The 57,124-nt window shown below is 72.7% G+C and carries 54 protein-coding genes and 3 tRNA genes (1 of these 57 cut by a window edge); 47 read left to right on the forward strand and 10 right to left on the reverse strand.

The genetic code is table 11. From position 1 onward, the window contains the following. Positions 1 to 604 (reverse strand): hypothetical protein (locus LPA27_RS09760; RefSeq protein WP_416383237.1); only part of this gene is annotated, 604 nt, incomplete at its 3' end. Between the two features lie 79 nt (positions 605 to 683). Between LPA27_RS09760 and LPA27_RS09765 the strand changes: the two genes are divergently transcribed. Continuing rightward, positions 684 to 1,811 (forward strand): glycosyltransferase, encoded by a 1,128-nt coding sequence (locus LPA27_RS09765; protein ID WP_228942301.1) that lies wholly within the window; start codon positions 684 to 686, stop codon positions 1,809 to 1,811. A gap of 55 nt (positions 1,812 to 1,866) precedes the next feature. Here the strand turns inward: LPA27_RS09765 and LPA27_RS09770 are convergent, their stop codons facing one another. After that, on the reverse strand, positions 1,867 to 2,484 hold the full coding sequence (locus LPA27_RS09770; RefSeq protein WP_228942302.1) for an RDD family protein: 618 nt from the start codon (positions 2,482 to 2,484) through the stop codon (positions 1,867 to 1,869). A gap of 136 nt (positions 2,485 to 2,620) precedes the next feature. Between LPA27_RS09770 and LPA27_RS09775 the strand changes: the two genes are divergently transcribed. From LPA27_RS09775 to LPA27_RS09820, 10 genes are all read left to right on the forward strand, one after another. Then, complete coding sequence (locus LPA27_RS09775) at positions 2,621 to 5,005, forward strand: FdhF/YdeP family oxidoreductase (RefSeq protein WP_082500468.1); 2,385 nt, start codon at positions 2,621 to 2,623, stop codon at positions 5,003 to 5,005. 27 nt (positions 5,006 to 5,032) lie between these two features. Beyond that, entirely contained in the window at positions 5,033 to 6,025 is a 993-nt protein-coding gene (locus LPA27_RS09780; protein ID WP_228942303.1) for a pirin family protein, read from the forward strand. Continuing rightward, positions 6,022 to 6,618, forward strand: coding sequence for a DNA-3-methyladenine glycosylase I (locus LPA27_RS09785; protein WP_056864796.1), 597 nt, complete (start codon positions 6,022 to 6,024; stop codon positions 6,616 to 6,618). The genes LPA27_RS09780 and LPA27_RS09785 overlap by 4 nt, the downstream gene beginning before the upstream one ends. A 9-nt stretch (positions 6,619 to 6,627) precedes the next feature. After that, positions 6,628 to 8,055, forward strand: coding sequence for an amidase (locus LPA27_RS09790; protein WP_056905344.1), 1,428 nt, complete (start codon positions 6,628 to 6,630; stop codon positions 8,053 to 8,055). 58 nt (positions 8,056 to 8,113) lie between these two features. Then, positions 8,114 to 8,186: transfer RNA gene (locus LPA27_RS09795), tRNA-Thr, on the forward strand. Positions 8,187 to 8,242: 56 nt separating this feature from the next. After that, a tRNA-Met gene (locus LPA27_RS09800) sits at positions 8,243 to 8,319 on the forward strand. A 36-nt stretch (positions 8,320 to 8,355) separates the two neighbouring features. Beyond that, positions 8,356 to 8,526, forward strand: coding sequence for a 50S ribosomal protein L33 (gene rpmG / locus LPA27_RS09805; RefSeq protein WP_056864794.1), 171 nt, complete (start codon positions 8,356 to 8,358; stop codon positions 8,524 to 8,526). Between the two features lie 124 nt (positions 8,527 to 8,650). After that, on the forward strand, positions 8,651 to 9,049 hold the full coding sequence (locus LPA27_RS09810) for an FAS1-like dehydratase domain-containing protein (protein WP_056905345.1): 399 nt from the start codon (positions 8,651 to 8,653) through the stop codon (positions 9,047 to 9,049). Next, positions 9,046 to 9,465 (forward strand): MaoC/PaaZ C-terminal domain-containing protein, encoded by a 420-nt coding sequence (locus LPA27_RS09815; protein ID WP_416383238.1) that lies wholly within the window; start codon positions 9,046 to 9,048, stop codon positions 9,463 to 9,465. Before LPA27_RS09810 ends, LPA27_RS09815 begins: the two co-directional genes overlap by 4 nt. Beyond that, positions 9,462 to 10,493, forward strand: a complete 1,032-nt coding sequence (locus tag LPA27_RS09820; RefSeq protein WP_228942304.1) for a UDP-N-acetylmuramate dehydrogenase — start codon at positions 9,462 to 9,464, stop codon at positions 10,491 to 10,493. The genes LPA27_RS09815 and LPA27_RS09820 overlap by 4 nt, the downstream gene beginning before the upstream one ends. A gap of 15 nt (positions 10,494 to 10,508) precedes the next feature. Here LPA27_RS09820 and LPA27_RS09825 read toward each other — a convergent pair whose 3' ends face one another. Next, positions 10,509 to 11,042 carry a DUF4190 domain-containing protein gene (locus LPA27_RS09825; RefSeq protein ID WP_228942305.1) on the reverse strand — a complete coding sequence of 178 codons (534 nt, stop codon included), beginning with the start codon at positions 11,040 to 11,042 and terminating at the stop codon, positions 10,509 to 10,511. 97 nt (positions 11,043 to 11,139) lie between these two features. Then, the gene (locus LPA27_RS09830; protein ID WP_228942306.1) at positions 11,140 to 12,168 is read right to left on the reverse strand and encodes an adenosine deaminase; all 1,029 of its coding nucleotides are present in this window, start codon (positions 12,166 to 12,168) and stop codon (positions 11,140 to 11,142) included. A gap of 116 nt (positions 12,169 to 12,284) precedes the next feature. Between LPA27_RS09830 and LPA27_RS09835 the strand changes: the two genes are divergently transcribed. The 5 genes from LPA27_RS09835 to rplA all read left to right on the forward strand — a co-directional run bounded on the left by LPA27_RS09835 (position 12,285) and on the right by rplA (position 14,932). Further along, positions 12,285 to 12,357 (forward strand) — tRNA-Trp (locus LPA27_RS09835). Between the two features lie 54 nt (positions 12,358 to 12,411). Beyond that, positions 12,412 to 12,660, forward strand: a complete 249-nt coding sequence (gene secE / locus LPA27_RS09840; protein WP_056865227.1) for a preprotein translocase subunit SecE — start codon at positions 12,412 to 12,414, stop codon at positions 12,658 to 12,660. Positions 12,661 to 12,751: 91 nt separating this feature from the next. Continuing rightward, entirely contained in the window at positions 12,752 to 13,615 is an 864-nt protein-coding gene (nusG, locus tag LPA27_RS09845; protein WP_162242282.1) for a transcription termination/antitermination protein NusG, read from the forward strand. Between the two features lie 86 nt (positions 13,616 to 13,701). Next, on the forward strand, positions 13,702 to 14,130 hold the full coding sequence (rplK, locus tag LPA27_RS09850; protein WP_056864789.1) for a 50S ribosomal protein L11: 429 nt from the start codon (positions 13,702 to 13,704) through the stop codon (positions 14,128 to 14,130). Between the two features lie 82 nt (positions 14,131 to 14,212). Continuing rightward, the gene (gene rplA, locus LPA27_RS09855) at positions 14,213 to 14,932 is read left to right on the forward strand and encodes a 50S ribosomal protein L1 (RefSeq protein ID WP_056864788.1); all 720 of its coding nucleotides are present in this window, start codon (positions 14,213 to 14,215) and stop codon (positions 14,930 to 14,932) included. 105 nt (positions 14,933 to 15,037) lie between these two features. On the opposite strand, the gene LPA27_RS09860 is transcribed toward rplA, so the two are convergent. Then, positions 15,038 to 16,318 (reverse strand): aminotransferase class I/II-fold pyridoxal phosphate-dependent enzyme, encoded by a 1,281-nt coding sequence (locus tag LPA27_RS09860; protein ID WP_228942307.1) that lies wholly within the window; start codon positions 16,316 to 16,318, stop codon positions 15,038 to 15,040. Between the two features lie 334 nt (positions 16,319 to 16,652). Here LPA27_RS09860 and rplJ point away from each other — a divergent pair, with 334 nt between their 5' ends. The 26 genes from rplJ to LPA27_RS09995 all read left to right on the forward strand — a co-directional run bounded on the left by rplJ (position 16,653) and on the right by LPA27_RS09995 (position 49,413). Then, positions 16,653 to 17,312, forward strand: coding sequence for a 50S ribosomal protein L10 (gene rplJ, locus LPA27_RS09865; protein WP_056864786.1), 660 nt, complete (start codon positions 16,653 to 16,655; stop codon positions 17,310 to 17,312). Positions 17,313 to 17,401: 89 nt separating this feature from the next. After that, on the forward strand, positions 17,402 to 17,791 hold the full coding sequence (rplL, locus tag LPA27_RS09870) for a 50S ribosomal protein L7/L12 (RefSeq protein WP_056864785.1): 390 nt from the start codon (positions 17,402 to 17,404) through the stop codon (positions 17,789 to 17,791). Between the two features lie 360 nt (positions 17,792 to 18,151). Continuing rightward, a complete protein-coding gene (locus tag LPA27_RS09875; RefSeq protein ID WP_056865225.1) occupies positions 18,152 to 19,105 on the forward strand; it encodes an ABC transporter ATP-binding protein in 954 nt (317 codons plus the stop codon). A 1-nt stretch (position 19,106) separates the two neighbouring features. Further along, entirely contained in the window at positions 19,107 to 19,892 is a 786-nt protein-coding gene (locus LPA27_RS09880) for an MlaE family ABC transporter permease (RefSeq protein ID WP_056864784.1), read from the forward strand. 3 nt (positions 19,893 to 19,895) lie between these two features. Next, positions 19,896 to 20,723, forward strand: coding sequence for an MlaE family ABC transporter permease (locus tag LPA27_RS09885; RefSeq protein ID WP_056864783.1), 828 nt, complete (start codon positions 19,896 to 19,898; stop codon positions 20,721 to 20,723). Beyond that, a complete protein-coding gene (locus LPA27_RS09890) occupies positions 20,723 to 22,009 on the forward strand; it encodes an MCE family protein (protein ID WP_193662011.1) in 1,287 nt (428 codons plus the stop codon). Before LPA27_RS09885 ends, LPA27_RS09890 begins: the two co-directional genes overlap by 1 nt. Beyond that, a complete protein-coding gene (locus LPA27_RS09895) occupies positions 22,006 to 23,040 on the forward strand; it encodes an MCE family protein (protein WP_228942308.1) in 1,035 nt (344 codons plus the stop codon). The genes LPA27_RS09890 and LPA27_RS09895 overlap by 4 nt, the downstream gene beginning before the upstream one ends. Positions 23,041 to 23,110: 70 nt before the next feature. Next, positions 23,111 to 24,094 carry an MCE family protein gene (locus LPA27_RS09900; RefSeq protein ID WP_056905349.1) on the forward strand — a complete coding sequence of 328 codons (984 nt, stop codon included), beginning with the start codon at positions 23,111 to 23,113 and terminating at the stop codon, positions 24,092 to 24,094. Then, the gene (locus LPA27_RS09905; protein ID WP_228942309.1) at positions 24,091 to 25,242 is read left to right on the forward strand and encodes an MCE family protein; all 1,152 of its coding nucleotides are present in this window, start codon (positions 24,091 to 24,093) and stop codon (positions 25,240 to 25,242) included. The genes LPA27_RS09900 and LPA27_RS09905 overlap by 4 nt, the downstream gene beginning before the upstream one ends. Beyond that, complete coding sequence (locus tag LPA27_RS09910) at positions 25,242 to 26,720, forward strand: MCE family protein (protein WP_193662014.1); 1,479 nt, start codon at positions 25,242 to 25,244, stop codon at positions 26,718 to 26,720. The genes LPA27_RS09905 and LPA27_RS09910 overlap by 1 nt, the downstream gene beginning before the upstream one ends. Then, positions 26,717 to 27,997, forward strand: coding sequence for an MCE family protein (locus tag LPA27_RS09915; protein ID WP_228942310.1), 1,281 nt, complete (start codon positions 26,717 to 26,719; stop codon positions 27,995 to 27,997). The genes LPA27_RS09910 and LPA27_RS09915 overlap by 4 nt, the downstream gene beginning before the upstream one ends. Continuing rightward, positions 27,961 to 28,725: a hypothetical protein gene (locus tag LPA27_RS09920; protein ID WP_228942311.1), complete on the forward strand. Its 765-nt coding sequence runs from the start codon at positions 27,961 to 27,963 to the stop codon at positions 28,723 to 28,725. The genes LPA27_RS09915 and LPA27_RS09920 overlap by 37 nt, the downstream gene beginning before the upstream one ends. Next, positions 28,722 to 29,558 carry a J domain-containing protein gene (locus tag LPA27_RS19260; protein WP_267477201.1) on the forward strand — a complete coding sequence of 279 codons (837 nt, stop codon included), beginning with the start codon at positions 28,722 to 28,724 and terminating at the stop codon, positions 29,556 to 29,558. Before LPA27_RS09920 ends, LPA27_RS19260 begins: the two co-directional genes overlap by 4 nt. Positions 29,559 to 29,800: 242 nt before the next feature. Next, the gene (gene rpoB / locus LPA27_RS09930) at positions 29,801 to 33,277 is read left to right on the forward strand and encodes a DNA-directed RNA polymerase subunit beta (RefSeq protein WP_228942312.1); all 3,477 of its coding nucleotides are present in this window, start codon (positions 29,801 to 29,803) and stop codon (positions 33,275 to 33,277) included. Positions 33,278 to 33,365: 88 nt separating this feature from the next. Further along, positions 33,366 to 37,247 (forward strand): DNA-directed RNA polymerase subunit beta', encoded by a 3,882-nt coding sequence (locus LPA27_RS09935; protein ID WP_228942313.1) that lies wholly within the window; start codon positions 33,366 to 33,368, stop codon positions 37,245 to 37,247. A 153-nt stretch (positions 37,248 to 37,400) separates the two neighbouring features. Continuing rightward, positions 37,401 to 37,922 (forward strand): DUF4232 domain-containing protein, encoded by a 522-nt coding sequence (locus tag LPA27_RS09940; protein ID WP_228942314.1) that lies wholly within the window; start codon positions 37,401 to 37,403, stop codon positions 37,920 to 37,922. 38 nt (positions 37,923 to 37,960) lie between these two features. Next, positions 37,961 to 38,176: a hypothetical protein gene (locus LPA27_RS09945; RefSeq protein ID WP_228942315.1), complete on the forward strand. Its 216-nt coding sequence runs from the start codon at positions 37,961 to 37,963 to the stop codon at positions 38,174 to 38,176. A gap of 78 nt (positions 38,177 to 38,254) precedes the next feature. Next, on the forward strand, positions 38,255 to 39,505 hold the full coding sequence (locus LPA27_RS09950) for a geranylgeranyl reductase family protein (RefSeq protein ID WP_228942316.1): 1,251 nt from the start codon (positions 38,255 to 38,257) through the stop codon (positions 39,503 to 39,505). A gap of 17 nt (positions 39,506 to 39,522) precedes the next feature. After that, positions 39,523 to 40,332 carry a lysophospholipid acyltransferase family protein gene (locus LPA27_RS09955; RefSeq protein WP_228942317.1) on the forward strand — a complete coding sequence of 270 codons (810 nt, stop codon included), beginning with the start codon at positions 39,523 to 39,525 and terminating at the stop codon, positions 40,330 to 40,332. A 4-nt stretch (positions 40,333 to 40,336) separates the two neighbouring features. Further along, complete coding sequence (locus LPA27_RS19350) at positions 40,337 to 41,218, forward strand: NUDIX hydrolase (RefSeq protein WP_324251252.1); 882 nt, start codon at positions 40,337 to 40,339, stop codon at positions 41,216 to 41,218. Between the two features lie 106 nt (positions 41,219 to 41,324). Then, positions 41,325 to 42,587 carry a hydroxyacid-oxoacid transhydrogenase gene (locus LPA27_RS09970; protein WP_056864767.1) on the forward strand — a complete coding sequence of 421 codons (1,263 nt, stop codon included), beginning with the start codon at positions 41,325 to 41,327 and terminating at the stop codon, positions 42,585 to 42,587. Positions 42,588 to 42,589: 2 nt separating this feature from the next. Further along, entirely contained in the window at positions 42,590 to 45,475 is a 2,886-nt protein-coding gene (locus tag LPA27_RS09975) for an FAD-binding and (Fe-S)-binding domain-containing protein (RefSeq protein ID WP_228942335.1), read from the forward strand. 82 nt (positions 45,476 to 45,557) lie between these two features. After that, positions 45,558 to 46,784 (forward strand): class I SAM-dependent methyltransferase, encoded by a 1,227-nt coding sequence (locus LPA27_RS09980; protein ID WP_228942318.1) that lies wholly within the window; start codon positions 45,558 to 45,560, stop codon positions 46,782 to 46,784. Beyond that, on the forward strand, positions 46,777 to 47,805 hold the full coding sequence (locus LPA27_RS09985) for a hypothetical protein (RefSeq protein ID WP_228942319.1): 1,029 nt from the start codon (positions 46,777 to 46,779) through the stop codon (positions 47,803 to 47,805). The genes LPA27_RS09980 and LPA27_RS09985 overlap by 8 nt, the downstream gene beginning before the upstream one ends. 40 nt (positions 47,806 to 47,845) lie before the next feature. Next, on the forward strand, positions 47,846 to 48,850 hold the full coding sequence (locus LPA27_RS09990) for a DNA topoisomerase IB (protein WP_056864764.1): 1,005 nt from the start codon (positions 47,846 to 47,848) through the stop codon (positions 48,848 to 48,850). 65 nt (positions 48,851 to 48,915) lie between these two features. Continuing rightward, positions 48,916 to 49,413, forward strand: a complete 498-nt coding sequence (locus tag LPA27_RS09995; RefSeq protein WP_056864763.1) for a macro domain-containing protein — start codon at positions 48,916 to 48,918, stop codon at positions 49,411 to 49,413. 10 nt (positions 49,414 to 49,423) lie between these two features. Here the strand turns inward: LPA27_RS09995 and serC are convergent, their stop codons facing one another. After that, on the reverse strand, positions 49,424 to 50,545 hold the full coding sequence (gene serC, locus LPA27_RS10000; RefSeq protein ID WP_228942320.1) for a phosphoserine transaminase: 1,122 nt from the start codon (positions 50,543 to 50,545) through the stop codon (positions 49,424 to 49,426). Positions 50,546 to 50,657: 112 nt separating this feature from the next. On the opposite strand from serC, the gene LPA27_RS10005 reads away from it, so the two are divergent. Continuing rightward, entirely contained in the window at positions 50,658 to 51,101 is a 444-nt protein-coding gene (locus LPA27_RS10005) for a zinc ribbon domain-containing protein (RefSeq protein ID WP_056864761.1), read from the forward strand. Then, positions 51,076 to 51,636 (forward strand): GNAT family N-acetyltransferase, encoded by a 561-nt coding sequence (locus tag LPA27_RS10010; RefSeq protein ID WP_228942321.1) that lies wholly within the window; start codon positions 51,076 to 51,078, stop codon positions 51,634 to 51,636. The genes LPA27_RS10005 and LPA27_RS10010 overlap by 26 nt, the downstream gene beginning before the upstream one ends. Here the strand turns inward: LPA27_RS10010 and LPA27_RS10015 are convergent. After that, on the reverse strand, positions 51,570 to 52,256 hold the full coding sequence (locus tag LPA27_RS10015; RefSeq protein WP_200920228.1) for a class I SAM-dependent methyltransferase: 687 nt from the start codon (positions 52,254 to 52,256) through the stop codon (positions 51,570 to 51,572). The genes LPA27_RS10010 and LPA27_RS10015 overlap by 67 nt on opposite strands. Positions 52,257 to 52,328: 72 nt before the next feature. On the opposite strand from LPA27_RS10015, the gene LPA27_RS10020 reads away from it, so the two are divergent. Next, positions 52,329 to 52,946, forward strand: coding sequence for a hypothetical protein (locus tag LPA27_RS10020; RefSeq protein WP_228942322.1), 618 nt, complete (start codon positions 52,329 to 52,331; stop codon positions 52,944 to 52,946). A gap of 84 nt (positions 52,947 to 53,030) precedes the next feature. Here the strand turns inward: LPA27_RS10020 and LPA27_RS10025 are convergent, their stop codons facing one another. Beyond that, positions 53,031 to 54,134, reverse strand: a complete 1,104-nt coding sequence (locus tag LPA27_RS10025) for a citrate synthase 2 (RefSeq protein ID WP_056905361.1) — start codon at positions 54,132 to 54,134, stop codon at positions 53,031 to 53,033. 86 nt (positions 54,135 to 54,220) lie between these two features. Between LPA27_RS10025 and pdxH the strand changes: the two genes are divergently transcribed. Next, the gene (pdxH, locus tag LPA27_RS10030; RefSeq protein ID WP_228942323.1) at positions 54,221 to 54,883 is read left to right on the forward strand and encodes a pyridoxamine 5'-phosphate oxidase; all 663 of its coding nucleotides are present in this window, start codon (positions 54,221 to 54,223) and stop codon (positions 54,881 to 54,883) included. A 47-nt stretch (positions 54,884 to 54,930) separates the two neighbouring features. On the opposite strand, the gene LPA27_RS10035 is transcribed toward pdxH, so the two are convergent. Beyond that, positions 54,931 to 55,764: an SDR family NAD(P)-dependent oxidoreductase gene (locus tag LPA27_RS10035; protein ID WP_267477202.1), complete on the reverse strand. Its 834-nt coding sequence runs from the start codon at positions 55,762 to 55,764 to the stop codon at positions 54,931 to 54,933. Between the two features lie 100 nt (positions 55,765 to 55,864). On the opposite strand from LPA27_RS10035, the gene LPA27_RS10040 reads away from it, so the two are divergent. Next, a complete protein-coding gene (locus LPA27_RS10040) occupies positions 55,865 to 56,701 on the forward strand; it encodes a helix-turn-helix transcriptional regulator (RefSeq protein ID WP_228942324.1) in 837 nt (278 codons plus the stop codon). A 28-nt stretch (positions 56,702 to 56,729) separates the two neighbouring features. Here the strand turns inward: LPA27_RS10040 and LPA27_RS10045 are convergent, their stop codons facing one another. Then, positions 56,730 to 57,124: the 3' portion of an NUDIX domain-containing protein gene (locus tag LPA27_RS10045; protein WP_228942325.1), read on the reverse strand. Its footprint extends 58 nt past the window's final position; the window shows 395 of its 453 coding nt (coding positions 59-453); the start codon falls outside the window, past its right edge; it ends in the stop codon at positions 56,730 to 56,732.

Below are 57,124 nucleotides of genomic sequence, written 5' to 3' on the forward strand. Positions count from 1 at the left end.
AGGCCAGCCGGGTGGCCCCGAGCAGCGCCAGCGGGCCGGGGGCGGGCACCGGTGCGGCGCCGGCGCCGGTGGCGTGCCACGGGGTCTCGCGGTCGAGGGCGGCGTCGACCAGCGCCGCGAGCAGCCCGGGCTCGGTGGCGGCGGGCAGCAGCAAGCCGAGCTCGGCGGCGGCCAGCTCGTCGAGCGCCGCCAGCCAGGCGGTCGTGGGGCCGGTGGGGCCGAGGTGGCCCGCCGGCACGCCCACCTGCACGACGACGTCGTCGGCGAGGGCGCCCTCTCCGCGCGCCGCGTCGACCGCGGCGACGACCCGGCGGGCGTTGCCGGCCAGGTCGTCGAGGTCGCGCAGCGTCACCGCCAGCCTCGTCAGGCACACCTGCGGCCGGCGTGCGCACCACCCGGCCGGACCGGCCAGCTGGCCGGCCCCGCCGGTGACCGCGACGGCCACGGCGAGCCGGCCCTCCTGCGGCAGCGCCAGCCGCGGCAGGTCGGTGTCGGCGACGAGCGCCGCGCCCGGCAGGGAGCCGAGGCGCTCGTCGTACGACGGGGGGAGGGCGGGGTCGCTCACGACCGCGTCGGCGAGGGCGTGGGTCCACGGTGCGGGCACGACCGGCAGCCTAGAGGGCCGGAGCCGGCCACACCGGGGCCACGGCGACGTCGCCGTCCGTTCACCGCGTGCCGCCACGGTGACCCGCGTGCGCATCGCCCAGCTGGCCAACTTCATCGGCCCCTCCTCCGGCGGCATGCGGACCGCCGTCGCCGCGCTCGGGCAGGGGTACGCCGCGGCCGGCGCGCGACGGCTGCTCGTCGTGCCGGGCCCGGTCGACGCCCGCACCGAGACCCCGGAGGGCGACGTCGTGCAGCTGCGCGCGCCGCGTGTCGGTGGCGGCTACCGCCTGATCGTCGAGCCCTGGCGCGTCACCGACGTGCTGGAGGACTTCGCGCCCACCTCGGTGGAGCTCAGCGACAAGACGACGCTGCTGCCCGTGGCGCGCTGGGCCCGTCGCCGTGGGGTCGGCAGCGTGCTCTTCTCCCACGAGCGCCTCGACGACATGCTCGCCCTGCGCACGGGCCTCGACCTCGGGGCCAAGGCCTCGGTGCGCGTGCTCAACCGGTTGCTCGTGCGCAGTGTCGACACCCTCGTGGTGACCTCCGACTACGCGCGCCGCGAGTTCGCGCAGGTCGCCGCGGCCGCCGGCTGCCCTGTCGCGCAGGTGCCGCTCGGGGTCGACCTCGCGACCTTCCGCCCCGACCCGTCGCGCCCGACGGCGGGGCCGGAGCTGCGCCTGGTGCACGTCGGCCGGCTCTCGCGGGAGAAGTCGCCGCACCTGGCCGTCGCCACCGCCGTGGAGCTCCACCGTCGCGGGGTGCCCGTGCGTCTCGACGTCTACGGCGAGGGCCCGCACCGCGACGAGCTGGAGGCGCTGGCGGGCGCCGCGCCGGTGCGCCTGCACGGCTACGTCGCCGGTCGCGCCGAGGTCGCCGGTCGGCTGGCCGCGGCCGACGTCGCCCTGTCGGTGTGCCCGGGGGAGACCTTCGGGCTGGCCGTGCTCGAGGCCCTGGCCTGCGGCACCCCGGTCGTCACCGCCGACCGCGGTGGCGCCCGCGAGCTGGTCGACGCCGCCTCGGGCGCCTGGGGTGCGCCCGACGCCGCCTCCCTGGCCGACGCGGTGCTGGAGCTCGCGGCCCGGCCGGAGGGTGCGCGCCGGGCGGGCGCCCGGGCCCGCGCCGAGCTCTTCACCTGGCCGCAGGCGGTCGACGCGATGCTCACCGTGCACGCACGCGTGTCGGGGCGGGCCAGGCTGTCGGCCTGACCCGCCCCGAGGCGGTGCTGCTGGGTGCTGCTGGGTGCTGCCGGGTGCTGTCGGGTCAGCCGACCTTGACCACGTGGGTGCCGCCGGCGAACTTGTCGTGCCAGCCCTGGCGCTGGGCCTTGTCGCCGTTGATCTGCACGGCGATGACGATGACGGCCACGAGGGATGCGAGGTTGCCGATGATCCCGAGGAACGGGACCAGCGCGGCCAGGCCGAAGGCGAGGAAGATGTTGCGCTTCACCGCGGTGGCGAGGGTCGGGTTGCCGCCCTCGGGGGCGACCACGCGCAGCTTGAGCAGCTGCTTGCCCAGCGTGGCGCCGCGGGAGGACTCCAGGAAGCCGTAGTAGGCGAGGTTGATCACGACACCCAGCAGGATCGCAGCCGCGGCGGCGGCGTAGCTCTGCTCGTCGGTGCCGTCGGTGGCGACCACGTTGCCGCCGAAGACCAGGCCGATGATGAAGCTGACGACGAGCAGCAGCACGCCGTCGATGAGCCGGGCCAGGAAGCGCTCGAGCAGACCCGCGGGCACCGCGCCGCCCGGCTGGCCGCCGTACTGCGGAGCGCCGTACTGGGGAGCCCCGTACTGCGGTGCGCCGTAGCCGGGCTGGCCGGCGCCCTGCTGGCCGTAGGGGTCCTGCGGGTTCGGGGGGTTCGGCGGGTCGTAGGACGACATGGTCTCTCCTGGGTGGGGCTCGGTGGGTGCTCGCACACCTCGGGGCCCGCAATCTAGCGGCGCGGTGCGGGCGCGAGCCAGGTCTGCCACCCGGGCAGGTGTGGTGGCGCTGGTGCGCCGGAGCATGATGGTGCCCATGAGCCGCACCGCCCCCCGCCACGACATCGACGAATCCGACCTCGAGGTCGGCGGCACCGCCCACGCCGCTGCCGGGAAGACCGCGGTCGCGGTCTCCATGAAGCGCTCCATCGAGCAGATGGGTGTCGTGCGCACCGCGCAGACGCTCCTCAAGCTCAACCAGGCCGACGGCTTCGACTGCCAGGGCTGCGCGTGGCCCGACCCCGACCCGTCGCACCGCCACACCGCCGAGTTCTGCGAGAACGGCGCCAAGGCGGTCACCGAGGAGGCCACCAAGCGCACCATCGGCCGGGAGTTCTTCGCCGCCCACCCCCTGGCCGAGCTGCGCGAGCGCACCGACTACTGGCTGGGCCAGCAGGGTCGCCTCACCGAGCCGATGGTCGTGCGGGCCGGCGGCACCCACTACGAGCCGATCAGCTGGGACGACGCCTTCGCCCTCATCGGCGGCCACCTCAAGGGCCTCGACAGCCCCGACGAGGCGGTGTTCTACACCTCGGGCAAGACCTCCAACGAGGCGGCGTTCGCCTACCAGCTCTTCGTGCGCGCCTTCGGCACCAACAACCTCCCCGACTGCTCCAACATGTGCCACGAGTCGACCTCGGTCGGCCTGGCCGAGGTGATCGGCATCGGCAAGGGCTCGGTCAGCCTGGAGGACATCCACGTCGCGAAGCTCATCGTGATCGCCGGCCAGAACCCCGGCACGAACCACCCGCGCATGCTCAGCGCGCTGGAGATCGCCAAGAAGAACGGCGCGAAGATCCTCGCGATCAACCCGCTGCGCGAGGCCGGCCTGGTGCGGTTCAAGAACCCCCAGACGCCCAAGGGCATGGCGCTCAACGGCACCGAGATCGCCGACATGCACCTGCCGGTCAAGATCAACGGCGACCAGGCGCTCTTCCAGGCCATCGGCTCGCTGCTCCTGGAGTGGGACGCCCTCGACCACGACTTCATCGAGCGCCACACCACCGGCTTCGAGGCCTGGGCCGAGACCGCCCGCGCGCTCGACTGGGACCTCGTCCTGCGCGCCACCGGCCTGAGCCGTGAGCAGATCGAGGCGGCCGCGCGGATGTTCGCCGAGTCCGACGCCACCACGATCTGCTGGGCCATGGGCATCACCCAGCACCGCAACGGCGTGGCCACGGTCAAGGAGATCTCCAACCTCGCCTTCCTGCAGGGCAACATCGGCAAGCCCGGTGCGGGTCTGTGCCCGGTGCGCGGGCACTCCAACGTGCAGGGCGACCGCACGATGGGCATCTGGGAGCGCCCGCCGGCGCACTTCCTCGACGCCCTCCAGGCGGAGTTCGGCTTCGACCCGCCGCGCGAGCACGGCGTCGACGCGGTGGCCGCCGTGTGCGAGCTGCGCGACCGCAAGATCAAGGTCTTCTTCGGCATGGGCGGCAACTTCGTCTCGGCGATGTCGGACACCACGGTCACGGAGGCGGCCATGCGCAACGCCGACCTGACCGTGCACGTCTCGACCAAGCTCAACCGCTCGCACGTCGTGCACGGCACCGAGGCCCTCATCCTCCCCGTGCTGGGCCGCAGCGAGAAGGACCACACCGGCGGCCGCGAGCAGCGCATCACCGTCGAGGACTCGATGTCGGCCGTGCACGCCTCCAAGGGCCCGCTCAAGCCGGCCTCGGAGCACCTGCGCAGCGAGGTCGACATCATCTGCTCGATGGCCCAGGCCACCATCGGCGAGCGCCACGACCTCCCCTGGGACGCGTTCCGCTCCGACTACAGCGAGATCCGCCACCGCATCGCGCGCGTCGTGCCCGGGTGCGAGTCCTACGACGAGAAGGTCGCCCAGCCCGGCGGGTTCGTCCTGCCGCACCCGCCGCGCGACTCCCGCACCTTCCCCACGAAGGTCGACAAGGCCGTCTTCACCGCGATCCCCACCGAGATCCTCGAGGTGCCGCAGGGCCGGCTGGTCCTGCAGACCATGCGCTCGCACGACCAGTTCAACACCACGATCTACGGTCTCGACGACCGCTACCGCGGGGTGAAGAACGGTCGCCGCGTGGTGTTCGTCAACCCCGAGGACATCACCGAGCTGGGCCTGGTCGACGGCCAGATGGTCGACCTGTGCAGCGAGTGGGAGGACGGCTCGCGGCGCGAGGCCCCGGCCTTCCGGGTCGTCTCCTACGAGCAGCCCCGCGGCTGCGCGGCGGCCTACTATCCCGAGACCAACCCCCTGGTCCCGCTGGAGTCCAAGGCGCTCGGCAGCAACCAGCCGGCCTTCAAGTCCGTGATCGTCACGCTGCGGCCCACCGACGCGGTCGCCGGCGACGAGATCAACAGCAACGCCGGGGTGCTCTTCGACCCCAGCGTTGACGCCGACGACGAGGGCAAGCACTGGGTCGAGCCCGACCAGCTCTCCTGACCGGCCCCGGCCCAGGACGGAGCAGCGGTGAGCAACCTCGAGGAGCGCCCCGACGAGGTCACCTGCGCCGCGGGGTCGACGACCGTGGAGGTCGTCGCCCCGCGGCTGGTGCCGTTCGGTGGCCCGCGCGGCATGACGGTGCGACGCACGCTGCCCCAGCGAGGGCGCTCCCTCATCGGCGCGTGGTGCTTCCTCGACCACTACGGGCCCGACGACGTCGCCTCCACCGGCGGCATGGTCGTCGCACCCCACCCCCACACCGGCCTGCAGACCGTGAGCTGGCTGTTCACCGGCGAGGTGCAGCACCGCGACAGCCTCGGCACGGCCGCGATGGTGCGCCCCGGGGAGCTCAACCTCATGACCGCCGGCCGGGGCATCAGCCACTCCGAGGTGTCGCCCCCCGGCACGACCACCCTCCACGGCGCGCAGCTGTGGGTGGCCCTGCCCGACGGCGCCCGCTTCGTCGACCCCGCCTTCGACCACCACGCACCCGCACCGCGCACCGGGGACGGCTGGGTGGCCCGGGTGTTCCTCGGGTCGCTGCTGGGGGAGACCTCCCCGGTGTCCACCCACACCCCGTTGCTGGGCGCCGAGCTGCTGCTGGAGCCCGGGGCCCGGCTCGACCTCGACGTCGACCCCTCCTTCGAGCACGGGGTGCTCGTCGACACCGGCTCGGTCCACGCGGCGGGGGAGGCGGTCGAGGCCCACGAGCTCGCCTACGTGCCACCGGGAGCGGGCGTCCTGGCCCTGCACGCCGGCGCCGAGGGGGCGCGCCTGCTGGTGCTCGGCGGCCCGCCCTTCGGGGAGGCCATCGTGATGTGGTGGAACTTCGTGGGCCGCGACCACGACGAGGTCGTCGCCCACCGCGCGGCCTGGCAGGCCCAGGTCGAGGCCGGCGCGGGCGCCGACGGCTCCCCCGACCACGCCGTCGACGGTCCCTTCGGCGTCGTGCCCGGTGAGTCGCTGGCGCCGATCCCGGCCCCCGACCTGCCGCGGGTGCGGCTGCGCGAGCGCCGATGAGCGGCACCGGGGTGGGGCCCGTCGTGGGGGAGGACGGCGTGGCACGGTGCCCGTGGGCGGGTGCGCCCGGCACGATGCGCGACTACCACGACCAGGAGTGGGGTCGGCCGGTGTCCGGGGAGTCGGCGTACTTCGAGCGGCTCACGCTGGAGGCCTTCCAGTCGGGTCTGTCGTGGTCGACGATCCTGGCCAAGCGCCCGGCCTTCCGCGAGGCGTTCCTCGGCTTCGACGCCGAGCGGGTGGCCGCCCTCGACGCCGCCGACACCGAGCGGCTGATGGCCGACGCCCGCATCGTGCGCAACCGCCGCAAGATCGAGGCCGCGCTCACCAACGCCGCGGCGACGGTCGCGCTGCGCTCCTCCGGTGGCCTGGAGGCGCTGGTGCTCGAGCACGCTCCGCAGGCTCCTCCGGCCCCGCACCACACCGGGGAGCAGCAGACCACCTCGCCGGAGTCCACGGCGCTGTCGAAGGCCCTGAAGCGGCACGGCTACGCCTTCGTCGGGCCGACCACGATGTTCGCCCTCATGGAGGCCGTCGGCGTCTTCGACCCCCACCTGCTCGGTTGCCACCGCAGGGGCGAGGTCACGCAGTAGCGTCCCGGCATGCGCGTGCACGCCTTCACCGACGACGCCCTGGCCGACCACGACGCCGTCGGCCTGGTCGCCGCGCTGCACAGCGGCGAGGTCTCGGTGCGCGAGGTCGTCGATGCGGCCATCGCCCGGGTGGAGCGGGTCGACCCGGTCCTCGGCGCGGTCGCCCACGCCGCCCACGACCGGGCCCGCACCGAGGCGCTCGACCCCCGGCCGGGCTTCTTCGCCGGGGTGCCGACGTACCTCAAGGACAACGTCGCGGCGGCGGGGATGCCCACGGGCGACGGCACCGACGCCTACACCGCGCCGGTGGCGAGGCGCGACGGCGACGTGGCCCGGATGGTCCGTGCGACGGGGCTCGTCGTGCTGGGCAAGACCCGGCTCTCGGAGTTCGGCTTCAACGCGGTCGCCGAGCACCCCCGCCTGGGGCCCGTGCGCAGCCCCTGGTCCACCGACCACCCGGCCGGGGCCTCGTCGGCCGGCGCCGCCGCGCTCGTGGCCGCAGGGGCGGTGCCGCTGGCCCACGCCAACGACGGAGGCGGCTCCATCCGCATCCCCGCCTCGGTCAACGGCCTGGTCGGCCTCAAGCCCACGCGCGACCGGCTGGCCCAGGACCGCGTGCACCGCGACATGCCCGTGCGCATCGTCAGCGACGGGGTGCTGACGCGCTCGGTGCGCGACACCGCCGCCTTCCTCCGCGAGGCCGAGCGGGTCTACCGCGCGCTCCACCTCCCGCCCGTGGGCGACATCACCCGCCCCGGTCGTGCCCGGCTGCGCGTGGCGTTGAACACCACCGGCCTGCGCCACGGCGCCAGCCCCGAGGTCGCGGCGCTGACCCGGGGCGTGGGCGCGCTCCTCGAGGACCTCGGCCACCACGTCGAGGAGGTCGCCGAGGTGCCCGCTGACGCGTCCCTCCCCGACGACTTCCTGCTCTACTGGGCCTTCCTCGCCTCCGCCGTGGTCCGCACCGGCCGCCTGGTCCACCGCCGCGACTGGCACCCCGAGCGGCTCGACCACCTCACCCGCGGGCTCGACCGACACCTGCGGCGCCACGTGCACCACCTGCCCGCGGCACTGCTGCGGATGCGCCGGGCCCCCGACCGCTCCGCGGCCTTCTTCGCCCGTCACGACGTCCTGCTGACCCCCACCGTGGCCCACGAGACGCCGCTCCTGGGCCACCTGTCACCGACCCTCGACCACGCCACGATCGTGGAGCGGCTGCTGGCCTGGGTGGCCTTCACCCCGGTGCAGAACGTCACCGGCGACCCGTCGGTGTCGCTGCCCCTGGCGACCACCTCCTCGGGGCTCCCGCAGGGGGTCGTGCTGTCCGCCGGCGCGGGGCGCGAGGCCCTGCTGCTCGAGCTGTCGCTGGAGCTCGAGCAGGCCCGCCCGTTCGCCTCCGTGAGGGGGCCCGGAGCGGCTCCCGGGGCCGTGTCCTGAGCGTCGCTGCGGGCCGATTTTTCGATCCCGCCCGGCGTGTGTATGGTTCTCGGTCGTTGCCCCTTTAGCTCAGTCGGCAGAGCGTCTCCATGGTAAGGAGAAGGTCTACGGTTCGATTCCGTAAAGGGGCTCTGGCACAGGCGTGACGCCCCCCGGGCTACTCTGGGGGGCGCACTCCTGCCCGTGTGGCGGGGTAGCTCAGGTGGTTAGAGCACACGACTCATAATCGTGGTGTCGCGGGTTCGAGTCCCGCTCCCGCTACCAATCTCCGCACCCATCGACGACCCGCAAGGACTTCCCGTGGCCAGCAAGAGCTCCGACGTTCGCCCCAAGATCACGCTCGCCTGCGTCGAGTGCAAGGAGCGCAACTACATCACCAAGAAGAACCGCCGCAACGACCCCGACCGGCTCGAGCTGGCGAAGTTCTGCCCCCGCTGCCGTCAGCACCAGGCTCACCGCGAGACCCGCTGACGCCGCGTCCCCGACGCTCCACGACCCGCCCGGTCCCACCGGGCGGGTCGTCTGCTTTCCACGGGCCGTCCTCCAGGGCCACGCCGCGTCGTCCCGGCCGTCGGCTGCGACTAGGTTGGGGAGCATGCCAGTCGACTCCTCGCTCGTCGGTCGTGCCTACCCGCCCACACGGCCCTACCCGGTCTCGGAGGAGCGCCTCCGGGCGTTCGCGGAGGCCTCGGGCGGCTCCTGGGAGGGTGGCCCGGCCCCCGCGACGTTCCCGATCGTGCTCGCCTTCGACGCCATGAACGACTTCCTCGAGGCCGAGCAGGTCGAGCTGCGCCGCATCGTCCACGGCGAGCAGCGCTTCACCTACGCCCGCCCGGTGGTCGCCGGCGACGTGCTCACCGCGAAGCTGACCGTGGCGACGCTGCGCCAGATCGGCGGCAACGACATCATCGGCACCAGCAGCGACATCTCCGACGCCGACGGTGCGCTCGTCTGCACCGCCACCGCCACCCTCGTCCACCGGGGCGAGGCGTGAGCGCGGTGCCGGGGGCGGGTGCCCTGGTGAAGGGCGCCGTGCTGGAGCCGCGCACCTTCTCCGTGACCCGTGCCGACCTGGTCCGCTACGCCGGCGCCAGCGGCGACTTCAACCCGATCCACTGGTCCGAGCGCGTCGCGACGTCGGTGGGTCTGCCGGGGGTCATCGCGCACGGCATGTTCACGATGGCCCTCGCCGCGCGGGCGGTGGCCGACTGGACCGACGGCGCCGAGGTGGTCGAGCTGGGCTGCAAGTTCACCCAGCCGGTCGTCGTGCCCGACGACGAGGACGGGGTCGAGGTCGTGGTGGGCGCGAGCGTCAAGGAGGTCGCCGACGGTCTGGCCACCCTCGCCCTCGAGGTCACCTGCGGGGGCACGAAGGTGCTCGGCATGCCCCGTGCCGTCGTGCGCGCATGAGCGAGCGGCTGGCCGACCACACCACCCTGCGCGTCGGGGGTCCGGCGCAGCGCTTCGTCACCGCGACCACCGAGGAGGAGCTCCTCGCCGCCGTGCGCGAGGCCGACGCGGAGGGGACCCCCGTGCTGGTGCTCGGCGGCGGGAGCAACCTGGTCGTCGCCGACGAGGGCTTCGCGGGCACGGTCGTCGCCGTCGCCACCCGTGGGGTGCGGCCCGACGTCGACCCCGAGGAGGCCGCCGCCTGCGGCGGGGTCATGGTCGAGGTCGCCGCGGGGGAGGGCTGGGACGCCCTCGTCGCCCGTGCCGTCGAGGCCGGGTGGGCGGGCATCGAGGCCCTCGCCGGCATCCCCGGCGCGGTCGGCGCCACCCCGATCCAGAACGTCGGAGCCTACGGCCAGGAGGTCGCCTCCACCATCGCCTCGGTGCGCGTCTGGGACCGGGTGGGCGCCCGGTTCCTCACGCTGGCCAACGCCGAGTGCGGCTTCGGCTACCGCCACTCCCGCTTCAAGGCCGAGCCCGCGCGCTTCGTCGTGCTCAGCGTGACCTTCCAGCTGCGCGTCGGCACCCTCGGCGAGCCGGTCCGGTACGCCGAGCTGGCGCGCGCCCTCGGCGTGGAGGTCGGCCAGCGCGCCCCGCTCGCCGACGTGCGCGCGGCCGTGCTCGGACTGCGCCGCGGCAAGGCCATGGTGCTCGACGCCGCCGACCACGACACGTGGAGCGCGGGCTCGTTCTTCACCAACCCCGTCGTGGCCCCCGGCGACCTCCCCGAGGGCGCCCCGGCCTGGCCGCAGCCCGACGGCCGCGTCAAGACGTCGGCGGCCTGGCTGATCGAGCACGCCGGCTTCGGCAAGGGCCACGGCTCGGGCCCCGCGACGCTGTCGACGCGTCACACGCTCGCCGTCACCAACCGCGGTGCGGCGCGGGCGGCCGACGTCCTGGCGCTGGCCCGCGAGGTCCGCGACGGCGTCGAGGCGCGCTTCGGCGTACGCCTGGTCAACGAGCCGGTGCTGGTGGGCTGCTCGCTGTGACCCCGGACCGGGTCCTCAGACCGAGGAGCCGGCGACCGCGAGCGTGACCAGCAGCACCGCCGCGAGCACGCCCAGCGCGAGCAGCGCGGTGCCGACGATGCCCAGGACCATGCCGGTGTTGGCCTCGCTGCGCCCGCTCCAGCGGCCCGGCTCGGCCTCGATCTCCCGCTTGGCCCTCGCCCCGACGTACCACGCGAAGGGCGACACCAGCACGGGCAGGCCGCACACGAACATGCCGCCGATCGCCACGATGCCGAGCACGAGGGCGGTGTTGGCCTGCGGGTGGGTGGTCGTCGGGGCCGCGTACCCGTAGGGCTGGCCGGCCCAGGGCTGCTGTCCGTAGGGCTGGGCGTACGGCTGGCCGTAGGGCTGCTGTCCGTAGGGCTGGGTCGCGGGCGGCTGTCCGTAGGGACCCTGCTGGGAGGAGGACCCGTAGGGGGCCTGCGGCTCGGGCGGCTGGCCCTGCCCGGACGCCGGAGCGTCGCCTGACCGTCCGGCGCCGCCGTAGGGCTGGTGCGTGGGGGGCATCGTCTCGTCGGGGTCGCTCACGGGGCGATCCTCCCACCCGGGGCGCGTTCGCGGGGGCCGCCGCGGCGATCGGGACCGGGTGGCCGGGAGCAGCCGACCGGGTGCCGGGCGCGGGAGCCTAGGGCGCAGGGGCCCGCAGCCAGTCGTCGACCTCGGCGAGCGCGCGCTCGCGCAGGTCGTCGGGAGCCCGGGAGGCCCGCAGCGACATCCGGGCCAGGTCGGCCAGCTGCGCGTCGTCGAGGTCGTGGGCGGCGCGCATCGTGGCGTACTGCCCGGCCAGGCGCGAGCCGAAGAGGAGCGGGTCGTCGGCGCCGAGGGCGACCTGGGCACCGGCGGCCAGCAGGGTGGGCAGCGGCACCGAGGTGAGGTCGCTGTAGACGCCCAGGGCGACGTTGGAGACCGGGCAGACCTCCAGCGCCACACCGGCCGCGACCAGCTCGTCGAGCAGGCGCGGGTCCTCGGCCGAGCGCACGCCGTGGCCCAGGCGGTCGGCCCCCAGGGCGTCGAGGCAGCGGCGCACCGAGGCCGGCCCCAGCAGCTCCCCACCGTGGGGGGCGAGCAGGAGGCCGGCGCGGCGGGCGATGGCGAAGGCCGGGCCGAAGTCCTCGGTCACCCCGCGGCGCTCGTCGTTGGAGAGCCCGAAGCCGACCACGCCCCGCCCGGCGTACTGCGCGGCGAGCCGGGCCAGGGTGCGGGCGTCGAGCGGGTGGCGGGTGCGGTTGGCGGCGACGACCACGCCGATGCCCAGGCCCGTGGCGCGCGAGGCCTCCGCCACGGCGTCGAGCACCAGGTCGGTGAAGGCGGTGATGCCGCCGAAGCGGGCGCCGTAGCCGCTCGGGTCGACCTGGATCTCCAGCCACCGGCCGCCGTCGCGCACGTCGTCCTCCGCGGCCTCGCGCACGAGCCGGCGCACGTCGGCCTCGGTGCGCAGCACCGAGCGCGCGACGTCGTAGAGCCGCTGGAAGCGGAACCACCCCTTCTCGTCGGCGGCGCTCAGCCGGGGCGGCCAGTCCTCCACCAGGGAGTCGGGCAGTGCGATGCCGTCGCGCTCGGCCAGCTCCAGGAGCGTGGCGTGGCGCATCGACCCCGTGAAGTGCAGGTGGAGGTGGGCCTTGGGCAGGGCCTGGAGGTCGCGCACGCCGGCCATCGTAGGGCTGGTCGCCCAGGGCGCCCGGACCGGTTTTTGGCGCCTGCCGGGTGCAGTGCGTAGAGTTCTCGACTGGCGGTCTGTCCACATGCTTCGGCATGCCCGCGGTCCGCCGGAGGGCACTAGCTCAACTGGCAGAGCATCGGTCTCCAAAACCGAAGGTTGGGGGTTCAAGTCCCTCGTGCCCTGCAGGACAACCGGTCGGACCCGACCGGTCGGACTCAACGAGGAGAGGTGACGGTCGTGTCGGACAGCAAGGCGGTCCGCGACCCGGGCGACAGCAGCACCGCGAAGCGCACGAGCCTGCCGACGTTCTACCGCCAGGTCGTCGCCGAGCTCCGCAAGGTCGTCTACCCGACCCAGGAGCAGCTGGTCACCTACTTCTTCGTGGTGATGGTGTTCGTCCTCGTGATGATGGCGCTCGTGTCGGCCCTCGACCTCGGCCTGGGCCGCCTGGCGTTCGCCGTCTTCACCGGCAACGCCGCGCAGTAGCGACGCGCACCCACCGCCGGCCCCCCGGGGCGGGCACCCGGCACCGGCCGACGCCGTGCCGACGACGAGACACAGACCTGATGGAGCACTTGTGACGGAGCAGCACGACTCGATCGAGACCGAGGAGACCGACGCGGCCCTCGAGACGTCGGGCAACCCCGACGAGGCGCCCGGCGCCGTCGACGAGCTGGGTCTGCCCCTCCAGGCGACCGAGCCCGTGGACGTGGTCGAGGACACCAGCGACTCCGAGGGCCTCCCCGGTGACGACGCCGAGGCCGACGCAGCCGATGAGGCCGACGGCGGGTCCGACGGTGACGAGCCCGACGAGGACGACCCGCTCGAGCGCTTCCGCCGCGAGCTGTGGGCCAAGCCCGGCGACTGGTTCGTCGTGCACACCTACTCCGGCATGGAGAACCGGGTGAAGTCCAACCTCGAGAACCGCATCATCTCCCTCAACATGGAGGACTACATCCACGAGATCGTGGTCCCCACCGAGGAGGTCGCGGAGATCAAGAACGGCCAGCGCAAGATGGTGCGACGCACCGTCCTGCCGGGCTACGTCCTCGTGCGCATGGACCTCACCGACGAGTCGTGGTCGGCCGTGCGCCACACGCCGTCGGTCACCGGCTTCGTCGGCAACAGCCACCAGCCCGTGCCGCTGACCATGAGCGAGGTCGAGGACATGCTCGCCCCCGCCGTCGTGGCCCGCGCCGAGGCCGAGGCCGTCGCGACCGGCACCTCGACCCCCGGCAGCGCCACCACCGCGAAGAAGCCCGTCGAGGTCGCCGACTTCGACGTGTCCGACTCCGTCATGGTGGTCGACGGTCCGTTCGCCACGCTCCACGCCACGATCACCGAGATCAACGGTGAGTCGCAGAGGGTCAAGGCCCTCGTCGAGATCTTCGGCCGGGAGACCCCGGTCGAGCTGAGCTTCAGCCAGATCCAGAAGGTCTGAGGCCCGGCCGCCCCCGAGGCGGCCAGCACCACGCACATGTGGCAGGGGGACCGCCCCCGTCATGACCACGGAAGAGAGAAGTAGAGATGCCTCCGAAGAAGAAGATCGCCGCACTGGTCAAGGTGCAGCTCCAGGCCGGCGCCGCGACGCCGGCCCCGCCGGTCGGTACCGCCCTCGGTCCGCACGGTGTCAACATCATGGACTTCTGCAAGGCCTACAACGCCCAGACCGAAGCCATGCGCGGCAACGTGATCCCGGTCGAGATCACCATCTACGAGGACCGGTCCTTCACCTTCATCACGAAGACCCCTCCGGCCGCCGAGCTGATCAAGAAGGCCGCCGGCCTCAAGAAGGGCTCGGGCGTCCCGCACAAGGAGAAGGTCGGCAAGCTGACCAAGGACCAGGTGCGCGAGATCGCCACGACCAAGCTCCCCGACCTGAACGCGAACGACATCGACGCCGCGATCAAGATCGTCGAGGGCACCGCCCGCTCCATGGGCATCACCACCGACTGACGCACCACCTCCACGCACCACGTGGCAGGGCCGCGCTGGCCCACCTGACCACACCTGGCATTCGACGAAAAGAGACCCAGACATGCAGCGCAGCAAGACCTACCGCGCGGCGGCCGAGTCGTTCGACAAGGACGAGATCCACGCCCCGCTGGCCGCGATCAAGATCGCCAAGACCACCAGCAAGAAGAAGTTCGACGAGACCGTCGACGTCGTGATGCGCCTCGGCGTCGACCCCCGCAAGGCCGACCAGATGGTCCGCGGCACGGTCAACCTGCCCCACGGCACCGGCAAGACCGCCCGCGTCCTCGTCTTCGCGAACGGCGACAAGGCCGAGGCCGCCCGTGAGGCCGGCGCCGACGTCGTCGGCGGCGACGACCTCATCGAGAAGGTCTCCGGCGGTTGGCTCGACTTCGACGCCGTCGTGGCGACCCCCGACATGATGGGCAAGGTCGGCCGTCTCGGCCGCGTGCTCGGCCCCCGCGGCCTCATGCCGAACCCGAAGACCGGCACCGTCACCCCCGACGTGGCCAAGGCCGTCACCGACATCAAGGGCGGCAAGATCGAGTTCCGCGTGGACCGTCACGCCAACCTGCACTTCATCATCGGCAAGGCCTCGTTCTCCGAGACCCAGCTGGCCGAGAACTACGCCTCGGCGCTCGAGGAGGTGCTGCGGCTCAAGCCCGCCAGCTCCAAGGGCCGCTACATCAAGAAGGTCACCGTCTCGACGACCATGGGCCCCGGTGTCCAGGTCGACCCGAACCGCGTGAAGAACGTCGCCTCCGACGACGAGGCCACGGCCTGAGCGCTGCGGTCCCGCGCGCCGCTGGCGCGTGACCGGCCTGACGACGAAGGCCCGGCGCCCCCGCGAGGGGGCACCGGGCCTTCGTCGTACGCCGGGGGCGCCGGCTCAGCCGCTGAGCGACTCGGCGGCCGCGAGCGCCACGCAGGTGGCGACGCCGGCCATCGCGGTCCCGACCTCGCCCAGCGAGGGGAAGGTGGGGGCCAGGCGGATGTTGCGGTCGCGGGGGTCCCGGCCGTGGGGGAAGGACGCCCCTGCCGGGGTCAGGGCGATGCCGGCCGCCTTCGCCAGCTCCACCACCCGCGACGCGGTGCCGTCGAGCACGTCGAGGTTGACGAAGTAGCCGCCGGTGGGACGGGTCCACTCCGCGACGTCGAGGCCCTCGAGCTCGGCGGTGAGGGCCGCGTCGACGGCGGCGAACTTCGGCGCGATGATCTCGCGGTGCTTGCGCATGTGCGCGCGCACCCCGTCGGCGTCGCCGAAGAACTCGGCGTGGCGCAGCTGGTTGACCTTGTCGGGGCCGATGGAGGCCATGCCGAGGTGGCGCAGGAACCACGCCTTGTTGGCCTCCGAGAGCGCCACGACGGCGACACCGGCGCCGGCGTAGGTGATCTTGGAGGTCGAGGCGAACATGATCGGGCGGTCGGGGTGGCCGGAGGCGGCGGCGAGGCTGAAGGCGTCGGCGCTCTTGACCTCGGCGTCGGTGAGGTGGTGCACCGCGTAGGCGTTGTCCCAGAAGACGCGGAAGTCGGGCGCGGCGGTCGGCATCGCCATGAGTCGCGCCGCGACCTCCTGGGAGCACACCGAGCCCGAGGGGTTGGCGTAGGTGGGCACGATCCACAGCCCCTTGACGCTCGGGTCGTCGGCGACCAGGGCGGCGACGGCGTCGACGTCGGGGCCGTCCTCGTGCATCGGCACCGTCACCATCTCGATGCCGAAGTCGGCCAGCATGGAGAAGTGGCGGTCGTAGCCGGGCACCGGGCAGACGAACTTCACGACCTCCTCGTCCTTCCAGGGGCGGTCGACGCCCGGCGCCCCCCACAGCAGGAGGTCGGTGACGACCTGGTGCATCAGGGTCAGGCTGGAGTTGCCCTGGCACAGCACCTGGGCGGTCTCGACGCCGAGGAGGTCGGCGAAGATCTCACGCAGCTCCAGGAGGCCCTCGAGACCGCCGTAGTTGCGCACGTCGGTGCCGGCCCGGTCCGTGGTGGTCGTCGGCAGCGAGAGCAGCCGGTCGGAGAGGTCGAGCTGCTCGCTCGACGGCTTGCCGCGGGTCAGGTCCAGCTTCAGGCCGCGGGCCTGGAGGGCGGCGTAGTCGTCGGCGCGTGCCGAGCGGTAGGCCGCGAGGTCGTCGGCGGACAGGGTGCTGAGCGGGGCTCGCTGGGTCATGCCCCGATCCTGCCAGCGTCGCGGGCCGCGGGCACGCGCGGTCCGTGGCGGGAGGGGGGCCGGTGCCGGCGTCGGGAGGGGTGCGGTGCCGGCGCAGCAGCGGGCCGCCCGCGATTTGGGTGCGCCCCGCCGCGCGGCGTAGTGTTCTGCCTTGTAACCAGAGACCGCCGGTTGTCGTGTCGCACCAGCAGCACGATCGAAGGCTCCGCGAGAGCGGACGACCCGCGCAGGATGCAGAGCAGCTGATCGCAACGATCCCCGCCCTGAGCCTGCGCTCGGGGCGTTCGTCTTTTCCGGGGATCGGGCGGTGGTCTCCCAGATCGGAAGGAGACCCATGTCGCGAGCTGACAGGCAGGCGGCTGTCGCGGAGATCGTGGAGTCGTTCAACGACGCCGCGGGCGCCGTGCTGACCGACTACCGCGGTCTCACCGTGAAGCAGCTGCAGGAACTGCGGCGCTCCCTCGGCGAGAACGCCAACTACGCCGTGGTCAAGAACACGCTGGCCAAGATCGCCGCCAACGAGGTGGGCATCTCCGGCTTCGACGACCTGCTCGCCGGCCCGACCGCGATCGCCTTCATCCAGGGCGACGTCGTCGAGGCGGCCAAGGGTCTGCGTGACTTCGCCAAGGCCAACCCCGCCCTGATCATCAAGGGCGGTGTCCTCGACGGACAGCCCCTCGACGCCGCCGAGATCGCCAAGCTGGCCGATCTCGAGTCGCGCGAGGTGCTCCTGGGCAAGATGGCCGGCGCCATGCTGGCCAGCCTCAGCCAGGCCGTCTACCTGCTCAACGCCCCCCTCGCCCAGGCCGCCCGCGTCGCGGGTGCGCTCCAGGCGAAGGCCGAGCAGGACCCCTCGATCCTCGCAGGTGGTGCCGGCACGCCGGCCGCCGCCGAGGAGGCCCCGGCCGAGGCTCCGGCCGACGCCGATGCCCCCGCCGACGAGGCGCCCGCTGCCGCGGACGCCTCTGACGAGGGCGACGCCACCGAGGCCTGATCCGTCCAGGATCCGGCTCCGGCTACCCACCACCTGAAACCCGGCCCGGCGCGCGAGCGTCGAGCCACCGAATGGAAGGAACCGCCACCATGGCGAAGCTCACCACCGACGAGCTCCTCGACGCGTTCAAGGAGATGACCCTCATCGAGCTCTCCGAGTTCGTGAAGCAGTTCGAGGACACCTTCGGCGTCACCGCTGCGGCCCCGGTCGCCGTGGCCGCCGCCCCCGCTGCCGGCGGCGCCGCCGGCGGTGCGGCCGAGGAGGCCCAGGACGAGTTCGACGTCATCCTCGAGGCTGCCGGCGACAAGAAGATCAACGTCATCAAGGAGGTGCGCGCCCTCACCTCGCTCGGCCTGAAGGAGGCCAAGGAGCTGGTCGAGGCCGCGCCGAAGGCCGTCGTCGAGAAGGTCGACAAGGCCACCGCCGACAAGGCCAAGGAGGCCCTCGAGGGCGCCGGGGCCACCGTCTCCCTGAAGTGACCTCGGCGTGACCCCTGCGGTCACGCCACCGCCGGCCCCGGCCGGCACCGCTGCACCCGCTGGGGGCGGCTCCGCGCACGACGTGCGCGGGGTCGCCCCCAGCGTCGTTCCGCGACGTCTCCGCCGTCGCGCCCGGCGCCCTCGCGCGAGGCGGGCCCGGTCCGGTGTGCCGACCGGTCGGGTGCACGGTCGTGCACCGGGTCTCGGGTCGGTCTCGGTTCCTGGGTTCGCCGTGACGGAGGTGACAATATTGCGTAACCTCACCGCGGTAACCCCGTTGTTACTCATCAGTGTGCTGCGCGGATTGGGACGCGCGTCACGCGGAGGCAGCGGTCGGACGGTCGAGGGGAGATGCACGTCATGGGCGTGGAGATCAAGGTCAACGAGCTCACGAAGTCGTTCGGCAAGCAGCTCATCTGGGGCGACGTCACGCTCACCATCCCGGCCGGGGAGATCTGCGTCATGCTGGGCCCCTCCGGCACCGGCAAGTCGGTCTTCCTCAAGACCCTGATCGGGCTGCTCAAGCCCGACCGGGGCTCGATCATCATCGAGGGCACCGACATCGCCTCGTGCTCTGAGCGCGAGCTCTACGAGATCCGCAAGCTCTTCGGCGTGCTGTTCCAGGACGGCGCGATGTTCGGCTCGATGAACCTTTACGACAACATCGCCTTCCCGCTGCGCGAGCACACCAAGAAGTCGGAGTCGGAGATCCGCGCGATCGTCATGGAGAAGATGGACCTCGTCGGCCTCATCGGCACCGAGGACAAGCTGCCCGGTGAGATCTCCGGCGGCATGCGCAAGCGCGCGGGCATCGCGCGCGGCCTGGTCCTCGACCCCGAGATCGTGCTCTTCGACGAGCCCGACTCCGGCCTCGACCCCGTGCGCACCGCGTTCCTCAACCAGCTCATCGTCGACCTCAACGCCCAGATCGACGCGACCTTCCTCATCGTCACCCACGACATCAACACCGCCCGCACGGTGCCCGACAACATCGGCCTGCTCTACCACAAGCACCTGGCGATGTTCGGGCCCCGCGAGATGCTGCTGAGCTCCGACGAGCCGGTCGTGCGCCAGTTCCTCAACGCCCAGCGGGTCGGCCCGATCGGCATGTCGGAAGAGAAGGACGCCGACGAGCTCGCCGCCGAGGCCGACCAGGAGCTCCCGCCGATCCCGCCGATCCCCATGCAGCTCGAGCCCTCCAACGGCATCGCCCGGCGCTCCCAGCGCGAGCCGGGCGCCTGGTGCCGGGAGAACGGCATCACCCCGCCCCCCGGCTCCTTCGAGGACAACATGTCCATGGTCACCGGGGTCTGAGGTGGCATCTGGCACCGCCACCCGGGTCCTCGCCCCGATCGGCACCGCGGGCAAGCTCTTCGCCTTCGGTCTCGACGTCGGGCGCGGGCTCTTCCGACGTCCCTTCCAGCTGCGCGAGTTCCTGCAGCAGGCGTGGTTCATCGCCTCGGTCACCATCATCCCGACGGCGCTCGTGGCCATCCCCTTCGGCGCGGTCATCGCGCTGCAGGTGGGCGGCCTGATCAAGCAGTTCGGTGCGCAGTCGTTCACCGGCTCCGCGGCCGTCCTGGCGGTGGTGCGGGAGGCCGGGCCCATCGCCACCTCGCTGCTCATCGCCGGGGCCGGCGGGTCGGCCATCGCGGCCGACCTGGGCGCCCGCAAGATTCGCGAGGAGCTCGACGCGATGATGGTGCTGGGCATCGACCCCATCCAGCGCCTGGTCGTCCCCCGGGTGCTGGCGTGCATGCTCGTCGCGGTCTTCCTCAACGGCCTGGTCAGCGTGGTCGGGGTGGCCGGCGGCTACGTCTTCAACGTCGTCCTCCAAGACGGCACACCAGGGGCCTACCTAGCGAGCTTCACCGCGCTCGCCCAGCTGCCCGACCTGTGGCAGGGCATGATCAAGGCGCTGGTCTTCGGGCTGATCGCCGCCATCGTGGCCTGCTACAAGGGCATGAACGCCGGTGGCGGCCCCAAGGGCGTCGGCGACGCCGTCAACGAGTCGGTCGTCATCACCTTCATGCTCCTGTTCCTCGTCAACTTCGTGATGAGCGCGATCTACCTCCAGCTCGTCCCCCCGAAGACGGGATAGCCCATGGCCTCCGTGAAATCGGTCTACGAGCGCCCGCTCAAGACCCTCGACAACCTCGGCTCCGAGCTCGCCTTCTTCATCAAGGCACTGGCCTGGACCCCGCGCACGATCCGGCGCTACAAGAAGGAGATCCTCCGCATCCTCGCGGAGGTGACCCTCGGCTCCGGATCGCTGGCCGTCATCGGCGGCACCGTCGGCGTCATCACCGCCATGTGCTTCTTCACCGGCACCGAGGTCGGCCTCCAGGGCTACGCCGCGCTCAACCAGATCGGCACCGCCGCGCTGTCGGGCTTCGTCTCGGCCTACTTCAACACCCGCGAGATCGCGCCCGTGGTGGCGGCGATCGCGCTGGCGGCCACCGTCGGCTGCGGCTTCACCGCGCAGCTGGGAGCCATGCGGATCTCCGAGGAGGTCGACGCGCTCGAGGTCATGGCGATCCCGTCGCTGCCGTTCCTGGTGACCACCCGCATCGTCGCCGGGCTCATCGCCATCGTGCCGCTCTACGTCGTGGGCCTGTTCATGTCGTACTTCGCGACGCGGCTGACGATCACGCAGTTCTTCGACCAGAGCACCGGCACCTACGACCACTACTTCTTCCTCTTCCTGCCACCCGGCGACGTGCTGTGGTCCTTCGGCAAGGTGCTGATCTTCGCCGTCGTGGTGATCCTGGTGCACTGCTACCACGGCTACAACGCCTCCGGCGGACCCGCCGGCGTGGGCGTGGCCGTGGGCCGCGCGGTGCGCACGAGCATCGTGGCCATCAACGTCATCGACCTCTTCCTGTCCATGGCGATCTGGGGCACGACCACGACGGTGAGGTTGGCGGGCTGATGGCGATCCTCAAGTACGTCAAGATCCTCGGCGTGGTCTTCCTGGCCCTCGCCGTGGGGGCGGTGTGGCTGACCTACGCCGTCTTCACCAAGAAGTTCACCGACTACCAGGAGGTCTCGCTGGAGACCTCCAGCATCGGCCTGCAGCTGCCCAACCGCGCAGACGTGAAGATCCGTGGCGTCATCGTGGGCGAGGTGCTCGACGCCGAGACCACCGCCTCAGGAGCCACGCTCACGCTGGGGATCTTCCCCGACGAGATCGACACCATCCCCGCCGACGTGACCGGCTCGATCGTGCCCAAGACCCTCTTCGGCGAGAAGTACGTCTCCCTGGTGGTGCCCCAGGACCCCGCCCGCGACCACATCGAGGCCGGCGCGACCATCGACCGCACCGTGGTTTCCACCGAGGTCGAGCAGGTGCTCTCCGACCTCTACCCGCTGCTGCGCACCGTGCAGCCGGCCGAGCTCAACATGACGCTCAACGCGCTTGCCACCGCGCTCGAGGGTCGCGGCGAGGACCTCGGCGAGACGATCGAGACCCTCGACGCCTACCTCAAGCGCTTCAACCCCCAGGTCCCGGCCCTCGTCGAGGACCTGCGCCTGACGGCCGAGGTCTCCGACATCTACGCCGACGTGCTCCCGGAGGTCGGTCAGATCCTGCGCAACACGATCACGACCACCTCGACCCTGGAGGACCGCGAGGAGCGGTTGCAGGCGGTCTTCACCGACGTCACCGCCTTCTCCGACACCACCCGCGGCTTCCTGGAGACCAACGGCGACAATCTCATCCGTCTCGCCGACCTCTCCGTGCCCCAGGTCGGGCTGCTGGCGAAGTACGCCCCGGAGTTCCCCTGCCTGCTGGGCGGGGTCGTCAACGCCGGCTCGCGGCAGGCCGAGGCCTTCCGCGACTACACCCTCCACATCGTGCTCGAGACGATCCCCAACCAGCCCCGCAAGTACACCGCCGCCGACGCGCCCCGCTTCGGCGAGTCGCGGGGTCCGAGCTGCCTCAACCTGCCGAACCCGCCCTGGGACCAGGACAACCCGCTGCGCTCGGTGCCGAACTTCGACGACGGTGTCGACGAGCCGACCGGCAAGGGCACCTCGCGCGTCGCGCCGAGCTACTGGCTGCGCTCCGGCGACGGCTACGCCGGCAGCGCGGCCGAGACCGACCTGATCAACTCGCTGCTGGCGCCCGGCATGGGCGTGGCGGCCGACGACGTGCCCGACCTCGGCGGCCTGCTCGTCGGTCCGCTGGCGCGCGGCGCGGAGGTGGAGCTGCGATGAAGCTGCTGGACAAGAAGACCACGGGCGACCTCGTCCGACTGCTGATCTTCATCGTGGTGACGACCCTGGCCACGGGACTGCTGGTCATCACGATCGGCAACATCTCCTTCAAGCCCAGCACCGACTACCGCGCGGTCTTCGTCGACGCCACCGGCGTGGTCAAGGGCGACGACATCCGCGTCGCCGGCGTCAAGGTCGGCTCGGTCAAGGACGTGCAGATCGTCGACCGCACCCGCGCGGTCGTCAGCTTCTCGGTCGAGGAGGACGTGCGCCTGACCGGGGCCACCCAGGCCAGCATCCGCTACCGCAACCTCGTCGGGCAGCGCTACATCTCGCTGACCGAGGGCGTCGGCGACACCCAGCCGCTCAAGGACGGCGACACCATCGAGGTCGCCAACACCTCGCCCGCCCTCGACCTGACCGTGCTCTTCAACGGCTTCAAGCCGCTCTTCCAGGCGCTGTCGCCCTCCGACATCAACAAGCTCTCCTACGAGGTCGTGCAGGTCTTCCAGGGCGAGGGCGGCACGCTCGAGAGCCTGCTGGCCTCGACCGCCTCGGTGACCAAGACACTGGCAGCGCGCGACGACGTCATCAGCGCCCTCATCGAGAACCTCGACGGCGTGCTCGACAACCTCGGAGACCGCGACCAGCAGCTGAGCCAGCTCATCATCAACTTCCGCCAGCTCGTCGGCGGGCTCAAGGACGACCGCGTGGCCATCCTCGACTCCCTCGACCAGATCTCCGAGCTGTCGGTGCAGACCGCGGGCCTGGTCTCGGGCATCCGCGAGCCGCTGACCGAGGACGTGAAGCAGCTGCGGCGCTTCGCCGGCAACATCAACGCCAACCGCGGCGAGCTCGACCGGGCGCTCCAGGTGCTGCCGATCAAGCTCAACAAGGTCGGCCGCACGGCGACCTACGGCTCGTACTTCAACTTCTACCTGTGCCAGTTCCAGGGCCGGGTGCGACTGCCGGGCGGCTCGAGCGTGCCGCTCACCTACAACACCGGGGGAGCGAGGTGCGACCTCGGATGAGTCCCGCCGCCCACGCACCGACACCGACACCGACACCGACCAGCGACACGACCACGAGGGGAGCCCGGCGATGAGCAAGCCCTTCCGGGAGCGCAACCCCGTGATGATCGGCGCGATCAGCATGGCCGTGATCGTGCTGATGGTCCTCGCCGCCTTCCGTGCGCAGGACCTGCCGCTCATCGGCGGGGGAGACACCTACTACGCCGCCTTCTCCGAGTCCGGCGGCCTCAAGGTCAACGACGAGGTGCGGATCGCCGGTGTCCGCGTGGGCAAGGTCGAGAGCATCGAGCTCGACGGCGACCAGGTGATGGTCGGGATGCGGGTCGACACCCCCTCGGAGTTCGGCCCCGACACCCGGGCCGCGATCAAGGTCAAGACCCTGCTTGGGGCGATGTTCGTGTCGCTGGAGCCGGCCGGCTCCGGCCAGCTCGAGGAGGGCTCGACCATCCCGGTCGCGCGCACCAGCTCGCCCTTCAACGTGGTCGACGCCTTCGAGGGCCTGGCCGAGACCTCCGAGGGCATCGACACCGACCAGCTCGCCCAGTCGCTCACCACCTTGGCCGACCTGACCCGCAACACCCCCGAGGAGTTCAAGGGGGCTCTCGACGGCGTCTCGGCGCTCTCGACCAACATCGCCGCCAAGAACGACCAGATCAACAGCCTGCTCAAGAACCTCCAGCGGGTCTCGTCGGTGCTCGACGACCGCGACGAGGACATCGTGGCGCTCATGCAGGACGGCGACGTCCTCTTCCGGGCCCTCATCGCCCGCCGTGACGCCGTCCACCGGTTGCTGGTCTCGACCTCGACGCTCTCGCGCGAGCTGACCACGCTCGTGCGCGACACCCGCAGCGACCTCAAGCCGGCCCTCGACCAGGTCGAGGACGTGCTGGCCGTGCTGAACAAGAACGAGGACAACATCGACAACGCGATCCGCCTGGCGGCGCCGTTCTACCGGGTCTTCGCCAACACCCTCGGCAACGGCCCCTGGTTCGACACCTACATCCAGAACTTCCCGCCCGTGCCCGACCTCGCCAACGGAGGTGGTCTGGGATGAACGTCCTCCAGCGGCTCATCGCCCCGGTGATCCTGCTGCTCGTCGTCGTCACCGCCGTGGTGTTCCTGACCGGTCGCGAGGAGCTCAAGACCCTCACCGCCCACTTCCCGCGCACCGTGTCGATCTACGAGGGCAGCGACGTGCGCGTGCTCGGGGTGCCGGTCGGCACGGTCGACACCGTGACCCCGTCGGGCACCGACGTGGTCGTCACGATGTCCTACGACGCGGAGGTGAAGATCCCGGCCGACGCGAAGGCCCTCATCGTCGCCCCGGCGGTCGTGGGTGACCGCTACATCCAGCTGACCCCGACCTTCGCCGAGGGCGACAAGGAGATCGGCGACGAGGAGATCCTGGGCGAGGACCGCACCGGCGTGCCGCTCGAGCTCGACCAGATCTACTCCAGCATCGACGAGCTCACCGTGGCCCTGGGCCCCAACGGCGCCAACGCCGAGGGCGCCCTCACCGACCTGCTCCAGGTCACCGCCCGCAACTTCGGCGGCGAGGGCGAGCAGCTCAACCAGACCATCTCCGACTTCGGCAAGCTGTCGACGACCCTCGACGACAACAAGGAGGAGCTCTTCGCCTCGGTCAACGAGCTCGAGAGCTTCATCGGCACGCTGGCCCGCAACGACCAGACGGTGCGCGACTTCAACCAGTCCCTCGCGGGCGTCTCCGAGGTCCTCGCCGGCGAGCGCCAGGAGCTGGCCTCGTCGCTGGCCAACCTGTCGACCGCTCTCGGCGAGGTGTCGACCTTCGTCGAGACCAACCGCGAGGTGCTCGGTCGCGACATCGAGGGCCTCAACCGCGTGGCCAAGGTCCTGGTGCGCCAGCGGGCCGCGCTGGAGGAGACCCTCGAGGTGGCGCCCCTGGCGCTGAACAACCTCGCCCTCACCTACAACCCGCAGGCCGGCACCCTCGACGTCAGCGCCAACATCCAGAACGCCCTGGGTCAGATCCAGAACGATCCCGCGTTGCTGCTGTGCACGATCGTCGACCAGGCCGACTCGACGGGCAACCTGTGCGACCTCCTCGACGGCGTGCTCCCGCGCCCGGGGGCGCTCAAGGCCCTGCGCGGCGGTGGAGACGGGGCCGCCCGCAGCGGTCCGCTGTTCGACTCCTCGCTCGGTGGACTGGTGGAGGTGCCCTGATGAGGCGACACGCGACACGACCCGCCGAGCGCCGCCGCCCGGTGCGCCGCGGCGCCCGGGCCCTGGTGGGCCTGGCGCTCGGCTCGATGCTGCTGAGCGGCTGCGACTTCGACGTCTACCAGATCCCGCTGCCCGGCGGCCCCGACGTGGGCGACAACCCGATGGAGATCGAGGTCGTCTTCTCCGACGTGCTCGACCTCGTCCCCCAGTCGACGGTCAAGGTCAACGACGTCACGGTGGGCCAGGTCAAGGACATCGAGCTGGAGGACTACGCCGCCACGGTGACGCTGGAGATCCAGGACGGCACCGAGCTGCCCGCCGACGCCGTGGCCACCATCCGCCAGACCAGCCTGCTCGGCGAGAAGTTCGTCTCCCTGGCCGCGCCCACCGACGGCGGCAGCGGCCGGCTGGAGGACGGCGACGAGATCCCGATCGAGCGGACCGGGCAGAACCCCGAGGTCGAGGAGGTGCTGGGTGCGCTGAGCCTGGTGCTCAACGGCGGCGGCGTCGCCCAGCTCAAGACCATCGCGGGAGAGCTCAACAACGCCCTGGAGGGCCGCGAGGACTCCGCCCGCTCCGTGCTGACCCAGGTCGACACGCTGGTGAGCAACCTCGACGACAACAAGGCCGACATCGTCGACGCGATCGAGTCCCTCAACCGGCTCGCGCTCGCGGTGAAGAAGGAGCAGCCGACGATCAACGCCGCGCTCGAGGAGCTGCCGAGCGCGATCACCTCGCTCGACCGCCAGCGCGACGACCTCGTGCGCATGCTCCAGTCGCTGAACCGGCTGGGCGACGTGGGCGTGCGGGTCATCCGCGCCTCCAAGGCCGACACCATCGAGGTGGTGCGCCAGCTCCAGCCCGTGCTGGGGCAGCTGGCCGCCTCGGGCGACAACTTCGTCAAGGCCTTCAACGTCTTCCTCACCTACCCCTTCGTCGACGAGGTCGTCGGCCGCGACCCGCAGGTCGCGCGCAACCTGCAGGTCGGCGACTACACCAACCTGTCGGTGCAGCTCGACCTCGACCTCTCCCTCGGCATCACCGGCATCCCCACCGAGCTGCCGACGCTGCTGCCCACCGAGCTCGACCCGACCGCGATCGTCGACAACGTGCTCAAGTGCCTCCAGAGCGGCGACCTCACGAGCAAGGCCTGTCGCGACGTGCTCAACACCCCGGCCGCGCTGCTGGAGCTGCGCGAGCTGTGCCGCAAGCCGAAGAACAAGGACAAGGCCGTGTGCACGCTGCTCAACCAGGTGCCCGGGCTGCCCGAGCTCCCCGGGCTGCCCGACCTCCCCGGCCTCGGCGGCAGCACCGGCGGCGGCGGCCTGCTCGACGGCCTGCTGCGCCCGGGCGCGCTGCCCGGCGACGGCACCGCCTCGCAGGCCTTCGGCGAGCGCGGCCCGACCATGCAGGAGATGACCCAGATGTTCGATCCCGGCCTGGTCCAGCTGCTCGTGCCCGCGGCGGTGGTCCGGTGATCACCCGTCGCACGAAGATCCAGCTGCTGGTCTTCGTCATCATCACCATCGTCGGCGTGAGCTACGTCGGGGCCCGCTACGCGCGCCTCGACCGGCTGTTCTACGACAGCTCCTACACCGTCGTGGCGCACTTCCCGGAGTCCGGCGGCATCTTCGCCGGCGGCGAGGTGACCTACCGCGGCGTCGGCATCGGCAAGGTCGAGAAGCTCGAGCTCACCGACAGCGGCGTCGACGTCTACCTCGACATCGAGAACCGCTACGACTCGATCCCGGCCGACACCCTCGCCCTGGTCGGCAACCGCTCCGCCGTGGGCGAGCAGTACGTCGAGCTCCAGCCGCGGACCGACTCCAAGCCCTACCTCTCCGACGACTCCCAGATCGACGTCGCCGACACCGAGACGCCCATCCGCACCGAGAAGCTGCTGGAGGACCTCTCCGACACCGTCTCCTCCGTCGACCGGCCGGCCCTCAAGACGACGATCACCGAGCTGGGTGCGGCGTTCTCCGGGACCGGCGAGGACCTCCAGCGGATCCTCGACACCGGCAACTCCTTCATCCAGGCCGCCGACGACAACTTCGAGGTCACCACCGACCTCATCCGCGACGCCAACACGGTGCTCGGCACCCAGATCGACTCCGAGAGCTCGATCCGCACCTTCGCCGACCAGCTCGGCCTCTTCAGCGACACCCTCGCCGACGCCGACCCCGACCTGCGCCGCCTCATCGACAATGCCAGCCCCGCGGCCACCCAGCTGCGGCGCCTGATCGAGGACAACCAGGTCGAGCTCGGCGACCTCATCAACAACCTCATCACCACCGGCGAGGTGGTCACGCGACACCTCGACGGCATCGAGCAGCTCCTCGTGATCTACCCCTACGTCGTCGAGGGCGGCGTCACGGTGGTCTCCAAGTCGCCTGACACGGGTCTCTACGACGCCCACTTCGGCCTGGTGCTGACCCCGGCGCAGCTCTGCGAGCGCGGCTACCAGGGCACCGACACCCGCCCGCCCGACGACCGGGGCAACCGTCCGCTCAACGTCGACGCGCGCTGCGACGAGCCCCCGACGGTCACCAACCCCCGCGGCGCGCAGAACGCGCCCCGTCCGGCCGCCGACTACTCGGCTCCTGCCGCGACCTACGACCCCGGGACCGGCGAGCTGGTCTGGGGCGCCGAGCGTGCGCAGCGTCTGGAGAGCCGGGGTACGGTGGCGCCTCCGACCTTGGGAGAGGAGTCGTGGAAGTGGCTGTTCCTCCAGCCCCTGATGTCTCAGGACTGACGGACGACAGCCGCACCGACGACCCCGCACGCACCGAGCCGGCACCAGCGCCCTCCCGCGCGTCGGCGCGGTTCCGGTTCGCCCTGCTGGTGGTCCTCGTCGCGGTCGCGCTGGCCTCGGTCGCCTCGCTGGTGACGCTGGCCGCGACCCGCGCCGACGGTGGCCTGGGCGAGCGCCTGGGCAGCCTCGTCGGGTCCTCCGACGACGGCGAGCAGGCCCAGCGCGAGGAGGTCATGGACGCCGCGACCCAGTTCGTGCTCCGCCTCAACAGCTACGGCCCCGACGACCTCGACGACTCCGGTCAGATGCCGGGCTACCGCGCCTCGGTGTCGGAGGTCATCACGCCGAAGTTCCGCACGGAGTTCGAGCAGAGCGTCAACCTCGCCGAGCAGACCGTGGCCCAGGCCGACCTCGAGCGCACGTGCGACGTCTTCGCCTCGGGGGTCTCCTCGATGGACGAGGACTCCGCCGAGGTGCTCGTCGCCGGGGAGTTCACCAACACCTACACCCAGGCCGACGACGGCGAGCCCTTCCAGGACCGGCCGGCGCAGTTCCGCCTCGTCGTCACCGTGCTCCTGGTCGACGGCGAGTGGCTGGTCGACGACTTCGTCCCCGCGACCGGCGACGGCGTCGAGCTGCCCTCGGGCGCTGCTCCCGGCGCCTCCACCGCGCCGTCGCCGGGCCAGGGCGGCGGCAGCGGACGACCGAGCGGAGGAGCCACCCCGTGACCCCGAGCTGGTACGACGTCCTGGGCGTCGACCCCGACGCGAGCACCGACGAGGTGCGCGCCGCCTGGCGCGCCGCCATCGCCGACCTCGACCCCGCCGACCGGCGCTTCCGCTCGCTCAACCAGGCCGCGGAGGTGCTGCTCGACCCCGAGCGCCGCGCCGCCTACGACGCCACGCTCGAGCCCGACGCCGACGCCGACGCCGACGCTCACACCGACGCCCACACCCACACCGGCACCGACACCGACACCGACACCGACGCAGCGGACGGCGGCACCGCTGCGCCGGTCACCACCCGTGTGCCCTCGGGGCCGCGCCCGCCGCGCAGCCCCCGGGTCGTCCCGGGCTGGTCGCTGGTGGTGGCGGGGGTGCTCGCGGTGGCGCTGGCGGCGCTGACCGTCCTGGCCCTCGTCAGCCCGGCCGCCTCCGGCGAGGCCGACGCGGAGGAGGCCCGCGAGGTGGCGGTCCGCGCGATCGTGCCGGTGCTGTCCTACGACTACCGCTCGATGGACGAGAGCGCGGCGGCGGCGAGCACCTACATGACCTCGGCGTTCAAGACGCGCGACTACGACCCGCTCTTCGCGGTGCTCCAGGAGAACGTCGCCGAGACCGAGACCGTGGTCGAGGCCGAGGTCGTCGACTCCGGCGTCGTGCGCACCGGCGAGGACCGCGTCGAGGTGCTGCTCTTCGTCGACCAGCCCACCACCAACGTGCGCTTCACCGAGCCGCAGACCTACCAGAACCGGGTGGTAGTCACCATGGTCAAGGACGGCGAGGACTGGCTCATCGACAAGCTCGTCACCACCGGCGCCGGCCCGGCCGCGGGGGAGTAGCGCGCAGCCGTCGGCGACCGGACCGTCCACAGCCTCGCCGCGGCGGTGCTTGACCTCGCCGGTGCCGGCAGTCATCATCGTCGCGAACGCTCACCTGCGAGGTGCCTGCCGCAGTTGTCGCGCGCCCTCTGTTCGGGTACTGTTGCGCTTTGCGCCTGCCCTCAGATGCCCTCAGCCTTCCCGGTGGCTGACGTGTGGTCGGTCGGCGCCTCTCGCCCAGCGTTCTCTCGAAGGACTCCCTCTTGGCCGCGCGCAGCACCACTGCCTCCTCCGTCGCAAGCAAGTCCCGCATCTCGTTCGCGAAGATCACCGAACCGCTCGAGGTGCCGCAGCTCCTCTCCCTCCAGACCGACAGCTTCGACTGGCTCGTCGGCAACGAGAAGTGGGACGCCGTCGTCGAGCGTCGCCGCTCCGAGGGCGAGGACGTCTCCAGCAAGTCCGGTCTGCAGGAGATCTTCGAGGAGATCTCGCCGATCGAGGACTTCTCCGAGACCATGTCGCTCTCGTTCGAGAACCCGGTCTTCTACGACCCCAAGTACACCGTCGACGAGTGCAAGGAGAAGGACTTCACCTACTCCGCACCGCTCTACGTCTCCGCCGAGTTCACCAACAACGACACCGGTGAGATCAAGGGCCAGACGGTCTTCATGGGTGACTTCCCCCTGATGACCGACAAGGGCACGTTCATCATCAACGGCACCGAGCGTGTCGTCGTCAGCCAGCTCGTCCGCTCGCCGGGCGTGTACTTCGAGCGCTCGGCCGACAAGACGTCCGACAAGGACATCTACACCTCCAAGATGATCCCGAGCCGCGGCGCGTGGCTGGAGTTCGAGATCGACAAGCGCGACATGGTCGGCGTGCGCCTCGACCGCAAGCGCAAGCAGAACGTCACGGTGCTCCTCAAGGCGCTCGGCTACACCAACGAGCAGATCCGCGAGGAGTTCGGGCAGTACGAGTCGATGATGCTGACCCTGGAGAAGGACAACACCCAGGGCCAGGACGACGCGCTGCTCGACATCTACCGCAAGCTGCGCCCGGGCGAGCCGCCGACGCGCGAGGCCGCCCAGACGCTGCTGAACAACTACTACTTCAACCCCAAGCGCTACGACCTGGCCAAGGTCGGTCGCTACAAGATCAACAAGAAGCTGGGGCTGACGCAGGCGTTCGACCAGCAGACGCTGACCGTCGAGGACATCGTCGCCGCGATCAAGTACATCGTCGCGCTGCACGACGGCCAGGAGCAGCTGGAGACGCCCCAGGGCGAGCTCCCGATCTCCCCCGACGACATCGACCACTTCGGCAACCGCCGCATGCGCACCGTGGGCGAGCTGATCCAGAACCAGCTCCGCACCGGCCTGGCGCGCATGGAGCGGGTCGTGCGCGAGCGGATGACGACCCAGGACGTCGAGGCCATCACCCCGCAGTCGCTGATCAACATCCGCCCCGTCGTCGCGGCGCTGAAGGAGTTCTTCGGCACCTCGCAGCTGAGCCAGTTCATGGACCAGACCAACCCGATCGCGGGCCTGACGCACAAGCGTCGCCTCTCCGCGCTGGGTCCCGGTGGTCTGTCCCGTGACCGCGCCGGCATGGAGGTCCGCGACGTCCACCCGTCGCACTACGGCCGCATGTGCCCGATCGAGACCCCTGAGGGTCCCAACATCGGTCTGATCGGCTCGCTGGCCTCCTACGGCCGGATCAACCCGTTCGGCTTCGTGGAGACGCCCTACCGCAAGGTCGTCGACGGCACCGTCACCGACCAGATCGACTACCTCACCGCCGACGACGAGGACCGCTTCGTCATCGCCCAGGCCAACGCGGCCATGGACGACGCCGGGAAGTTCGTCGAGGAGCGCGTGCTGGTGCGCCAGCGCGACGGCGAGGTCTCGGAGATCCTGGCCGACGAGGTCGACTACATGGACGTCTCGCCGCGCCAGATGGTGTCGGTCGCGACCGCGCTGATCCCGTTCCTCGAGCACGACGACGCCAACCGCGCGCTCATGGGCGCCAACATGCAGCGCCAGGCCGTGCCGCTCATCAAGAGCGACTCGCCCTTCGTCGGCACGGGCATCGAGTTCCGCGCCGCCGTCGACGCCGGTGACGTCGTCACCGCGACCGCCGCCGGTGTCGTCTCGTCGGTCTCGGCCGACCTGATCGAGACCATGAACGACGACGGCACCTACTCCAGCTACAAGCTGGCGAAGTTCCGCCGCTCCAACCAGGGCACCTGCATCAACCAGCGCCCGCTGGTCGCCGAGGGCGACCGCCTCGAGGTCGGCAGCCCCATCGCCGACGGCCCCTGCACCGACGACGCGGAGATGGCGCTGGGCACCAACCTGCTCGTCGCCTTCATGCCGTGGCAGGGCCACAACTACGAGGACGCGATCATCCTCAGCCAGCGCCTGGTGCAGGAGGACGTCCTCACCTCGATCCACATCGAGGAGCACGAGGTCGACGCCCGCGACACCAAGCTGGGCCCCGAGGAGATCACCCGCGACATCCCCAACGTCTCCGAGGAGATGCTGGCCGACCTCGACGAGCGCGGGATCATCCGCATCGGCGCCGAGGTGCAGACCGGCGACATCCTCGTCGGCAAGGTGACCCCGAAGGGCGAGACCGAGCTGACCCCCGAGGAGCGCCTGCTGCGCGCGATCTTCGGCGAGAAGGCGCGCGAGGTGCGCGACACCTCGATGAAGGTGCCCCACGGTGAGTCCGGCACGGTCATCGGCGTCCGGGTCTTCGACCGCGAGGACGGCGACGAGCTGCCCCCGGGCGTCAACCAGCTGGTCCGCGTCTACGTCGCCCAGAAGCGCAAGATCTCGGTCGGCGACAAGCTGGCCGGTCGTCACGGCAACAAGGGCGTCATCGCCAAGATCCTGCCGATCGAGGACATGCCGTTCATGGAGGACGGCACCCCCGTCGACGTCGTGCTCAACCCGCTGGGTGTGCCGCGACGCATGAACATCGGCCAGATCCTCGAGCTCCACCTCGGCTGGCTCGCCAAGCAGGGCTGGGACCTCGACCTGTCGGACGACAAGAACGACGCCGACTGGAAGCAGCGCCTGATCAAGATCCACGCCGACAAGGCCGCCGCGAACTCCAAGGTCGCGACCCCGGTCTTCGACGGTGCGCGCGAGGACGAGATCACCGGCCTGCTCGGTGCGACCATCCCCAACCGCGACGGCGTGCGGATGATCGACGAGACCGGCAAGGCCGACCTGTTCGACGGCCGCTCCGGCGAGCCGTTCCCCGACCCGGTCTCGGTCGGCTACATGTACATCCTCAAGCTGCACCACCTCGTGGACGACAAGATCCACGCGCGCAGCACCGGCCCCTACTCGATGATCACGCAGCAGCCCCTGGGCGGTAAGGCCCAGTTCGGCGGCCAGCGGTTCGGCGAGATGGAGGTCTGGGCGATGGAGGCCTACGGCGCCGCCTACGCCCTGCAGGAGCTGCTCACGATCAAGTCCGACGACGTCCCCGGACGCGTCAAGGTCTACGAGGCGATCGTCAAGGGCGAGAACATCCCCGACTCGGGCATCCCCGAGTCGTTCAAGGTGCTCGTCAAGGAGATGCAGTCGCTCTGCCTGAACGTCGAGGTCCTGAGCCAGGACGGCTCGTCGATCGAGCTGCGCGACGCGGAGGAGGACGTCTTCCGCGCCGCCGAGGAGCTGGGCATCGACCTGTCGCGTCGCGAGCCCAGCAGCGTCGAAGAAGTCTGAGCGTGACGGCGGGGCGCCCCCAGCGGCGCCCCGCCCCCGCCAGTCCACGACTCGTTTCACACAGATCTAACGAAGGACAACAGCCACCGTGCTCGATGTGAACTTCTTCGACCAGCTTCAGATCGGCCTGGCCACCGCGGACGACATCCGCACCTGGAGCCACGGCGAGGTCAAGAAGCCGGAGACCATCAACTACCGCACGCTCAAGCCCGAGCGTGACGGCCTCTTCTGCGAGAAGATCTTCGGTCCCACCCGGGACTGGGAGTGCTACTGCGGCAAGTACAAGCGCGTGCGCTTCAAGGGCATCATCTGCGAGCGCTGCGGCGTCGAGGTGACCCGCTCCAAGGTGCGTCGCGAGCGCATGGGCCACATCGAGCTGGCCGCTCCCGTGACGCACATCTGGTACTTCAAGGGCGTGCCCAGCCGGCTGGGCTACCTGCTCGACCTGGCCCCGAAGGACCTCGAGAAGGTCATCTACTTCGCGGCCTACATGATCACCTCCGTCGACGAGGAGGCCCGCCACAGCGACCTCTCCTCGCTGGAGAACAAGGTCGGCCTGGAGCGCGAGCGCCTCGAGAAGCGTCGCGACCAGTCGCTGGAGGACCGCAGCAAGAAGCTCGAGGAGGACCTCGCCGCGCTCGAGGCCGAGGGCGCCAAGGCCGACGCCCGCCGCAAGGTGCGCGACGGCGCCGAGCGCGAGATGAAGCAGCTGCGCGACCGTGCGCAGCGCGAGATCGACCGCCTCGACGAGGTGTGGAACACCTTCAAGTCCCTCAAGGTCCAGGACCTGATGGGCGACGAGATGCTCTACCGCGAGATGAAGAACTGGTTCGGCAAGTACTTCGAGGGCCACATGGGCGCCACGGCGATCCAGAAGCGCCTCCAGGACTTCGACATCCCCGCCGAGGTGGAGTCGCTGCGCGACACCATCGCCAACGGCAAGGGCCAGAAGAAGGTCCGCGCGCTCAAGCGCCTCAAGGTCGTCGACGCCTTCCGCAAGACCGGCAACAAGCCCCAGGGCATGGTCCTCGACGCCGTCCCGGTGATCCCGCCGGACCTGCGCCCGATGGTGCAGCTCGACGGTGGCCGCTTCGCGACCTCCGACCTCAACGACCTGTACCGCCGCGTCATCAACCGCAACAACCGCCTCAAGCGGCTGCTCGACCTCGGCGCGCCCGAGATCATCGTCAACAACGAGAAGCGGATGCTCCAGGAGGCCGTCGACTCGCTGTTCGACAACGGCCGCCGCGGTCGTCCCGTCACCGGCCCGGGCAACCGGCCGTTGAAGTCGCTGTCCGACATGCTCAAGGGCAAGCAGGGCCGCTTCCGTCAGAACCTGCTCGGCAAGCGCGTCGACTACTCGGGCCGCTCGGTCATCGTCTCGGGCCCGCAGCTCAAGCTGCACCAGTGCGGTCTGCCCAAGCAGATGGCGCTCGAGCTGTTCAAGCCCTTCGTGATGAAGCGCCTGGTCGACCTGTCGCACGCGCAGAACATCAAGTCGGCCAAGCGCATGGTCGAGCGCGCCCGTCCGGTCGTGTGGGACGTGCTCGAGGAGGTCATCACCGAGCACCCGGTGCTGCTGAACCGTGCGCCCACGCTGCACCGCCTCGGCATCCAGGCCTTCGAGCCCCAGCTGATCGAGGGCAAGGCCATCCAGATCCACCCGCTCGTCTGCTCGGCCTTCAACGCCGACTTCGACGGCGACCAGATGGCGGTGCACCTGCCGCTGTCGGCCGAGGCCCAGGCCGAGGCCCGGATCCTGATGCTGTCGACCAACAACATCCTCAAGCCGTCGGACGGCCGTCCGGTGACCATGCCCACCCAGGACATGATCATCGGCCTGTTCTTCCTGACGACCGACCGTGAGGACCAGGTCGGCGACGGCCGGGTCTTCTCCTCCCCGGCCGAGGCGATCATGGCCTTCGACCGCGGCGAGATCTCGATCCAGAGCAAGGTCCGCATCCGCCTCGACGACATCGTCCCGGCCGCCGACCAGGCCCTGCCCGAGGACTGGGAGCAGGGTCAGCCGCTCATCGTCGAGACGACGCTGGGTCGCGCCCTCTTCAACGACACGCTGCCCGCCGACTACCCCTTCGTGAACTACGAGGTGGGCAAGAAGCAGCTCGGCGCGATCGTCAACGACCTTGCCGAGCGCTACACCAAGGTCGAGGTGGCCGCCTCGCTCGACGCGCTGAAGGACGCCGGCTTCCGCTGGGCGACCTTCTCGGGTGTCACCGTCTCGATCGACGACGTCACCACCCCCGCCGACAAGCTCCAGATCCTCGAGAGCTACGAGGCGCAGGCCGCCAAGGTGCAGAAGCAGTTCGAGCGCGGTCTGGTCACCGACGACGAGCGTCGTCAGGAGCTCGTCGAGATCTGGACCGAGGCCTCGAAGAAGGTCGGAGACGCCATGGAGAAGGCGTTCTCGAAGTCGAACCCCATCTACATGATGGTCGACTCGGGTGCGTCCGGAAACATGAACCAGATCCGTCAGGTCGGCGCCATGCGTGGTCTGGTGGCCAACCCGAAGGGCGAGATCATCCCGCGCCCGATCAAGGCCAACTTCCGCGAGGGCCTGACCGTGCTGGAGTACTTCATCTCCACCCACGGTGCCCGCAAGGGTCTGGCCGACACCGCCCTGCGCACCGCCGACTCGGGCTACCTCACCCGTCGTCTGGTCGACGTCTCGCAGGACGTCATCATCCGTGAGGACGACTGCGGCACCGAGCGCGGTCTGCCCAAGGTCATCGGCGAGCGCCGTCCCGACGGCACCGTGGTCAAGCACGAGAACGCCGAGACCGCGGCCTACGCCCGCTCGGCGGCCACCGAGGTCACCCACCCGGAGACCGGCGAGGTGCTGGCCACCGCGGGCGAGGACCTGGGCGACGTCAAGATCGGCGAGCTGGTCGAGGCCGGCATCGAGTCGGTCAAGGTCCGCTCCGTGCTGACCTGCGACGCCCGCACCGGCACCTGTGCCAAGTGCTACGGCCGCTCGCTGGCGACCGGCAAGCTCGTCGACATCGGCGAGGCCGTCGGCATCATCGCGGCCCAGTCGATCGGTGAGCCCGGCACGCAGCTGACCATGCGCACCTTCCACACCGGTGGTGTGGCCTCGGCCGACGACATCACGCAGGGTCTGCCCCGCGTGGTCGAGCTCTTCGAGGCCCGCTCGCCCAAGGGTCTGTCCCCGATCTCGGAGGCCGCCGGCCGCGTCGAGATCGAGGAGACCGACAAGGCGCGCAAGGTGCTGGTGACCCCCGACGACGGCTCCGACGTCATCGAGTACGTCGTCAGCCGCCGCTCGCGCCTGCTCGTCGGCGACGGCGACCACATCGAGGTCGGCCAGATGCTGACGCTCGGCACGCCCGACCCGAAGGAGGTGCTGCGCATCCTCGGCGTGCGTCGCACCCAGCAGCACCTCGTCGACGAGGTCCAGCAGGTCTACCGCAGCCAGGGCGTGTCGATCCACGACAAGCACATCGAGATCATCGTGCGGCAGATGCTGCGCCGGATCACGGTCATCGAGTCGGGCGACACCAACCTGCTGCCCTCCGACCTGGTCGACCGCGTGCTCTTCGAGGAGGAGAACCGTCGCGTGGTCTCCGAGGGCGGCAAGCCGGCCTCGGGTCGTCCCGAGCTCATGGGCATCACCAAGGCCTCGCTCGCGACCGAGTCGTGGCTCTCGGCGGCCTCCTTCCAGGAGACCACCCGCGTGCTCACCGACGCCGCGATCCACGGCCGCTCCGACTCGCTGCGCGGCCTGAAGGAGAACGTGATCATCGGCAAGCTGATCCCGGCGGGCACCGGCCTGGAGCGCTACCGCAACATCCGGGTCGAGCCCACCGAGGAGGCACGGGCCGCGGCGTACTCCGTCACCGGCTACGACTCCTACGACTACGAGTTCGGCAACGCCGGAGCCGGCCAGGCCGTCGCCCTGGACGACTTCGACTTCGGGTCGTACCAGAACTGACCCCGGCGTAGTCCCGCACCACCGCCGGACCCCCGTCGCCCACCCGGGCGGCGGGGGTTCTTCGCGTCTTCTCAGGCTCCTGCGCCAACCAGCCCGCACCTCGGGGCGTCCCATGTCAGTGGGTGAAGGTCACCCACTGTCGAAGGAGGCACCATGACAACCCCCCGCAGCTCGCTCCGGCTCGTCCTCGCCGCGGCTCTCGCCGCCGGCACGGTCGGCCTCGCCGGACCCGCCGGCGCGTCCCCCGCACCGGCGGTGCGCACGTGCGGCAACGCCGACCTCACCGCGTCCTACCGCGGCGGGGAGGGCGCGGCCGGTCACACCTACGGCCGGATCCGGCTCACCAACACCTCCGACCGCAGCTGCCGCGTCGGCGGCTTCGGCGGTCTGTCGTACGTCGGCGGAGGTGACGGCACGCAGGTGGGCGCGGCCGCCGACCGCACGGGCGAGGCCGCTCCCGCGGTGACCCTGCGACCCGGTCAGCGGGTGGTGAGCCGGGTCGACGAGCTCGACGCCGCGAACTTCCCGCGCAAGGAGTGCCGCCCCACCGCGGTCGACGGCTTCCGGGTCTACGTGCCCGACGCGACCCGGTCGCAGTTCGTCGAGCACGCCACCACCGGGTGCCGCGACGACGAGGTGCACCTGCTGTCGCACCGCTCCTTCCGTCGACCGTGACGGTTGACACGCAGCAGGGCGCGTGAGGCGATGGCCCCGTGAGCCAGCCCCACGACGAGCCGACCGCCGAGGCGAGCCCCGAGGAGGTGGCCGCCGAGCGCGACGAGCGCCTCGACCCCGACCACCGCCCGGAGAACGCCGAGGTCGACAACACCGACCGGGAGTTCGACGCCGAGAAGGCGATGTTCACCGACGCCGAGGGCTACGACGAGGCCCCCGCGGTGTTCCCGCCGGTGGAGGAGCAGGACACCTGAGCCCGCGCACGCCACCCCGACCCCGCAGCGGGTCGAGGCGGCGTGGCCCGGTGCCCACCCGCCTGCGAGAATCGGGGCGTGAGCACCACTCCGGTCGAGACCGACGTCCTCGTGGTCGGCGCAGGGCCGGCGGGGTCCGCCGCGGCGGCCTGGGCCGCGCGTGCCGGCCTCGACGTCCTCCTCACCGATGCGGCGACCTTCCCGCGCGACAAGACCTGCGGCGACGGCCTGACCCCGCGTGCGGTCGGCGAGCTGCAGCGCCTGGGCCTGGAGCTCTGGCTGCGCGAGCGGGTCACCAGCCGGGGCCTGCGCGCCCACGGCTTCGGCCAGACCCTCCACCTGCCCTGGCCCGGCGGCACCCTGCCCGACTGGGGCAGCGCGGTGCCGCGCACCGAGCTCGACGACCACCTGCGCACCACCGCGGTCTCCTGGGGCGCCTCGGCCCTCGACGGCGTCCGCGCGGTCGACGTGCGGCGTGAGGGTGACCGGGTCGCCGCCGTCGTCTTCGAGCGCCGCGGCGACGGCAGCCGCGAGCGCTTCGAGGTGCGCTGCCGCCACCTCGTGGTCGCCGACGGCGTGCGCTCGCCGCTGGGCAAGGTCCTGGGCCGCGAGTGGCACCGCGAGACCGTCTACGGCGTCGCCGGGCGGTCCTACGTCGACTCCTCGCGCTCGGAGGACCCCTGGATCAGCTCCCACCTCGAGCTGCGCGGCGAGGACGGGGCGATCCTGTCCGGCTACGGCTGGATCTTCCCGCTCGGCGGCGGCCAGGTGAACCTCGGCGTCGGCACGCTCGCCACGGCCAAGCGGCCGGCCGACATCGCCGTGAAGCCCCTCATGGCCTTCTACGCCGAGCAGCGCCGCGAGGAGTTCGACCTCGACGGCGACCTGCGCGCCCCGACCTCGGCGCTGCTGCCCATGGGCGGCGCGGTGAGCCACGTGGCCGGCCCCAACTGGGCGCTGATCGGTGACGCCGCGGGCTGCGTCAACCCGCTCAACGGCGAGGGCATCGACTACGGCCTGGAGACCGGTCGCCTCGTGGCGGAGATGATCGCCGACGGCGGCGACCTCGCCGCCGGCTGGCCGGCGCTGCTGCGCGAGCACTACGGCGAGTCCTTCTCCATCGCCCGGCGCCTGGCCGGGCTGGTCACGGTGCCCCAGCTGCTGCCGACGCTCGGGCCGGCGGGCATGCGCTCGGACTGGCTGATGACGCTGGCGCTGCGCTGGATGGGCAACCTGGTCACCGACGACGACCGCGACCGGGCCGCGCGCGTGTGGCGCTGGGCCGGGCGGCGCTCGCTGGCGGTCGACCACCGTCCGCCCTTCTCCTGAGCCGTCGGGAGCCGGCGGTGGGGGATCGCACCTACGACCTGACGATCGCGCTGGGCCGGGTGGCCCTGCGCGCCCTCGACGTCACCACCCGCGTCCACGGTGCCGAGCAGCTGCCTCGCACCGGCCCGGCCGTGATGGCCAGCGTGCACGTGGGCTACCCCGACTTCCTCTTCGTCGGCAAGGCCGGGCTCGAGCAGGGGCGCCACGTGCGCTTCCTGTGCCGCCACGACATCTGGCACAGCCCGGTCGCGGCTCCCATGACGGCCATGGGCCACGTGCCCGTCGACCGGGAGGCGCCGGCGGCGGCGTACCTGCAGGCCCGCCGGCTGCTGCGCGCGGGGGAGGTGGTGTGCGGCTTCCCCGAGGCCGGCATCTCGTGGTCCTACACCGTGCGCTCCCTGATGCGCGGCCTGCCCGCCCTGGCCCGCGAGACCGGGGCGCCACTGGTGCCGGTGGCCGTGTGGGGCACGCAGCGGATGTGGTCGGTGGGCCTGCCGGTCGACGGGCGCAAGCCCGCGCCGAGCCTGCGCCGGGGGCGGGTGGTGGACGTGTCCTTCGGCGAGCCGATGAGGGTGGCGCCGGAGGACGACCTGGTCACGACGACCCGGCGGCTCGGCCACGTGCTGACCGGGCTGCTGGAGGACCTCCAGCAGCGCCCCGAGCACCGGCCGCGGCCCGGCGAGCGTGCCGTGTGGCACCCGGCCCACCTCGGCGGCGCCGCGCCCGACCGGGAGGCGGCGCGGGCCTGGGACTCGGTGCCCCGCGCGGCGCTCGCGCCCACCTGGGGGCCCGGCACGGAGCCCGGGGGCCGCGCGCGGCTACGGTGAGGACATGGGGGGTCTGCCGCGCACGCAACGGGTCGCGGCCTACGCCGTGGTCGTGCGCGACGAGCAGGTCCTGCTCAGCCGCCTCGCGCCGCGCCTGAGCCGCTCCGAGCTCTGGACGCTGCCCGGCGGGGGTCTGGAGCACGGCGAGGACCCCCGTGACGCGGTCGTGCGCGAGGTGCACGAGGAGACCGGCCTCGACGTGCGGGTCGGTGACACCTCCCGGGTCTACTCCCAGCGCCAGCGCCGCGACCGCCGGGGCGGGCGCCGGGTCGACTCCTGGTCGCTGCGCATCGTCTACGAGGGCTGGGTGCCGCGCGACGCACCGGCCCCGCGCGTGGTCGAGGTCGACGGCACCACCGTCGACGCCGCCTGGCACCCCCTCGCGGCGGTGCGCTCGGGACGGGTGCGGGTCAGCGCGCTGGTGCGCGAGGCCCTCGCCGACCACACCCCCGCCCGACGGCAGCGGGTCGGCGCCTACGCGCTGGTCACCCGCGCCGGCGGCGCCCAGGTGCTGCTGACCCGGATCTCCGCGCGCGGGCACCACGCCGGCTGCTGGACCCTGCCGGGCGGCGGCGTCGACCACGGCGAGGCCCCGCGCGACGCCGTGCGCCGCGAGCTGGCCGAGGAGTGCGGGCTCGTGGGCGTGGTCGGCGACGTGGTGGCCGTCGACGACGTGCACCTCGCCGGCACCGCGCCCTCGGGGCGCCACGAGGACTTCCACGGCGTGCACCTGGTCTTCCGGGCCGAGGTGGACCCCGACGTCGCGCCGCGGGTCGTGGAGGCCGACGGCACCACCGACGCCGTGGCCTGGGTCGACGTCGCCGAGGTCGAGGCCGGAGCGGTCGACGTGCTCGAGGTCGTGCGCGCCGCGCTCACCCGCCGCTGACCCGCCGCTGACCCGCCGCCGAGGCGCTCCACGACGCGGACGGCCGAGACGGTGCCGGCCTGGTGGGACCCGGCGGATATCGTGGCCTGGACCCAGGAGGCACACCTTGAGCGAGACCATCTTCACCTACGCCGCACCGGCCCTGAAGTTCGGCAGCGGGTCCTCGGCCGAGGTCGGCCACGACCTCGCCGGCTTCGGCGCGCGTCGCGTGATCCTGGTGACCGACCCCGGCCTCGCGGCCACCGGCCACCCCCAGCGCATCGCCGAGCAGGTCCGGGCGAGCGGCATCGAGGTCGTCGTCTTCGACCAGGCCCACGTCGAGCCCACCGACGAGTCGCTGCAGCTGGCGATCGACTTCGCGCGCGACGCCGGGCCCTTCGACGCCGTCGTGGCCGTGGGGGGCGGGTCGTCGATCGACACCGCCAAGGCGGTCAACCTGCTCACCACCAACCCCGGCGAGCTGATGGACTACATCAACGCCCCCGTCGGCAAGGCGCTCGCCCCGGTCAACCGGCTGCTGCCGCTCGTCGCGGTGCCGACCACCACCGGCACCGGCAGCGAGAGCACCACCATCTGCGTGCTCGACGTGCTGAGCCTCCACGTCAAGACCGGCATCAGCCACCCCGCCCTGCGCCCCACCCTGGCCGTGGTGGACCCGCAGCTCACGCTGGGCCAGCCGTCGATGGTCACGGCCGCCTCGGGCATGGACATCCTGTGCCACGCCCTGGAGAGCTACACCGCGAAGTGGTACGCCGACTTCGACGCCAAGCGCCCCGAGCAGCGGGTGCCCTACTGCGGCGCCAACCCGATCGCCGACCTGTGGTCGGAGCGCGCGATGGGCCTGCTGGCGGGCTCCTTCCGCGCCGCGGTGGCCGACGGCACCGACCAGCTGGCGCGCGAGCAGATGGCGATGGCCGCGACCTTCGCCGGGCTGGGCTTCGGCAACGCCGGCGTGCACATCCCCCACGCCAACGCCTACCCGATCGCCGGGCGCGTGCGCGACTACCGCCCCGCCGGCTACCCCCAGGACGAGGCGATGGTGCCGCACGGCATGGCCGTCTCGCTCACCGCGCCCGAGGCCTTCCGGTTCACCTACGAGGCCGCGCCCGAGCGCCACCTGGCCGCCGCCCGCCTGCTCGACCCCTCGGCCACCGGCACCGGCCCCGACGTCCTGCCCGACGTCATCTCGACCCTGATGCGCGACATCGGCCTGCCCAGCGGCCTGGCCGAGGTCGGCTACGGCGACGGCGACGTCGACGACCTCGTGGGCGGAGCGCTGCAGCAGCAGCGCCTGCTCGCGACCGCGCCGCGCGAGGCGACCCCCGACGACCTGGCCGCGGTGTTCCGCGGCTCGATGGAGCACTGGTGACCCTGCACCTCCCCGACCACGCCGGCCCCGACAGCACCTCCGGGGGCGCAGGGGTGGGCGACCTGCTCGGCGAGCTGCGCCGCCGGGGCGTCACCGACGTCGACGACTCGGTGCTGACCCGGGCGCTCTACTCCACCGACGCCTCGCTCTACCGCGTGCTGCCCCAGGTGGTGGCCCGGCCGCGTCACACCGACGAGCTGCTCGCCGTGCTCGACGTCGCCCGGGCGAGCGGCACCCCGCTGACGATGCGCGGCGCCGGCACCTCGATCGCCGGCAACGCGGTGGGTCCCGGCATCGTCGTCGACACCTCCCGCCACCTCGGCCGCGTGCTGGAGATCGACGCCGAGGCCCGCACGGCGCGCGTCGAGCCCGGCGTGGTGCACGCGACGCTGCAGAAGCAGGCCCAGGCCCAGGGACTGCGCTTCGGCCCCGACCCCTCCACCCACACCCGCTGCACCATCGGCGGCATGATCGGCAACAACGCCTGCGGCTCGCGCGCCCTGGGCTACGGCCGCACCTCCGACAACGTCGAGTCGCTGCGGGTCGCCTTCGGCACCGGCGAGGTCTGGTCGGGCGGCGGCGGTGCGGTGGCCGGCGGCCTGGCCGCGATCACCGACGCCAGCCTCGAGCACGTGCGCACCTCCTTCGGCCGGTTCACCCGCCAGGTCAGCGGCTACGCCATGGAGCAGCTGCTGCCGGAGAACGGTCGCCGCCTCGACCGGTTCCTCACCGGCTCGGAGGGCACCCTGGGCCTGGTGCTCGACGCCACCGTGCGGCTGGTGGTGGACGAGACCTCGCGCCAGCTCGTCGTGCTCGGCTACCCCTCGATGGTCGAGGCCGCCGACGCCGTGCCGGCCCTGCTGGCCGCCGCCGGCACCCCCGTCGACAGCCCCGCCGGCATGGAGACCGCGGGCGCCGGGCTCGTCGCCTGCGAGGGCATCGACGCTCGCATCGTCGACCTGGTGCGCGCCCGCGGCGCCGTGCCCGACCTGCCCCGCGGGGCAGGCTGGCTCTTCGTCGAGGTCACCGACCCGGGTCTGGTCGCGCCGCTGGTCGCGGTCTCCGGGGCCCTCGACCACCGCCTGGTCACCGACCCCCGCGAGGCCGCCGCGCTGTGGCGGATCCGCGAGGACGGAGCCGGCCTCGCCGCGCGGAGCACGCAGCGCCAGGCCCTCTCGGGCTGGGAGGACGCGGCCGTGCCCCCCGACCGGCTCGGGGCGTGGCTGCGCGACTTCGACGCACTGCTGCTCGAGCATGGCCTGCAGGGCGTGCCCTACGGCCACTTCGGCGACGGCTGCGTGCACGTGCGCATCGACTTCGACTTCACCGACCGCGAGAGCGACGCCGCCGCCGGCCCGCGCCGCTTCCGGGCCTTCGTGGAGGACTGCGCCCGCGAGCTGTCGAAGCACGGCGGCTCGCTCTCGGGCGAGCACGGCGACGGCCGCGCCCGCTCGGAGCTGCTGACCCACATGTACGACGAGGAGTCGCTGCGGCTCTTCCGCGCGGCCAAGGCCGTCTGCGACCCCGACGGCCTGCTCAACCCCGGCGTGCTGGTCGACCCCGACCCCTTCGACGCCTCCCTGCGCCCGGCCCGGCCGCGCGCGGGGGTCCGCCCGCTGCTGCGGTTGGCCCACGACGGCGGGTCCTTCGGCGACGCCGTGCACCGCTGCACCGGCGTCGGCAAGTGCGTGGCGCCCTCGGCGACCGGCGTGATGTGCCCCTCGTGGCAGGCCACCCGCGACGAGAAGGACTCCACCCGCGGCCGCGCACGCGTGCTCCAGGAGGCCGTCGACGGCTCCCTGGTCGGCGGGCTGGGCGACCCTGCGGTCTCGGAGGCCCTCGACCTGTGCCTGGCCTGCAAGGGCTGCGCGTCGGACTGCCCGACCGGGGTCGACATGGCGACCTACAAGGCCGAGGCGCTCCACCAGAAGTACGACGGTCCCGACGCGACCGCGCGGCGCCCGCGCAGCCACTACCTGCTCGGTCGGCTGCCGCGGTGGGCCGCCCTGGCCGCGCCGATGGCGCCGGTGGCCAACGCGATGATGCGGCTGCGCCCCGTCGCCAGCGCCGCGCGGGCGAGCGCCGGCATCGACCAGCGCCGCTCGATCCCGGCCTTCGCGCCGAAGACGCTGCGCCGCACGACCAGGGGCCGCGGCGGCGACCGGGCGCCCGACGTGTGGGTGTGGGCCGACTCCTTCACCGACCACTTCTTCCCGCGCAGCGGCCTCGCGGCCATCGAGGTGCTGGAGGCCGCCGGGCTGCGGGTGCGGGTGATCTCCGACGACGCCTGCTGCGCGCTGACCTGGATCACCACGGGTCAGCTCGACAAGGCCCGGGCGATCATGGAGCGCACGGTGGCCACGCTCGCGCCGTACGTCGCCTCCGGGGTGCCGGTCGTCGGGCTCGAGCCGTCGTGCCTGGCCACGCTGCGCAGCGACGCGACCGAGCTGACCGCCGACCCGCGGGCCGCGGAGGTCGCCGGCGGGGTGCTGACCTTCGCCGAGCTCGCCACCCGCCTCGACCTGCCGCTGCCCGACCTCACGGGCGTCGAGGTCGTGGCCCAGCCCCACTGCCACCAGCACGCCGTGCTCGGCTGGGAGGCCGACCGCTCCCTGCTGGAGCGGGCCGGGGCCTCGGTGACGAAGGTGTCGGGCTGCTGCGGCCTGGCCGGCAACTTCGGCATGGAGAAGGGCCACTACGAGGTGTCGGTGGCCGTGGCGGAGACCCACCTGCTGCCGGCGGTGCGCTCGCACCCCGACGCCGTCGTGCTCGCCGACGGCATGTCGTGCCGGGTCCAGCTCGACGACCTCGCCGACGTGCCGACGATGCACCTGGCCGAGCTGTGGGCCTCCCGGCTGCCGGCCGGCGCCCGCGGGGACCGCGCGTGAGCCCCCGCCAGCGCCGCTGGATCATCCCGGTCGCCCTCGCCGCGCTGCTGCTCATCGTGGTCGTGACCTCGGTCCTCGACCGGTGAGCGGCGCGACGGGAGGGGCCCTGGAGGAGGCGCTCGCGCGCCTGCGGGCGCCCTTGCTCGACCCCGAGCGGCTCGTGCGCGCGGTCGCGTCGGGCCGGCGCAAGGGCCAGGAGCCGCCGCGGTGGCGGCGCCTCGAGCTGCGCCACGTCGACCTCAAGGCCGGGCCCCACCTGCAGGTCACGGCGTACGACGCCACGCAGGCCCACACCTCCAACCACGCCCTCACCGGCGCTGACGCCGCCCTCGACGCGCTGCTGGCGCTGCCCTTCGGCAACTGGCACGTCGAGACCACGACCGAGACGGTGCAGCTGCGGGTGACCAAGAAGCTCGACGCCGTCGTGCACACCGCGCGCCGTGCCGAGGCCGTCGCGGTCGACCGCGCCCACGACCGCGACAAGCCCCGGCTGCTGGCCGAGGACGACCCCGTCTTCCGCGAGCTCGGCCTGACCGACGCCCAGGGGCGGCTCAAGCCCACCCGACAGGCGAAGTACCGCCAGGTCGAGGAGTTCCTCCGGCTGCTCGACGCCTCGATCACCGAGGCCCGGGCCAAGGGTCACCTGCGCCGGCCGACGCCCGAGGACCCGCTGCGGATCGTCGACCTCGGCTGCGGCAACGCCTACCTCACCTTCGCCGCCCAGCGCTTCCTCACCGCCACCCGCGGCCTGCCGGTGGTCGTCACGGGGGCCGACGTCAAGGAGCAGTCGCGCGAGCACAACAGCGCCGTTGCCGCCCGCCTCGGCGTCGACGCAGAGTTCGTGGTCGGCTCGATCGCCGACGTCGAGCTCCCGCAGCCGCCCGACGTGGTGCTGGCGCTGCACGCCTGCGACACCGCCACCGACGAGGCGCTGGCGCGGGCCGTGGGCTGGGAGGCGCCGCTGGTGCTCGCCGCGCCCTGCTGCCACCACGACGTCGCCGCCCAGCTGCGACGCCTGCCCACCCCGGCGCCCTGGGCCATGCTCACCCGCCACGGCATCCTGCGCGAGCGCCTCGCCGACACCCTCACCGACGGCCTGCGCGCCTCGCTGCTGCGCCAGCGCGGCTACCGCGTCGACGTCGTGCAGTTCGTGGAGAGCCAGCACACCCCGCGCAACACCATGCTGCGCGCCGTGCGCACCGGGGGCGAGGCCCCCGAGGCGCGCGAGGAGTACGACGAGCTCGTGGGCGCCTGGGGCGTCCGGCCCCGCCTCGCCGAGCTGCTCGAGGCCGACCGGGCCGGTGCGTGAGCGCGTGATCGACGGGTTGCTCGCCGCAGCGGTCGCGCTGCCCTTCGCCGTGGGCCTCGGGGTCGGGCCGGGCGTACCCGACGCCGAGGTCGCCTTCGCCTTCCGCGACCCTGCCGTGGTCGAGTCGAGCGGGCTCGTCGCCCGCGACGGGCTCGTGCTCACCACCAACGACTCCGGCGACACCGGGCGGGTCTTCGCCGTCGAGCCCGCCACGGGCCGCACCGTGGGCGTCACCACCTGGAGCCAGGACCCCGTCGACGTCGAGGCGCTCGCCCCCGCCGACGGGCCCGGCGCGCGACCCGGCGAGGTCTGGGTCGGCGACATCGGCGACAACCCCGGCGAGCGGACCTCGGTGTCGGTGACCCGCGTGGCCGTGGGCCGGGGCGCGCTGGGGGCCGCGGGCACGACGTACGAGCTGGTCTACCCCGACGGTGGGCAGGACGCCGAGACGCTGCTGGTGGAGCCGCGCAGCGGGCGGCTGCTGGTGGCCTCCAAGGCCTTCCTGGGCGGCACGCTCTACCGCGCCCCGGCGCGGCTCTCGCCCGACGCCCCCAACCGGCTCGAGCCGGTCGGGTCGGTGCTGTCGATCGCCACCGACGGCGCCTTCTTCCCCGACGGTCGCCACCTCGTGGTGCGCGGCTACGGCGGCGCGGTCGTCTACGCCTGGCCCTCGATGGAGGAGGTCGCCGACCTCGACCTGCCCACGCAGCAGCAGGGCGAGGGGATCGCGGTCGACGAGGACGGGCGGGTGCTGCTCTCCAGCGAGGGTCAGTACGCCGAGGTGCTGGAGCTCGACCTGCCCGCGGACGTGCGGGCCGTCGTCGACGGCACCGTCGCCGACCGGGCCGACCGCGGCGACCAGGCCGACCGCGCCGGGCGGGAGGCCGGGCGCGACCCCGACCTCGTCACCGTGACCGACACCGCGGAGCTGACCCTGCTCACCGGCTGGATGCTCGGGGGCGCGCTGGCGGTGCTGGGCCTGCTGGTCGGGCTCGTGGTGCTGCTGCGCCGTCGCCGCTGAGGGTGAGCCGCGGGCGCGGGGGCGCTCCTAGTCTCGGGCCATGGTCCGCCTGCGCCGCACCTCACCCGACCAGCCGGGGTGGACGCGTCGCCGCGCGGGCAGCGGCTTCAGCTACCTCGACGCGGCCGGCGACCGGCTGCCGGCCGACGACGCCCAGCGGGTGCGCGACCTCGTCATCCCGCCGGCGTGGCAGGACGTCTGGGTCACCCCCCACGCCAACGGCCACCTGCAGGCGGTCGGTACCGACGAGGCCGGGCGCCGGCAGTACCTCTACCACCCCGAGTGGCGCACCCGGCGCGACGCGGAGAAGTTCGACCGGATGCTGGAGTTCGGGAAGGCCCTGACCCGGGCCCGCGAGCTGGTGGTGGCCGACCTCGGCCGCGAGGGCATGCCGCTGGAGCGCGCGTGCGCCGCCGCCGTCCGGCTGATCGACCTGGGCTACTTCCGCATCGGCAACGACGTCTACGCCGACACCAACGGCAGCTTCGGGCTCACCACCCTCGAGCGTCGGCACGTGCGACGGCGCCAGGAGCAGCTGGTGTTCACCTTCGTGGGCAAGTCGGGGGTCTCCCACGAGATCCGCATCGACGACGCCGTGGTCATCGAGGCGATCGAGGTGATGCGGCGCCGCCGCGGCGAGGACCTGCGGCTGCTGTCCTACCGCACCGGGCGCTCGTGGCGCTCGGTGCTGCCGGAGCTGGTCAACGAGTACGTCCGCTCCTCAACGGGGATCGAGGCCACGGCCAAGGACTTCCGCACCTGGCACGCGACCGTGCTGGCCGCGGCCGCCCTGGCCGAGACCCCCGAGCACGGGGAGACCCGGGCCTCGCAGAAGCGGGCGGTGTCGGGGGCGATGAAGGAGGTCTCCTCCTTCCTCGGCAACACCCCCACGCTGGCGCGCTCCTCCTACGTCGACCCCCGCGTGATCGAGGCCTACGAGGACGGCCGCACCATCGTCGGCACCACCCGGCGCCACCACGACAGCCCCGACGTGCGGCAGGCCGCCCTGGAGCGTGCGACCCTGAGGTTGATCAAGGAGAGCTGAGCCCCCCGTCGGGGGGCCGCTCCTGGTCGACCGTCCCGGCTACCGGGGCGGCAGGACGGAGCACCATGCAGCTCAACGTCGTCGAGGGCGACCTCACCACCCAGCGCGTCGACGCGGTCGTCAACGCCGCCAACACCGCGATGCGCGGCGGGGGAGGCGTCGACGGCGCCATCCACCGCGTCGGCGGGCCCGCGGTGCTCGCCGACTGCGTCGCGCGCTTCCCCGACGGGCTGGCCACCGGCGACGCCGGCTGGACCACCGCCGGCGACCTGCCCGCCCGCTGGGTCATCCACGTCGTGGGTCCCGACCACGCGGCGGGCCAGACCGACCGCGGGCTTCTCGAGTCCTGCTACCGCCGTGCGCTCGAGGTCGCCGACGAGCTCGGGGTGCGCACGATGGCCTTCCCGCTGGTCAGCGCCGGGGTCTACGGCTGGCCCCGCGCCGACGCCGTGGCCGCGGCGATCGAGACCCTGCGCGCGACCCCCACTCAGGTGGAGACGGCCACCATCGTCGCCTTCGGCCGCACGGCCTACGTCGACGTGCGCTCGGTGCTGGGCCGCTAGGCGCGTCTGCTCAGGAGTGCTCGACGACCCAGTCGACGCAGGCGGTGAGGGCGCGCACGTCGTCGGGGTCGATCGCGGGGAACATCGCCACGCGCAGCTGGTTGCGGCCCAGGCTGCGGTAGGGGTCGACGTCGACCACGCCGTGCTCGCGCAGCGTCGCGATCACCGCGGGGGCGTCGACGTCCTCGTCGAGGTCGATCGTGCCGACGACCAGCGAGCGGTGGTCGGGGTCGGCGACGAAGGGCGTGGCGTAGGAGGAGGCCTCGGCCCACGCGTAGAGCGCGCCCGAGGACTCCGTGGTGCGCGCGACCATGGCGTCGAGCCCGCCCTGGGCGTGCATCCAGTCCAGCTGCTCGGCCATGAGGAAGAGCGTGGCGACGGCGGGGGTGTTGTAGGTCTGCTGCTTGCGCGAGTTGCTGATCGCGGTGGGCAGGTCGAGGAACGCCGGCACGTGGCGCCCGCTCGCCGCGACCTCCTCGGCCCGCGCCAGGGCCGCCGGCGACATCAGGGCCACCCAGAGCCCGCCGTCGGAGGCGAACCCCTTCTGGGGCGCGAAGTAGTAGACGTCGCTCTGGGCGACGTCGACGGGCAGCCCGCCCGCGCCCGAGGTGGCGTCGACGAGCACCAGCGACCCCGGGTCGGTGCCCTCAGGTCGCAGCACCGGGGTCATCACGCCCGTCGAGGTCTCGTTGTGGGCCCAGGCGTAGGCGTCGACGCCGGCCTCGGCGGCCGGGGCCGGCCGCGAGCCCGGCGCGGAGGAGATCACCGACGGCTCCTCGAGCCAGGGTGCGGCCGTGGCGGCCGTGGCGAACTTGGAGGAGAACTCCCCGCAGACCAGGTGCTGGCTGCGGCGGGTGAGCAGGCCGTGGGTGGCGACGTCCCAGAAGGCGGTGGACCCGCCGTTGCCCAGCACGACCTCGTAGCCCTCCGGCAGGTCGAAGAGACCTGCGACGCCCTCCATGACCCGACCGACCAGGCCGCGCACCGGCGCCTGGCGGTGCGAGGTGCCCATGAGCGTGGACCCGGTGGCGGCCAGGGCGTCGAGGTGGGACTGCTGCACCTTGGAGGGGCCCGACCCGAAGCGCCCGTCGGCGGGCAGCAGGTGGTCGGGGATGCGCGGCGAGCGGGTCATGTGCTTCTTCCGTCGAGGGCGGCGCGGCCGGGGCCGCCCGGTGGATCGGGCGGTCCTATTCTGTCACCGCGCCACCCCCGGCCCCTCGCGCCGCCAACCCTCGGGAGAGCCCATGACCCCCCACGACCCCTCCGCCCGCAGCGCGCCGGCCACCGGTCGGCGTACGCCGGCGCAGGCCGCGGCGCTCGTGGCCGGCGTGCTCCTGCTCCTCGGCGGGCTGGTCGCCCTGGTGGTCGGTTTCACCGGCTCCGTCGGGTCGCAGTCGGAGCCCTTCCCCGCCCCCGGCGCCGACGACGGGCCGGGCTCCGACCTGCTGCTCTTCGCGGGCGGCGGACTGGCCATGGTGGTCGGTCTCGGCGTGGTCGCGTTCGCCCGGGCCGCCGCGTTCCGATCGGCCGGCGGCTGGTCGCGGGTGGTGGTCGAGCAGGGCTTCGGCAGCTCACCGCCCAGGACCTCGGCGCCGCCCGAGACCGTGCGGACCCGCACCTGCGCTCGCTGCGGAGCGCTCAACGACGAGGAGGCGCGGTTCTGTGACCGCTGCGGCACCGGGCTCTGAGCCTGTCGGCGAGCCCGACCCCGGCCGGCGCGTGGCGGCCGGGACGCTGGAGGTCGTGCGCGTGCCGGCCGACCACCCCGACGCGGTGCGGCTCGTCGAGGAGGTCCAGGCCGAGTACGTCGCGCGCTACGGCTCGCCCGACGCCAGCCCCTTCGACCAGGAGGTCTTCGCGCTGCCCTCGGGCGCCTTCTTCGTGGGCTACCTCGACGGCGACGCCGTCGCCACCGGCGCCTGGCGCCGCAGCCCGGTGGAGGCGCTGGGATCGGCGGTCACCGCCGAGGTCAAGCGGATGTACGTCGTGCCGCGCGCCCAGCGCCGGGGCCTGGCCCGCCGGATGCTGGCCCACCTCGAGGCCACCGCGGCCGAGGCCGGCGTGGAGGTGCTGGTGCTGGAGACCGGCACGCTGCAGCCCGAGGCGATCGCGCTCTACACCTCGGCGGGCTACGTGCCGGTGCCCGGCTTCGGCCACTACCGCGACTCGCCGCTCTCGCGCTGCTTCGCCACCGACCTGCGGGGGCGCGCCACCACGAGGTAGCGGTCGTCGCTGATCTCGCGGCCCCACAGCGCGGGGTCGACGAGCGGCGTGTGGGCCGGCTCGAGGTCGGCCTCCTCGGCCAGCGCCACGCACCCCGCGCCGGTGATGCCGGCTCCGGTCGACCAGCTGCCCTCGACCAGCACGAGCACGCCGCCGGGGCGCAGCAGCGCCGCCCAGCGCCGCAGCACCGCCACCGGGTCGGGCAGGGCCCACAGCACGTGGCGGCACAGGACGACGTCGTAGGAGTCGGCCGTCAGGGGCGGGTGGGCGGCGTCGCCGGCGAGCACCCGCACGGGCGACCCGGGCAGCCCGGCCACCTTGGCCCGGGCCCGCTCGAGCATGGCGGGGGAGAAGTCGACGGCGTCGACGTGGTGACCGGCGCGGGCGAGCAGCGCGCTGAGGGTGGCGGTGCCGCAGCCGAGCTCGGCCACCCGGGCCGGGGCCGGCGGCAGCAGGGGCAGCAGCAGCGCCGACCACGCGGCGCGCACCGCCGGGTCGCGCAGGCCGTGGTCGGCGGGGTCGTCGTAGGCCGCCGCCTCGCCGTCCCACACCGCGATGCGCCCGGCCAGCCCGGGGTCGTCGGTCGGCTCGGATCGGGGCGGTCCGCTCAGGTCGTCCACGCCGCGACCGTAGTGACGGTCACCGACACCCGCCACCCGGCGCCCCCGCGCCGCCCCCTCCCTGGACCGACCATGACCCAGCACCAGCACCAACACCGGCACCAGCACCTGAGGGCCGCCGCGGCGGCCCTCGTGACCCTCGTCGTCCTGCTCGGCGCCGCGCTCGTGCCGGGCGCGGCGCACGCCGAGCCCCGCCCGCTGGAGGACTACGCCTCCTACCAGCCGCAGACCCGCTGCTCGCCCCAGGCCAAGCCGGGCACGGTGGCGCTGGGGCGCTGGCTGGTGCGCCACCACGGCGGCGGCTTCGGCCGGATCGGGTCGACCTGCTCGAAGCACACCACCTCCGAGCACCAGGAGGGCCGCGCCTTCGACTGGATGATGAGCGCGCGGACCAAGGCCGACCGCCGCGAGGTGAAGGAGGTCTTCGAGCGGCTCTTCCGCGCCGACGGGGCCGGGCGCGAGGACGCCTGGGCGCGCCGGATGGGCATCATGTACCTGATCTGGGACGACGAGATCTACAGCGCGTGGAACGCCTTCGAGCCCGCGCCCTACCTCAGCTCGTCGTGCGCCACGAAGAAGAAGTGCAGCCAGACGCTGCGCCACCGCGACCACGTGCACGTCTCCCTCACCCGCCGGGCCGGGCGCGGCCTCACCAGCTGGTACGACGACCGGCTCCCTGCGAAGGACTGAGCCCCCCGTCCCTGTCGGGGCGGGGGGCTCCGGGGGCGGGCGGTGCGGCGTGACCGGGCGCCCGTCAGGAGGTGCGGAGCGGGCTCAGCCGGCCCACTCGGCCTTCCAGCCGTCGACCTCGTCGGCGCCGCGGGCGGCGGGGCCGGTGTAGATCGCCGAGGGGCGGATGAGGCGGCCCGTGCGCTTCTGCTCGAGGATGTGCGCCGACCAGCCGCCGGTGCGGGCGCAGGTGAACATCGAGGTGAACATGGTGGCCGGGACCTCGGCGAAGTCGAGGACGATCGCGGCCCAGAACTCCACGTTGGTCTCGAGCACGCGGTCGGGGCGACGCTCGCGCAGCTCGGCCAGGGCGGCCTTCTCCAGGGCCTCGGCCACCTCGTAGCGGGGGGCGTCGAGCTCCTTGGCGGTGCGGCGCAGCACGCGGGCGCGGGGGTCCTCGGCGCGGTAGACGCGGTGGCCGAAGCCCATCAGCCGCTCGCCGCGGTCGAGCAGGCCCTTGACGTAGGCCTCGGCGTCGCCGGACTCCTCGACGTCGGCGATCATGCCGAGCACGCGGCTCGGGGCGCCGCCGTGCAGCGGGCCGCTCATCGCGCCGATGGCTCCGGAGAAGGCGGCGGCGACGTCGGCACCGGTGGAGGTGATGACGCGGGCGGTGAAGGTGGAGGCGTTCATGCCGTGCTCGGCGGCGCTGCTCCAGTAGGCGTCGATGGCCTTGACGTGCTGCGGGTCGGCCTCGCCCTTCCAGCGGAGGAGGAACTTCTCGGCGAGGGTGCTGCCCTCGTCCACGAGCTTCTGGGGCACGACGGGGGCGTGCAGGCCGCGGGCGGACTGCGCGGCGTAGGAGAGGACCATGACGGCGACGCGGCCGAGGTCCTCGCGGGCCTGCTCGTCGGAGATGTCGTAGGTCTGGCCGAAGCCGAAGGCCGGCGCCAGCATGGCCACGGCGGCCTGCACGTCGACGCGCACGTCGCCGGTGTGCACGGGCAGGTTGTAGGGCTCGGCGGGGGCCAGGCCGGGGGCGTAGGTGCCGTCGATCAGCAGGCCCCAGATGTTCTCGAACGGCACCCGGCCGACGATGTCCTCGATGTCGACGCCGCGGTAGCGGAGCGCGGACCCCTCCTTGTCGGGCTCGGCGATCTCCGTCTCGAAGGCGACGACGCCTTCCAGTCCGTGGTGTACCTCGGGCATGCGTTCGACTCCTGTGTCGGATGGTCAGAGGGGGTCGCCGCGGTGGGCAACCTCGGCATTGTGTCAGCCGTCCTACTGTCAGGTACATGGCCACCGACCTGCGAACGCTCCGCCACGAGTACGCCGCCCGCGGCCTCGCCGAGACCGAGCTGACCGACGACCCGCTCGAGCTCTTCCGCACCTGGCTGGAGGAGGCCGTGGCGGCCGGGATCGGCGAGCCCAACGCCGTCGTCGTCTCGACCGTCACCGCCGCCGGCACGCCGACGTCGCGCACCGTGCTGCTCAAGGGCCTGCACGGCGCCGACGGGGACGGCCGCGAGGGGGGCTTCGTGTTCTACACCAACCACTCCTCCGCGAAGGGCCGCGACCTCGACGCCCGCCCCGGCTGCGCGCTGCTCTTCCCCTGGCACGACCTGGAGCGCCAGGTGCGCGTGGAGGGCACGGCCGCCCGGCTCCCGCGGGCCGAGGTCGAGGCCTACTTCGCGGTGCGCCCGCGCGGCTCCCAGCTGGGCGCCTGGGCCTCCCACCAGTCCTCGGAGGTGGCCGACCGCGCCGAGCTGGAGCGGGCCTACGCCGCCGCCGAGCAGCGTTTCGCGGGCGGCGACGTGCCCGTGCCGGAGGAGTGGGGCGGCTACGTCGTGCGCCCCGAGGTCGTGGAGTTCTGGCAGGGCCGGCCCAGCCGCCTGCACGACCGGCTGGTCTACCGGCGCGAGGGCGCCGGCTGGACCACGCGGCGCCTCGCGCCCTGAGCGTCTCTCGCCCGGCCGTGGCCCCACGGTCGTGCCGCCCGGTCGTCTCAGACCGGGCGGGTGGCGGTGATGCCGCCGTCGACCGGCAGGTCGACCCCGTGGAGGTAGGCGGCTGCGGGGGAGACCAGCCACGTGACCGCGGCGGCGACCTCCTCCGGTCGCCCCGCGCGACCGGCGGGGGTGCCCGCGACCATCGAGGCGATGACGTCGCCGTCGGAGTCGTTGATCGGGGTGCGGGTCGGGCCCGGTGAGACGGTGTTGACCCGGACGCCGCGCGGGCCGAACTCGGCCGCCCAGCTGCGCGCCAGCTGCGCCTCGGCGGCCTTGGTCGCGGAGTAGAGGCCGACGAAGGGGTGCCCCACGCCGGCCATCCAGGAGCCGATCACCACGATGCAGGCGCCGTCGCGCCCGAGCATGCCCGGCGCCAGGGCGGCCGTCAGCACGTGCGGCGCGCGGACGTTGACCGCCAGCGCGGTGTCGAGGTCCTCGTCGGTGAGGCCGAGCGTGTCCACCGGCGGGCACACCGCGGCGTTGTGCACGAGGACGTCGACACCCCCGCCGAGCACCTCGGTGACCTCGCCGGCGAAGCGGCGCAGGTCGGCGTACGACGCGGTGAGGTCGGCCGCGACCCAGTCGGCGCGGCCGCCGGCGGCGCGGAGCCGCTCGACCACGGCCGTGCCGCGGGCGACGTCGCGGCCGCTGACGACGACGTGGGCCCCGGCGGCGGCGAGGTCGGTCGCGATCGCCGAGCCGATGCCGCTGCTGGAGCCGGTGACGAGGGCGGTGCGGCCGGCGAGGAAGCGGGCGGGGTCGGTGGCGGGGTCGGTGGCGGGGTCGGTGGTGGGGGACGTGGGTGCGGTGGTGGGTCCGGTGGAGGTCACCGCGCCAGCCAACGGGCTCGGCGGGCCGTGCGCCAGGGCGGGTCCGACCTGGGCACGCCAGGACCAGGCAGGGGCCGCGCGGCGCGCCTAGGCTGGGGTGATGGGACGGGACCGGGCGGAGCTGGGGGCGTTCCTGCGCTCGCGGCGCGACCGGCTGACCCCGGCGCAGGCGGGGATGGACCCGTTCCCGGGGCCGCGCCGCGTGCCGGGCCTGCGCAAGGAGGAGCTGGCCGTGCTGGCCGGGGTCAGCCCCGACTACTACAGCCGCCTCGAGCAGGGGCGGCAGGCCAACGTCTCGCGCGAGGTGCTCGACGCGCTCGCCCGGGCGCTGCGACTCGACGAGACCGAGCAGGCCCACCTGATCGACCTGGCGGGACCGCCCGCCCGCACCGCGCGGTCCACCACCGCGTCGCAGCGTCCCGACCCGGGACTGCTGCGGCTGATGACCGCGCTCGACCACCTGCCCGTGGTGCTGCTGGGCCAGCGCACCGAGGTGCTGGCCGCCAACGCGCTGCTGGCGGCGGTGCTGAGACCGCTGGCGCCGGGCACGTCGTTCGTGCGCTTCCTCTTCCTCGATCCGCTCGCCAGGGAGCGGATCGTGAACTGGGAGCACTTCGCCGCCACCGCCGTGGCCGCGCTGCGCCGTGACCTCGGCCGCCATCCCCACGACGCGCGGCTGCGCGACCTGGTGGCCGAGCTGCGCCGCGACCCCGACGTGGAGCGCTGGTGGGTCGACCACGCCGTGCGCGACTACGCCTCGGTGGCCAAGCAGATCGCGCACCCGGTGGCGGGCGACCTGGCCTTCGACATCGAGATCGTCTCCCCGCCCCACGACCCCGACCAGCGTCTGGTCGTCTACACCGCGCAGCCCGACTCGCGCACCGCGCGGGTGCTGCCGATGCTGGCCAGCTGGCAGGGCACCTCGGCGCCCGCCTGAGCCGACCCGTCCCGCCTCGTCCTGTCGCTCAGGCCTCGGGTGCGGCGCTGAGGGCGGCGAGGGTCAGGGCGACGTGCCACACCAGGGGCAGCGACCCCGCCTCCTGCGGCGTGGCCCACCGGTGGGCGTCGTGCTCGTGCGCGCTGAGCCGTACCTCGACGGGCGGTCCGGTCTCCTGCAGCGCGTAGGTGAGGGTGTGGAAGACCAGGTCGCGGCCCTCGGTGTCGCGGTTGCGGTGGTGGCTGACCTCGGCGCCGGCGCGCACCCTCAGCCCCGCCTCCTCCCAGCACTCCCGCACCGCGGCCGCGGCCGGTGACTCGCCGGGCTCGACCGTGCCGCCCGGCACGTCCCACTGCCCGCCGAGGTAGCGCCCCTCACGGCGCCTGAGCAGCAGGTACCGCCCGCCGCGCTCCACGAGGCCGT

This window comes from Nocardioides sp. Leaf374 (assembly GCF_916862475.1).
Lineage (GTDB): Bacteria > Actinomycetota > Actinomycetes > Propionibacteriales > Nocardioidaceae > Nocardioides > Nocardioides kribbensis.

Excerpts from the sequence above, each read along its gene's own strand:
- LPA27_RS09770 (WP_228942302.1), bottom strand. The coding sequence starts at position 2,484 with ATGTCGTCCTACGACCCGCCGAACCCCCCGAACCCGCAGGACCCCTAC.
- LPA27_RS09775 (WP_082500468.1), top strand. The coding sequence starts at position 2,621 with ATGAGCCGCACCGCCCCCCGCCACGACATCGACGAATCCGACCTCGAG.
- LPA27_RS09785 (WP_056864796.1), top strand. The coding sequence starts at position 6,022 with ATGAGCGGCACCGGGGTGGGGCCCGTCGTGGGGGAGGACGGCGTGGCA.
- LPA27_RS09790 (WP_056905344.1), top strand. The coding sequence starts at position 6,628 with ATGCGCGTGCACGCCTTCACCGACGACGCCCTGGCCGACCACGACGCC.
- LPA27_RS09810 (WP_056905345.1), top strand. The coding sequence starts at position 8,651 with ATGCCAGTCGACTCCTCGCTCGTCGGTCGTGCCTACCCGCCCACACGG.
- LPA27_RS09820 (WP_228942304.1), top strand. The coding sequence starts at position 9,462 with ATGAGCGAGCGGCTGGCCGACCACACCACCCTGCGCGTCGGGGGTCCG.
- LPA27_RS09830 (WP_228942306.1), bottom strand. The coding sequence starts at position 12,168 with ATGGCCGGCGTGCGCGACCTCCAGGCCCTGCCCAAGGCCCACCTCCAC.
- rplK (WP_056864789.1), top strand. The coding sequence starts at position 13,702 with ATGCCTCCGAAGAAGAAGATCGCCGCACTGGTCAAGGTGCAGCTCCAG.
- rplA (WP_056864788.1), top strand. The coding sequence starts at position 14,213 with ATGCAGCGCAGCAAGACCTACCGCGCGGCGGCCGAGTCGTTCGACAAG.
- LPA27_RS09860 (WP_228942307.1), bottom strand. The coding sequence starts at position 16,318 with ATGACCCAGCGAGCCCCGCTCAGCACCCTGTCCGCCGACGACCTCGCG.
- rplJ (WP_056864786.1), top strand. The coding sequence starts at position 16,653 with ATGTCGCGAGCTGACAGGCAGGCGGCTGTCGCGGAGATCGTGGAGTCG.
- rplL (WP_056864785.1), top strand. The coding sequence starts at position 17,402 with ATGGCGAAGCTCACCACCGACGAGCTCCTCGACGCGTTCAAGGAGATG.
- LPA27_RS09875 (WP_056865225.1), top strand. The coding sequence starts at position 18,152 with ATGGGCGTGGAGATCAAGGTCAACGAGCTCACGAAGTCGTTCGGCAAG.
- LPA27_RS09885 (WP_056864783.1), top strand. The coding sequence starts at position 19,896 with ATGGCCTCCGTGAAATCGGTCTACGAGCGCCCGCTCAAGACCCTCGAC.
- LPA27_RS09890 (WP_193662011.1), top strand. The coding sequence starts at position 20,723 with ATGGCGATCCTCAAGTACGTCAAGATCCTCGGCGTGGTCTTCCTGGCC.
- LPA27_RS09895 (WP_228942308.1), top strand. The coding sequence starts at position 22,006 with ATGAAGCTGCTGGACAAGAAGACCACGGGCGACCTCGTCCGACTGCTG.
- LPA27_RS09900 (WP_056905349.1), top strand. The coding sequence starts at position 23,111 with ATGAGCAAGCCCTTCCGGGAGCGCAACCCCGTGATGATCGGCGCGATC.
- LPA27_RS09905 (WP_228942309.1), top strand. The coding sequence starts at position 24,091 with ATGAACGTCCTCCAGCGGCTCATCGCCCCGGTGATCCTGCTGCTCGTC.
- LPA27_RS09910 (WP_193662014.1), top strand. The coding sequence starts at position 25,242 with ATGAGGCGACACGCGACACGACCCGCCGAGCGCCGCCGCCCGGTGCGC.
- LPA27_RS09940 (WP_228942314.1), top strand. The coding sequence starts at position 37,401 with ATGACAACCCCCCGCAGCTCGCTCCGGCTCGTCCTCGCCGCGGCTCTC.
- LPA27_RS19350 (WP_324251252.1), top strand. The coding sequence starts at position 40,337 with ATGGGGGGTCTGCCGCGCACGCAACGGGTCGCGGCCTACGCCGTGGTC.
- LPA27_RS09990 (WP_056864764.1), top strand. The coding sequence starts at position 47,846 with ATGGTCCGCCTGCGCCGCACCTCACCCGACCAGCCGGGGTGGACGCGT.
- LPA27_RS09995 (WP_056864763.1), top strand. The coding sequence starts at position 48,916 with ATGCAGCTCAACGTCGTCGAGGGCGACCTCACCACCCAGCGCGTCGAC.
- serC (WP_228942320.1), bottom strand. The coding sequence starts at position 50,545 with ATGACCCGCTCGCCGCGCATCCCCGACCACCTGCTGCCCGCCGACGGG.
- LPA27_RS10005 (WP_056864761.1), top strand. The coding sequence starts at position 50,658 with ATGACCCCCCACGACCCCTCCGCCCGCAGCGCGCCGGCCACCGGTCGG.
- LPA27_RS10020 (WP_228942322.1), top strand. The coding sequence starts at position 52,329 with ATGACCCAGCACCAGCACCAACACCGGCACCAGCACCTGAGGGCCGCC.
- LPA27_RS10025 (WP_056905361.1), bottom strand. The coding sequence starts at position 54,134 with ATGCCCGAGGTACACCACGGACTGGAAGGCGTCGTCGCCTTCGAGACG.
- pdxH (WP_228942323.1), top strand. The coding sequence starts at position 54,221 with ATGGCCACCGACCTGCGAACGCTCCGCCACGAGTACGCCGCCCGCGGC.
- LPA27_RS10040 (WP_228942324.1), top strand. The coding sequence starts at position 55,865 with ATGGGACGGGACCGGGCGGAGCTGGGGGCGTTCCTGCGCTCGCGGCGC.